This window comes from Enterococcus sp. AZ120, assembly GCF_050546165.1.
Lineage (GTDB): Bacteria > Bacillota > Bacilli > Lactobacillales > Enterococcaceae > Enterococcus > Enterococcus faecalis.
The window spans coordinates 1,178,527-1,236,197 of sequence record NZ_CP172950.1; the positions used below are offsets into that span (position 1 = coordinate 1,178,527).

Annotated in this window: 51 protein-coding genes, 1 pseudogene and 1 other annotated feature (1 of these 53 running past the window's edge); of the genes and pseudogenes, 43 read left to right on the forward strand and 9 right to left on the reverse strand. The window is 37.0% G+C overall.

The genetic code is table 11. The features are described from left to right. From IGJ46_RS05710 to IGJ46_RS05755, 10 genes are all read left to right on the forward strand, one after another. Positions 1-13: the 3' end of an ATP-binding cassette domain-containing protein gene (locus IGJ46_RS05710; RefSeq protein WP_010709397.1), read on the forward strand. It extends 992 nt beyond the left edge of the window; the window shows 13 of its 1,005 coding nt (coding positions 993-1,005); the start codon falls outside the window, past its left edge; it ends in the stop codon at positions 11-13. A 121-nt stretch (positions 14-134) separates the two neighbouring features. Next, positions 135-2,237: a heavy metal translocating P-type ATPase gene (locus IGJ46_RS05715; RefSeq protein WP_169063049.1), complete on the forward strand. Its 2,103-nt coding sequence runs from the start codon at positions 135-137 to the stop codon at positions 2,235-2,237. Positions 2,238-2,505: 268 nt separating this feature from the next. Continuing rightward, positions 2,506-2,949 (forward strand): cell division protein ZapA, encoded by a 444-nt coding sequence (zapA, locus tag IGJ46_RS05720; RefSeq protein WP_002357706.1) that lies wholly within the window; start codon positions 2,506-2,508, stop codon positions 2,947-2,949. Between the two features lie 19 nt (positions 2,950-2,968). After that, positions 2,969-3,517 carry a CvpA family protein gene (locus IGJ46_RS05725; RefSeq protein ID WP_002357705.1) on the forward strand — a complete coding sequence of 183 codons (549 nt, stop codon included), beginning with the start codon at positions 2,969-2,971 and terminating at the stop codon, positions 3,515-3,517. A 110-nt stretch (positions 3,518-3,627) separates the two neighbouring features. After that, on the forward strand, positions 3,628-5,994 hold the full coding sequence (locus tag IGJ46_RS05730) for an endonuclease MutS2 (protein ID WP_002366632.1): 2,367 nt from the start codon (positions 3,628-3,630) through the stop codon (positions 5,992-5,994). A 97-nt stretch (positions 5,995-6,091) separates the two neighbouring features. Next, entirely contained in the window at positions 6,092-6,406 is a 315-nt protein-coding gene (trxA, locus tag IGJ46_RS05735) for a thioredoxin (RefSeq protein WP_002357703.1), read from the forward strand. Between the two features lie 164 nt (positions 6,407-6,570). Continuing rightward, positions 6,571-8,367, forward strand: a complete 1,797-nt coding sequence (gene uvrC / locus IGJ46_RS05740; protein WP_002371199.1) for an excinuclease ABC subunit UvrC — start codon at positions 6,571-6,573, stop codon at positions 8,365-8,367. A 659-nt stretch (positions 8,368-9,026) separates the two neighbouring features. Then, entirely contained in the window at positions 9,027-9,284 is a 258-nt protein-coding gene (locus IGJ46_RS05745; protein WP_002379418.1) for a DUF3884 family protein, read from the forward strand. Between the two features lie 104 nt (positions 9,285-9,388). Continuing rightward, positions 9,389-10,288 (forward strand): ABC transporter ATP-binding protein, encoded by a 900-nt coding sequence (locus tag IGJ46_RS05750; RefSeq protein WP_002357699.1) that lies wholly within the window; start codon positions 9,389-9,391, stop codon positions 10,286-10,288. After that, entirely contained in the window at positions 10,281-11,543 is a 1,263-nt protein-coding gene (locus tag IGJ46_RS05755) for an ABC transporter permease (RefSeq protein ID WP_002357698.1), read from the forward strand. Before IGJ46_RS05750 ends, IGJ46_RS05755 begins: the two co-directional genes overlap by 8 nt. A 35-nt stretch (positions 11,544-11,578) precedes the next feature. On the opposite strand, the gene IGJ46_RS05760 is transcribed toward IGJ46_RS05755, so the two are convergent. After that, positions 11,579-12,577, reverse strand: coding sequence for a LacI family DNA-binding transcriptional regulator (locus IGJ46_RS05760; RefSeq protein WP_002360405.1), 999 nt, complete (start codon positions 12,575-12,577; stop codon positions 11,579-11,581). 141 nt (positions 12,578-12,718) lie between these two features. Between IGJ46_RS05760 and IGJ46_RS05765 the strand changes: the two genes are divergently transcribed. Further along, positions 12,719-14,113, forward strand: a complete 1,395-nt coding sequence (locus IGJ46_RS05765; protein ID WP_218391547.1) for a 6-phospho-beta-glucosidase — start codon at positions 12,719-12,721, stop codon at positions 14,111-14,113. 25 nt (positions 14,114-14,138) lie between these two features. Here the strand turns inward: IGJ46_RS05765 and IGJ46_RS05770 are convergent, their stop codons facing one another. Further along, entirely contained in the window at positions 14,139-14,645 is a 507-nt protein-coding gene (locus tag IGJ46_RS05770) for a hypothetical protein (protein WP_002357693.1), read from the reverse strand. 9 nt (positions 14,646-14,654) lie between these two features. On the opposite strand from IGJ46_RS05770, the pseudogene IGJ46_RS05775 reads away from it, so the two are divergent. Next, positions 14,655-15,323, forward strand: a pseudogene (locus IGJ46_RS05775) (ATP-binding cassette domain-containing protein); the annotation flags it as partial. Between the two features lie 40 nt (positions 15,324-15,363). Here the strand turns inward: IGJ46_RS05775 and IGJ46_RS05780 are convergent. Beyond that, positions 15,364-16,650: an NAD(P)/FAD-dependent oxidoreductase gene (locus IGJ46_RS05780; RefSeq protein ID WP_218391551.1), complete on the reverse strand. Its 1,287-nt coding sequence runs from the start codon at positions 16,648-16,650 to the stop codon at positions 15,364-15,366. Positions 16,651-16,787: 137 nt separating this feature from the next. Between IGJ46_RS05780 and gdhA the strand changes: the two genes are divergently transcribed. Together gdhA and IGJ46_RS05790 are read left to right on the forward strand one after the other, a co-directional pair. Beyond that, a complete protein-coding gene (gene gdhA / locus IGJ46_RS05785; RefSeq protein ID WP_002360402.1) occupies positions 16,788-18,134 on the forward strand; it encodes an NADP-specific glutamate dehydrogenase in 1,347 nt (448 codons plus the stop codon). A gap of 181 nt (positions 18,135-18,315) precedes the next feature. Next, on the forward strand, positions 18,316-19,665 hold the full coding sequence (locus IGJ46_RS05790; protein WP_002357685.1) for a glucose-6-phosphate isomerase: 1,350 nt from the start codon (positions 18,316-18,318) through the stop codon (positions 19,663-19,665). Between the two features lie 65 nt (positions 19,666-19,730). On the opposite strand, the gene IGJ46_RS05795 is transcribed toward IGJ46_RS05790, so the two are convergent. Beyond that, positions 19,731-19,910, reverse strand: a complete 180-nt coding sequence (locus IGJ46_RS05795) for a hypothetical protein (protein WP_002357684.1) — start codon at positions 19,908-19,910, stop codon at positions 19,731-19,733. Between the two features lie 58 nt (positions 19,911-19,968). Next, positions 19,969-20,412 (reverse strand): class Ib ribonucleoside-diphosphate reductase assembly flavoprotein NrdI, encoded by a 444-nt coding sequence (gene nrdI / locus IGJ46_RS05800; protein WP_002413821.1) that lies wholly within the window; start codon positions 20,410-20,412, stop codon positions 19,969-19,971. A 208-nt stretch (positions 20,413-20,620) separates the two neighbouring features. Next, positions 20,621-20,668, forward strand: a sequence feature (sodium ion sensor (DUF1646 type); this cis-regulatory element may regulate processes involved in with the transportation of sodium ions). A 116-nt stretch (positions 20,669-20,784) separates the two neighbouring features. Between nrdI and IGJ46_RS05805 the strand changes: the two genes are divergently transcribed. The 10 genes from IGJ46_RS05805 to IGJ46_RS05850 all read left to right on the forward strand — a co-directional run bounded on the left by IGJ46_RS05805 (position 20,785) and on the right by IGJ46_RS05850 (position 29,788). Next, complete coding sequence (locus IGJ46_RS05805; protein WP_002404376.1) at positions 20,785-21,108, forward strand: V-type ATPase subunit F; 324 nt, start codon at positions 20,785-20,787, stop codon at positions 21,106-21,108. Continuing rightward, positions 21,098-23,077: a V-type ATP synthase subunit I gene (locus IGJ46_RS05810; RefSeq protein ID WP_002394429.1), complete on the forward strand. Its 1,980-nt coding sequence runs from the start codon at positions 21,098-21,100 to the stop codon at positions 23,075-23,077. Before IGJ46_RS05805 ends, IGJ46_RS05810 begins: the two co-directional genes overlap by 11 nt. Before the next feature lie 27 nt (positions 23,078-23,104). Beyond that, on the forward strand, positions 23,105-23,578 hold the full coding sequence (locus tag IGJ46_RS05815) for a V-type ATP synthase subunit K (protein WP_002363905.1): 474 nt from the start codon (positions 23,105-23,107) through the stop codon (positions 23,576-23,578). 16 nt (positions 23,579-23,594) lie between these two features. Continuing rightward, complete coding sequence (locus IGJ46_RS05820; protein ID WP_002363907.1) at positions 23,595-24,176, forward strand: V-type ATP synthase subunit E; 582 nt, start codon at positions 23,595-23,597, stop codon at positions 24,174-24,176. Positions 24,177-24,192: 16 nt separating this feature from the next. Then, positions 24,193-25,194 carry a V-type ATPase subunit gene (locus IGJ46_RS05825; protein ID WP_002363908.1) on the forward strand — a complete coding sequence of 334 codons (1,002 nt, stop codon included), beginning with the start codon at positions 24,193-24,195 and terminating at the stop codon, positions 25,192-25,194. After that, positions 25,184-25,495, forward strand: a complete 312-nt coding sequence (locus IGJ46_RS05830; protein WP_002357676.1) for a V-type ATP synthase subunit F — start codon at positions 25,184-25,186, stop codon at positions 25,493-25,495. Before IGJ46_RS05825 ends, IGJ46_RS05830 begins: the two co-directional genes overlap by 11 nt. A 17-nt stretch (positions 25,496-25,512) precedes the next feature. Next, a complete protein-coding gene (locus IGJ46_RS05835) occupies positions 25,513-27,294 on the forward strand; it encodes a V-type ATP synthase subunit A (protein WP_002371187.1) in 1,782 nt (593 codons plus the stop codon). Next, positions 27,287-28,663, forward strand: a complete 1,377-nt coding sequence (locus tag IGJ46_RS05840) for a V-type ATP synthase subunit B (protein WP_002357674.1) — start codon at positions 27,287-27,289, stop codon at positions 28,661-28,663. Before IGJ46_RS05835 ends, IGJ46_RS05840 begins: the two co-directional genes overlap by 8 nt. Before the next feature lie 4 nt (positions 28,664-28,667). After that, on the forward strand, positions 28,668-29,303 hold the full coding sequence (locus tag IGJ46_RS05845) for a V-type ATP synthase subunit D (protein WP_002357673.1): 636 nt from the start codon (positions 28,668-28,670) through the stop codon (positions 29,301-29,303). Positions 29,304-29,377: 74 nt separating this feature from the next. Then, entirely contained in the window at positions 29,378-29,788 is a 411-nt protein-coding gene (locus IGJ46_RS05850) for a hypothetical protein (RefSeq protein WP_002388088.1), read from the forward strand. Positions 29,789-29,838: 50 nt separating this feature from the next. Here the strand turns inward: IGJ46_RS05850 and IGJ46_RS05855 are convergent, their stop codons facing one another. Both IGJ46_RS05855 and IGJ46_RS05860 read right to left on the reverse strand, forming a co-directional pair. Next, positions 29,839-30,726: a serine hydrolase gene (locus IGJ46_RS05855; RefSeq protein ID WP_002384556.1), complete on the reverse strand. Its 888-nt coding sequence runs from the start codon at positions 30,724-30,726 to the stop codon at positions 29,839-29,841. 154 nt (positions 30,727-30,880) lie between these two features. Then, positions 30,881-32,761 (reverse strand): fructose-1,6-bisphosphatase, encoded by a 1,881-nt coding sequence (locus IGJ46_RS05860; RefSeq protein ID WP_218391553.1) that lies wholly within the window; start codon positions 32,759-32,761, stop codon positions 30,881-30,883. A gap of 197 nt (positions 32,762-32,958) precedes the next feature. Between IGJ46_RS05860 and lysA the strand changes: the two genes are divergently transcribed. Together lysA and IGJ46_RS05870 are read left to right on the forward strand one after the other, a co-directional pair. After that, positions 32,959-34,269, forward strand: a complete 1,311-nt coding sequence (gene lysA / locus IGJ46_RS05865; RefSeq protein WP_002397274.1) for a diaminopimelate decarboxylase — start codon at positions 32,959-32,961, stop codon at positions 34,267-34,269. A gap of 145 nt (positions 34,270-34,414) precedes the next feature. Then, on the forward strand, positions 34,415-35,407 hold the full coding sequence (locus IGJ46_RS05870) for an alpha/beta hydrolase (protein ID WP_025187413.1): 993 nt from the start codon (positions 34,415-34,417) through the stop codon (positions 35,405-35,407). A gap of 15 nt (positions 35,408-35,422) precedes the next feature. Here the strand turns inward: IGJ46_RS05870 and IGJ46_RS05875 are convergent, their stop codons facing one another. Further along, positions 35,423-35,956, reverse strand: a complete 534-nt coding sequence (locus IGJ46_RS05875; protein ID WP_002365632.1) for a hypothetical protein — start codon at positions 35,954-35,956, stop codon at positions 35,423-35,425. Between the two features lie 285 nt (positions 35,957-36,241). Between IGJ46_RS05875 and IGJ46_RS05880 the strand changes: the two genes are divergently transcribed. Continuing rightward, positions 36,242-37,096 (forward strand): hypothetical protein, encoded by an 855-nt coding sequence (locus IGJ46_RS05880; protein WP_002403627.1) that lies wholly within the window; start codon positions 36,242-36,244, stop codon positions 37,094-37,096. Between the two features lie 212 nt (positions 37,097-37,308). Next, positions 37,309-37,848: a GNAT family N-acetyltransferase gene (locus tag IGJ46_RS05885; RefSeq protein ID WP_002371179.1), complete on the forward strand. Its 540-nt coding sequence runs from the start codon at positions 37,309-37,311 to the stop codon at positions 37,846-37,848. Positions 37,849-37,945: 97 nt separating this feature from the next. On the opposite strand, the gene IGJ46_RS05890 is transcribed toward IGJ46_RS05885, so the two are convergent. Beyond that, the gene (locus IGJ46_RS05890; protein WP_002357660.1) at positions 37,946-38,290 is read right to left on the reverse strand and encodes a metal-sulfur cluster assembly factor; all 345 of its coding nucleotides are present in this window, start codon (positions 38,288-38,290) and stop codon (positions 37,946-37,948) included. A 275-nt stretch (positions 38,291-38,565) separates the two neighbouring features. Between IGJ46_RS05890 and IGJ46_RS05895 the strand changes: the two genes are divergently transcribed. The 15 genes from IGJ46_RS05895 to rpoD all read left to right on the forward strand — a co-directional run bounded on the left by IGJ46_RS05895 (position 38,566) and on the right by rpoD (position 57,648). Further along, on the forward strand, positions 38,566-39,630 hold the full coding sequence (locus IGJ46_RS05895; protein ID WP_430613993.1) for a dipeptide epimerase: 1,065 nt from the start codon (positions 38,566-38,568) through the stop codon (positions 39,628-39,630). Between the two features lie 16 nt (positions 39,631-39,646). Then, the gene (locus IGJ46_RS05900; RefSeq protein WP_116593084.1) at positions 39,647-41,023 is read left to right on the forward strand and encodes a transglutaminase-like domain-containing protein; all 1,377 of its coding nucleotides are present in this window, start codon (positions 39,647-39,649) and stop codon (positions 41,021-41,023) included. Between the two features lie 17 nt (positions 41,024-41,040). Further along, positions 41,041-42,693, forward strand: a complete 1,653-nt coding sequence (locus tag IGJ46_RS05905; protein WP_218391554.1) for a peptide ABC transporter substrate-binding protein — start codon at positions 41,041-41,043, stop codon at positions 42,691-42,693. Between the two features lie 309 nt (positions 42,694-43,002). Further along, on the forward strand, positions 43,003-43,836 hold the full coding sequence (locus IGJ46_RS05910) for a PRD domain-containing protein (protein WP_002357655.1): 834 nt from the start codon (positions 43,003-43,005) through the stop codon (positions 43,834-43,836). Between the two features lie 36 nt (positions 43,837-43,872). Next, complete coding sequence (nagE, locus tag IGJ46_RS05915; RefSeq protein ID WP_218391555.1) at positions 43,873-45,870, forward strand: N-acetylglucosamine-specific PTS transporter subunit IIBC; 1,998 nt, start codon at positions 43,873-43,875, stop codon at positions 45,868-45,870. Between the two features lie 240 nt (positions 45,871-46,110). Next, a complete protein-coding gene (locus IGJ46_RS05920) occupies positions 46,111-47,592 on the forward strand; it encodes a BglG family transcription antiterminator (protein WP_218391557.1) in 1,482 nt (493 codons plus the stop codon). Next, positions 47,582-48,034 carry a PTS sugar transporter subunit IIA gene (locus tag IGJ46_RS05925; protein WP_002379432.1) on the forward strand — a complete coding sequence of 151 codons (453 nt, stop codon included), beginning with the start codon at positions 47,582-47,584 and terminating at the stop codon, positions 48,032-48,034. The genes IGJ46_RS05920 and IGJ46_RS05925 overlap by 11 nt, the downstream gene beginning before the upstream one ends. After that, a complete protein-coding gene (locus IGJ46_RS05930) occupies positions 48,034-48,351 on the forward strand; it encodes a PTS fructose transporter subunit IIB (RefSeq protein WP_002357651.1) in 318 nt (105 codons plus the stop codon). The genes IGJ46_RS05925 and IGJ46_RS05930 overlap by 1 nt, the downstream gene beginning before the upstream one ends. Before the next feature lie 19 nt (positions 48,352-48,370). Continuing rightward, complete coding sequence (locus tag IGJ46_RS05935) at positions 48,371-48,820, forward strand: PTS sugar transporter subunit IIA (RefSeq protein ID WP_218391558.1); 450 nt, start codon at positions 48,371-48,373, stop codon at positions 48,818-48,820. A gap of 109 nt (positions 48,821-48,929) precedes the next feature. Then, a complete protein-coding gene (locus IGJ46_RS05940) occupies positions 48,930-50,030 on the forward strand; it encodes a PTS fructose transporter subunit IIC (protein ID WP_142963603.1) in 1,101 nt (366 codons plus the stop codon). 137 nt (positions 50,031-50,167) lie between these two features. Then, positions 50,168-50,857, forward strand: a complete 690-nt coding sequence (gene alsE, locus IGJ46_RS05945; RefSeq protein ID WP_218391560.1) for a D-allulose 6-phosphate 3-epimerase — start codon at positions 50,168-50,170, stop codon at positions 50,855-50,857. Positions 50,858-51,147: 290 nt separating this feature from the next. Next, complete coding sequence (locus IGJ46_RS05950; RefSeq protein ID WP_002357646.1) at positions 51,148-51,765, forward strand: lysozyme family protein; 618 nt, start codon at positions 51,148-51,150, stop codon at positions 51,763-51,765. A 128-nt stretch (positions 51,766-51,893) separates the two neighbouring features. Then, entirely contained in the window at positions 51,894-54,230 is a 2,337-nt protein-coding gene (locus IGJ46_RS05955) for a cation-translocating P-type ATPase (protein WP_002365641.1), read from the forward strand. A gap of 316 nt (positions 54,231-54,546) precedes the next feature. After that, positions 54,547-56,433 (forward strand): DNA primase, encoded by a 1,887-nt coding sequence (gene dnaG / locus IGJ46_RS05960; protein ID WP_002361790.1) that lies wholly within the window; start codon positions 54,547-54,549, stop codon positions 56,431-56,433. A gap of 108 nt (positions 56,434-56,541) precedes the next feature. Next, positions 56,542-57,648 carry an RNA polymerase sigma factor RpoD gene (gene rpoD, locus IGJ46_RS05965; RefSeq protein WP_002360364.1) on the forward strand — a complete coding sequence of 369 codons (1,107 nt, stop codon included), beginning with the start codon at positions 56,542-56,544 and terminating at the stop codon, positions 57,646-57,648. The last annotated feature ends 23 nt before the right edge of the window (positions 57,649-57,671 follow it).

A 57,671-nucleotide genomic window follows, 5' to 3' on the forward strand; every position in this document is an offset into this window, starting at 1 on the left:
ATTATGTCTATAAAATAGAAAAAGATTACGTGAAGCGGTTGACATATGATTGCATCTTCATTTATAATAGATTCATGAAAGGTTGTTCATGTAAACGGAATAATCGCTATTATATAGGGAGTGAAGGTGTTTAAATGCAAAAGAGTTATAAACTAGAAGGACTTGATTGTGCAAGTTGTGCAGACAAAATTGAAAAATCTGTCCAAAAAATTCACGGAGTAGAAAAAGCGCGTGTGGACTTCATGGCTGAAAAGATGACACTGGAAGTTGAATCAGGACATGATTTAGAAGTCGAAAATGAAGCGCGTGCAGTGATTGGTAAGTTAGAACCAGATGTCAAAGTTATTTCTTTAAAAGATGTCAAAGAAGAAGAGGGACGTAATCCAAATAAGAATCGCTTAATTCGTATCATTATTGCATTTGTTTTATTTTTAGCACTTATTATCATTAAGCCAAGTAATAATTGGGTTGCTTTGGCGTCTTATTTAGTCGTTTATGTCTTAATTGGTGGCGACATTGTCAAACGAGCGGTAACGAATATTTTTCGTGGGGAAGTGTTTGATGAAAATTTCTTAATGTCTGTGGCAACGATCGGGGCATTCTTTATTGGGGAATATCCCGAAGCTGTGGCAGTAATGTTGTTCTACCAGGTCGGCGAATGGTTCCAAAGTGCTGCGGTTGATCAATCCAGAAAATCAATTGCCAAATTAATGGATATTCGTCCAGATTCAGCAAATCTTTTAGTAAATGGACAAATAAAAGCGGTCGCTCCAGATACAATTGAAATTGGACAACAAATATTAGTGAAACCAGGTGAAAAAGTTCCATTAGATGGTCAAATTATTGATGGATCAAGTATGGTAGATACCTCTGCGTTGACTGGTGAATCCGTTCCAAGAACGGTCAAAGTCGGCGATGAAATCTTAGGTGGTTTTATTAATAAAAATGGGGCCTTGACCATTAATGTTACGAAAAAATTTGGGGATTCAACAGTTAGCAAAATTTTAGATTTAGTTGAAAATGCTAGCAGTAAAAAAGCCCCTGCAGAAAACTTTATTTCTAAATTTGCTCGTTACTATACACCAGTTGTCGTTGTTTTAGCTATCCTATTGGCAGTGATTCCACCATTTATTTTCCCTGATACTTCTATTAATGAATGGGTTTATCGGGCATTAACGTTCTTGGTTATTTCTTGTCCATGTGCCTTAGTCATTTCTGTTCCTTTAAGTTTCTTCGGTGGAATTGGCGGAGCCAGCAAGCTAGGTGTTTTAATTAAAGGAAGTAACTATTTAGAAATTTTAGCGAATACGGAAACGATTGTTTTTGATAAAACTGGTACGCTAACAAAAGGAAATTTTGTGGTTCAAAACATAACTAGTGTTGTCTTACCCGAAGAAGAGTTGTTGCGTTTAACAGCAACAGCAGAACAATTATCCACTCATCCAATTGCTATTTCTATTAAAGAAAGCTATGGCAAAGAAACTGTTCCAGCAACAGCAATTGAAGAGGTTGCCGGACACGGTATCAAAGCCACAATTGAAGGCAAAACAGTTTTAGTCGGTAATGCGAAGTTAATGAGACAATTTGGTATCGAAGCACCAGAAGTGAAGGAAGCGGGAACTTTAATTTTTGTCGCTATTGATAATCAATTTGCGGGCTACTTAGTGATTGCGGATCAATTGAAACCAGACGCCATTTCAGCAATAAAAGAATTAAAAGCTGAAGGGGTCAAACAAACTGTTATGCTGACTGGAGACAATCAACAAGTTGCAGAAGCTATTGCAAAAGAAGTTGGTGTTGACAAAGTTTATGCAGAACTTTTACCAGATGGCAAAGTGGATCGTTTAGAAGAGTTGTTAAAAGCATCTTCACCTAAAAACAAAGTTGCCTTTGTTGGTGACGGCATGAATGATGCACCTGTTTTAGCCCGGGCTGATGTTGGGATTGCCATGGGTGGTTTAGGAAGTGACGCGGCAATTGAAGCTGCTGATGTGGTGATTATGAATGATGAACCAAGTCGTATCGCCTCTGCGATTAAATTATCAAGAAAAACATTGAGAATTGTTAAACAAAACATTATCTTTGCGATTGCTGTTAAAATCATTGTTTTGGTACTAGGTGCATTAGGCTTGGCTTCAATGCAAGCAGCAGTGTTTGCTGATGTTGGTGTAACTATTATCGCTGTTTTAAATGCTATGCGTTGTTTACGTGTAGAAAAGATGAAAGATAATAACTAAGCCTTAAAAAGTACAGCTGAAACAAACATTTTTAGCTGATTATCAGAGTTTGAGCGTGGGACAAAAATCATTTTGACTTTTTGTTCCACGCTTTTACTCCTACACAATTTCTATTCGTTCTTAAATTGCCAGAGTTCTTGTAAAGAAATCTTTAAATTTTTCGCTTTGTGGCATATAATAAGAAAGAATTTGTACGAAAATTGCGCTTCGCTTTTTTTTCATGGTACAATAAGCAAGAATGGATTGATTTACAGGAGGGAACCTCAACATGGCATCAAATGAAAAAACACGATATAAAGCAATCATTGCAGACCATACGTATACAATTATTGGCCAAGAGTCAAAACAACATATGGATTTAGTCACAAAAATTGTCAACGAACAACTGGCGGAAATTAAACATCTTTCTCCGCAAACTGATACGGAACAAGCTTCTGTTTTATTAGCAATTAATGCAATTTCAGATCAACTAAAAAAACAAGAATATGCTTTAAAATTGGAAAAACAAGTAGCAGATTTAAAACAGAAAACCATTCGTTTGGCTGAATTAGAGAATCGTGTGCGCCGAATGGAAATTATCGAAGAAGAAGCACGGGATGTTTTGAAAAAGAATGGACAAGAAGATGTAGAAATTCATAATCATGTGGAAGCCCAACAAATTTTGAATGAAAATCGAAAACAGCAGATTCAAAATAAAGGTGTTTCGGAGTAGTTCCTGAAAGGATGACAAGATGTTAACAATACTTATTTTATTACTTTTAGCCTTTGGATTTTATACAGGAGCTAAACGAGGCTTGATTTTACAAGTGCTCTATTCGGTAGGTTACTTAATTTCATATTTTGTTGCTCGAACTTATTACAAAGAGGTCGCCTCTCATTTAGAATTGTATATTCCATATCCATCGGTTACGCCAACGTCAAAGCTTGTCTTTTTTAATCAAGAGATTTCTTTAGACTTGGACAAAGCCTTTTATTCAGCGGTTGCGTTTTTATTATTGCTGTTTGCAGGCTGGTTGGTCGTTCGTTTTTTAGCGATCTTTTTACATGGATTAACATTTATTCCAGTTTTGAAACAGGTAAATGGACTATTAGGTGGCGTATTAAGTGTTCTTGTGTTATACGTGGGTCTTTTTCTAGTGTTAGCTACGGCGTCAATGATTCCGTCAGATATTGTCCAAAATCAGTTTCGATCAAGTGGCTTGGCACGAGGCATTGTAAAAAATACCCCAATTCTAACAAAACAAGCATATGAATTATGGGTTGAACCAATTACGAAATAAAGCTGAATGGGACTGAGATAGAGATAAGAAGTAAGTGAGCAAAGCGAAACTTCTTATGTTATGTCTCAGTCTTTTCAACAAATGAAAAAGTTAGAAAAGTAGGTGGAAAAATGAATCAGCGTATTCTATCAACATTAGGGTTTGATAAAGTAAAACAACAGTTGTTGCAATTTATTGTGACAGCTCAGGGGACAAACGAAGTTTCGGAATTATTACCGATTGCTGATGAAAATAAAATTCAAGCATGGCTAAATGAAACACAGGATGGTTTAAAAGTTCAACGATTACGTGGTGGAATCCCCATTCCTAAATTAGAAAATATCCAACCACACATGAAACGGATTGAAATTGGTGCGGATTTAAATGGCATAGAATTAGCACAAGTAGGCCGTGTCTTGTCGACTACTTCAGAACTGACTCGTTTTTTTGATGAGTTAAGTGAAAATGAAGTTGATTTTGAACGTTTATATATGTGGCGAGAGCAACTAGAAGTTTTGCCTGAATTAAATCGCCAACTCAAACAAGCCATTGATGATGATGGCTACGTCACAGATGAAGCTTCGCCAGCCTTAAAGGCAATTCGGCAAAATATTCGACGTAGTGAGCAGACCATTCGAGAAGAACTAGATAGTATTATTCGTGGGAAAAACGCACGTTACCTTAGTGATGCCCTTGTTACTATGCGAAATGAACGCTACGTGATTCCAGTCAAACAAGAATATAAAAATATTTTTGGTGGCGTGGTTCACGACCAAAGTGCTTCAGGACAAACCTTATTTATTGAACCTAAACAAATTTTAGAAATGAATAATCGCTTGCGACAACAACAAATTGCCGAAAGAAATGAGATTACTCGCATCTTGGCAGAACTGTCGGCCGAGTTGGTCCCTTATCGCCGTGAAATTACGCATAATGCCTATGTCATCGGTAAACTTGATTTTATTAATGCTAAGGCACGACTAGGAAAAGAACTAAAAGCAGTTGTTCCAGAAATTAGTCAAGCAAATCATGTAGTTTTTAAACAAGCCCGGCACCCGCTATTGGATCCAGAAAAAGCTGTAGCCAATGACATTGTGATTGGAGAAGAATATCAAGCAATTGTGATTACAGGGCCTAATACCGGCGGGAAAACCATTACTCTGAAAACGTTAGGTCTTTTACAATTAATGGGTCAAGCTGGATTACCTATTCCAGTTGAAGAAGAGAGTAAAATGGGGATTTTTACAGAAGTATTTGCGGATATCGGGGATGAACAATCGATTGAACAAAGTTTAAGTACTTTCTCTTCACATATGACGAATATCGTGTCTGTCTTAAAGAAAGTCGATCATCAAAGTTTAGTACTATTTGATGAATTAGGTGCTGGGACAGATCCGCAAGAAGGGGCCGCTTTAGCGATTGCCATTTTAGATTCATTGGGTGCTAAAGGAGCCTATGTGATGGCAACAACCCATTATCCTGAATTAAAAGTGTATGGCTATAATCGAGCTGGAACAATCAATGCCAGTATGGAATTTGATGTAGATACCTTGAGTCCAACCTATCGTTTATTAATTGGCGTGCCTGGCCGAAGTAATGCTTTTGAAATTTCGAAACGTCTTGGATTAGACAACAGTATTATTGAAGCTGCAAAACAAATAATGGACGGTGAAAGTCAAGATTTAAACGAAATGATTGAAGACCTGGAAAACCGTCGCAAAATGGCCGAAACTGAATATTTAGAAGCTCGCCACTATGTCGATGAATCGGCGGCTTTGCATAAAGAACTGAAAGAAGCCTATCAAGTGTTTTTTGAAGAACGAGAAAAAGAATTACAAAAAGCGCGGAAAGAAGCGAATAAAATTATTGCAGAAGCGGAAGAAAATGCGGAAACTATTATTTCTGATATTCGCAAAATGCAATTGGAAAGTGGCCAACAAGGTGGTGTCAAAGAACATCAGTTAATTGATGCGAAAACACAACTTTCTCAATTACACCACGAAGAAACCAAGCTTGCTAAAAACAAAGTGCTGAAGAAGGCGAAAGAACAGAAAAAATTAAAAGCTGGCGATGAAGTAATTGTCAATACTTACGGCCAACGAGGGACCTTATTAAAAGACAACGGCAAAGGACAATGGCAAGTCCAATTGGGCATTTTAAAAATGAACGTATCTGAAGAGGATATGACGCCTGTCGCTCCACAAAAAGAAGCAAAACCAAGAGTTACAACGGTTCGTTCTGCAGAAAGCAGTCATGTTGGCACACAACTAGACTTACGTGGCAAACGCTACGAAGAAGCATTGGCAGAAGTTGACCAATACATTGATGCTGCGATTCTAGCGGGCTATCCACAAGTAACCATTGTTCACGGCAAAGGAACAGGTGCATTAAGAACCGGAATAACGGAATTTTTAAAAAATCACCGCAGTGTGAAAAGCTATGAATTTGCGCCACAAAACCAAGGTGGTAATGGTGCGACTGTCGTAAAATTCCAATAAATAAGGACTTACAATAAGTAAGCAGAACACTCGCTATCTTAGAGATGACGTGTTATACTAAGCATGTAATAAGAGTAAAGAGTAGGAGGTTTGTGAAATGACACAAGCAATTACCGATAAAGATTTTGCAACAGAAACAGATGAAGGATTAGTCTTAATCGACTTTTGGGCAACTTGGTGTGGCCCTTGTCGTATGCAAGCACCCATCTTAGAACAATTATCTGAAGAATATGATGAAGACGAAGTGAAAATCGTCAAAATGGATGTGGATGAAAATCCTGCAACACCAGCAAGTTTTGGAATCATGAGCATCCCAACATTGCTATTGAAAAAAGATGGCGAAGTTGTTGAAAAAGCAGTCGGTGTTCATACAAAAGACCAATTGCAAGCAATGATTGCCAAACACTTATAAACGTTGATTAGTCATTACGAATAGTTTGATTCAGTCTGAAGAGAAATCATTAGCGATTGTCTTTTCAGGCTGTTTCTTTCGTACATAAAGTAGCGGCTTTTTTTGTTTAATTACAAAAAGAGGTGTATAATAGACGAAGCATTTTGTTAGAAAGGAAGTATCGTATGAACGAACGAATAAAAAATAAATTAGCACTGCTTCCTGATCAACCTGGTTGTTATTTAATGAAAGATAAAAACGGCACGATTATCTATGTTGGGAAAGCCAAAATTTTGAAAAACCGTGTCCGGTCTTATTTTCGTGGTAGCCATGATACTAAGACAGAACGATTAGTCAGTGAAATCGATGATTTTGAATATATTGTGACAGAATCGAATATTGAAGCACTTTTATTAGAAATTAATTTAATCCATAAAAATAATCCCAAATATAACATCATGTTAAAAGACGATAAAACCTATCCTTTTATCAAAATCACAAACGAAAAATATCCTCGTTTAATGATTACTCGAAAGGTTTTAAAAGACAAAGCGTTATATTTTGGCCCATATCCAGATGTAAATGCAGCGAATGAAACAAAGAAACTGTTAGATCGGCTTTTTCCTTTGCGAAAATGTAATCCATCGCAAAAAACACCTTGTTTGTATTATCATTTAGGACAATGTCTGTGTCCCTATGCTTTTGATGTGGATCCGCAAGTCTACAAAGATATGGTGGAAGAGATTAAAGGGTTTCTCTCTGGTGGACATACAGAAATTCAGGACCGCTTACAAGAAAAAATGGCTTATGCAGCTGCACATATGGAATTTGAAAAAGCTGCAGAATTTCGCGATCAAATTAAAGCGATTGAAACAGTTATGACCCGCCAAAAAATGACGAATGTGGATTTAATTGATCGTGATGTGTTTGGTTATGCTGTTGATAAAGGCTGGATGTGTGTCCAAGTATTCTTTGTCAGACAAGGAAAATTAATCGAACGTGATGTATCGATTTTTCCATTTTATGATGATGCCAGTGAAGCATTTTTAACTTTTATTGGACAATTTTATCAAGAGAATGAGCATTTTGTGCCAAAAGAAGTCTTGATTCCTGATGACATTGATAAAGAAAGCGTCGAAGCTTTATTAGCTACGAAAGTCTTGCAGCCGCAACGGGGAGAAAAGAAAAAACTGGTTAAATTAGCCAGTAAAAATGCTGCAGTTGCTTTAAATGAAAAATTCGATTTGATTGTACGGAAACAAGAACGAACAATTGGCGCAGTTGAAAAATTAGGCAATGCGATGAACATACCTGCGCCCATTCGAATTGAAGCATTTGATAATTCAAATATTATGGGAACCAACCCTGTTTCTGCGATGGTTGTGTTTATTGACGGACGACCAGCTAAAAATGAGTATCGAAAATATAAAATAAAAACCGTCCAAGGCCCTGATGATTACGCTTCTATGAGAGAAGTCATTTATCGCAGATATTCACGAGTTTTAAAAGAAGGTTTGCCTTTTCCTGATTTAATTTTAATCGATGGTGGTAAAGGCCAAGTCGATGTTGCTAAAGATGTGTTAGCCAATCAACTAGGAGTCGATATTCCTGTAGCTGGATTAGCCAAGAACGACAAGCACAAAACGAGTGAACTTTTATTTGGTCCAGACTTAGAAGTTGTACCATTGGAAAGAAACTCACAAGAATTTTTCTTGTTGCAACGAATCCAAGATGAAGTCCATCGTTTCGCCATCACATTCCATCGTCAATTACGTAGTAAAAATAGTTTTGCTTCCAAATTAGATAACATTGAAGGTTTGGGACCGAAACGCAAAAAAAATCTTTTAAAAGAATTTAAATCGCTTAAAAATATTACGGCAGCCAGTGTTGAAGAATTAAGAAAAGCTGGGTTACCTGAAACTGTCGCGAAGAATGTGTATCGTCATTTGCACCAAGAAACAACCTCTGAGATAGAAAAATAAATGAAAACAAGCCAGAGGTCGGGACAGAAACGTTTAGCTCCGAGAACCAAGTAGGTACTGTTCAACATCTATTTGCTTTGCAAATAGTGTTTCTCAGCAATAAGAAGGAATTTCCGAAAATTGTCATAAAACACAACGAGGAACGAGTTGATGTTGCATGATACACTACACTCCGTTTCGTTCGCATCAATTTCTAAGCATGGAACATGCTAGAATTGAAGGACCCGGTGCTCTTTAATTTTTGGAGACCAAGTAGGTATTGTTCATCATCGAATCACTACGTTCTTCGTGATTCTCAACAATTTCGGCTTATTTCCGAAGGACCTTCACCAAGTAGGTACGATGATTTCATCTGTTCATGCTTCACAGTGAAACATCGCAACTCTTAGAGCTGGAGCTCTTTTGAAGGCTGTACTGTGACGAGACGCATGTCGAGAAAACACCTTAGAAGTTGTTGAGATCGGAGCAACGCGTAGTGTTGGTTCTGTTCCCGCCGTTTGTAAGGTTTTAAGCCTGGGACAAAAATCCAAAGTGATTTTTGTCCCAGGCTCTGTTTTTTTTATTCAATTTTTTCATGAAAAGTTGAACTCTCAAGAAAATATGATAACGATTTCTTTCGTGATATACTAATACTAACTTAAAAGAGAGGACGTCTGATCATGAAAATACTAACACCCGTTTATCAAATAAAATTTAAAAAAGTACCAAATCAATTACTGATTGATGAGCGTTTAATGAATGAATTGGGTAGATGGCTGAATCGTACAGGTCGAATTTGGGCCTGTCAATCATCAAAATCGGCAAAGGAATTTAAAAATACATTTTATGAAAGTACAGGCTTGTCCGCAAATGAAGTGTATATTTCTGCCGAGACGGATGGCCTTTTTCGTTTAGCAGAAAATAAAGCGTCTGATTAAAGTGCAACATCTTTCCATAACAATTGTCATTGACAAGCCAACACAGGAAAGATACGATATGAGTAACTAAACAGCGGTTTAGAAAAAGTGAAGGGGGCGTTTATGTGTTAGAGGTAAAAGAGTTAGTCAAAACCTTTGGGGATTTTAAAGCAGTTGATCATGTATCCTTTACGATACCGGACGGGAAAATTTTAGGATTAATTGGCCAAAATGGTGCCGGGAAAACAACTACATTTCGCTTGATTTTAAATTTTTTAACACAAGATAGCGGGTCGGTTTTATGGAATGGTCAACCATTAAATGAAAAAGAGTACAATATTATTGGTTATTTACCAGAAGAACGGGGTTTATATCCTAAAATTACGATTGAAGACCAACTAATTTATTTCGCTTCGTTGCGGGGAAAAACTAAAAAAGAAATTGAACCTAAAATTGACTTTTGGATGGAAAAATTTCAAGTTAAAGGCAAAAAAACAGATAAAGTTAAATCTTTATCAAAAGGAAATCAACAAAAAGTTCAATTGATTGCGACACTTATTCATGAACCGAAGTTAATTATTTTAGACGAACCATTCAGTGGCTTGGATCCAGTTAATGCAGAATTATTAAAAGACGGCATTATTGAATTGAAAAATCAAGGTTCTTGTGTCATTTTTTCCAGTCATAATATGGACAATGTGGAGAAAATCTGTGACCATTTAGTCATGTTAAAAAATGGACGCATGGTTTTAGATGGTCAGGTTCATGAAATTCGACAACAATTTGGTCGAACAAAATTATTTTTAGAATCACCGTTATCTGTTGAGGAAGTTGCTGCTACAGCAGGTGTGAAAGAAGCACACTTGCGACAAGATGGCGTCTTAGAAGCGACATTAGAAAACGCTGAAGTGGGCAAAGTGTTGTTTGATAAAGCGACAGCCAACGGCTACATTCCAATGTTTAATCAACAACCACCAACATTGGAAGAAATTTTCAAAATGAAAGTAGGTGGGCAAGATGAGTAAATTTTGGATTATTGCGACTGATGTCTATAAGAAAAATGTGAAGTCGCTGTCTTTCTTAATCATGATTTTAGCGCCATTTCTTCTTGTAGGAATTGTTTACTTAGCGGGCTCTCTAGCTAGCGGTTTTTCAGGAGATACTACCATTGGTCTGGTTTCGGAAAATCAAGCGCTCGTTAAAGAGTTGACAAAGAATAAAACAGAGGACTTTTCTTTCAAAGCAGTTTCTTCTGAGAAAAAGGCCCAAGAACAATTAAAAGACGAGAAAATTGATGCTTATTTACTTTTGGACACTACAGATAATCAGATTTCTGGTCAGCTTTACTCTGAACGCTCTTTAGGAAATGCAACCGAGATGCTAATTCCTCAAATGTTAAACCAATTACAAACAATGGCGAATGCCAATCGTTTAAACCTAACAGCTGAGCAAGTTGCCATGTTGAATCAACAAGCAACATTTAAAAAAGCCAAAATTAGTTTTGATGAAAATGGCAAAATAAAAACAGGAGAAGATAACACAGGGATTCAAATGGCGTTAGCAATGGGGATAACAATTTTGTTATTTGTCTTCATCAGCAGTTATTCTTCAATTATTGCCCAAGAGATTGCTTCTGAAAAAGGCACTAGAATCATGGAAGTTATTCTCTCTAGTACAAAAGCGCAAACCCATTTTTATGGCAAATTAACTGGGGTTATTCTAGTAGCTTTAACACAAATTTTCATTTACGGAGTGGCGTTTGTTCTCGGCTATTCTCAATTGAAAAATCTTGATTTTATGAAAAGTCTATTAAGTGGTATTTCACCACAAAGTATTTTTTCATCAACCTTTATTTTTACATTAGGCTTTTTCATTATTGGTATTCTCGTTTTTGCTGTTTTGGCAGCACTTTGTGGTTCTCTTGTTTCCAAACCAGAGGATACAGCAAAAGCAGTTCAGCCCATCATGTATATTGGTTTAATCGGTTATATGATTGGCATTACGTTTGGGACGAATGATCCACAAAATATCGTGGTGAAAGTGACTTCCTTTATTCCGCTGATTTCGTCATACATTATGCCAGTACGCTTGGCGACCGAAACGGCATCAACAATGGAAGCAATTGTCTCATTAGTGATTTTGGCAGTTTTTGGAATTATTTTAACAATCTTCTCTGCTCGTTTATACAAATCAAACGTTCTTGTATACAGCGAAGGCGGCATGATTCAATCCTTAAAACAGTCAATTTCTATTTTAAAAAATGAACAAAAGCATAAATAATTTTTGTTTAACTCTAAAAGGACCCGGTAAATCAGTCAAAGTGACTGATCTGCCGGGTCTTTTTTAGGCACCGTTCGTCGTTCAACTAGACGAACGGTTAATTTTTTTTCAGGAATGTTCGTCTGATTTAATTGGTTGTATAGGTAAATAAATGAGTTTTCGGCTTGATACTGAATGGCATAATCAACAGTCGTAATATGCATCAATTCACTGACATAACTATTATCAAAGCCAATGACAGCGACATCGCGAGGAACGGCATAATTTAGATTTTCAAGTTCTGAAATAAACTCAGCTGCTACGTGATCATTATAAAAGGCCAAAGCTTCTGGCTTTTCGGTTAATTGTTGCCAGTAATGGGCAATTTTGCGACCAGAATGGTTAGTATACTGATCATTAATCAGCCACTCAGCTTGCCAAGGTGCCTGAGTGTTTTCATAAAAATCTTTCATTGCACGTTTTCGTGCGTGCGTGTTTAAATTTTCGGGATTACCGAGGACATGACCAATTTTTTGGTATCCTTGTTGTTGTAAATATTCTAAGGAACGATAATAACCAGAGTAATGATCAATGTAGGAAGAGTATATATTAGGTGAATCGATACGATGCCAGGTTGCTAAAGGGCCATACGCGCTGTATGGCTCAATCACCGACCATTCATTTGTTCGTGTCAATAAAAATAAGCCATCTAATTGTTTGTATTTTAATTGGTTCAAGGCATCAATTTCTTTCTGCTGATCGCCATCTGTAAAAAATAAGGTTACGGAATAATTGTATTTTTTGGCAATTGAAATAAAGCGATTCAAGAAAATACCTAAGGAACCTAAATAGCTAGGGGCTAAAAAGCCAATGGTTTTTGTGGCACCTGCTCGTAAATTCCGCGCCACATAATTCGGGGTATAATTTAATTCTTTCATTGCTTTGAGAATTTTTTCTTGACTATCGGCACTCACATATCCTTTTCCAGAAATTAAGCGAGAAACAGTCGATTTCGAGACACCGGCAACTTTTGCTACATCAATGATAGACGTCATTTTTTACCTCCAAAGTGGAATGTATTCTTATAAGAAGTATAGCATACATTTTTTTGAAAATAGTGCTTGACATGGGAACATTCCCATAATTTATCCTAAATATGTAAACGATAACAATTTAATCAAGGAGGAAGAAGACGGATGACAAGAGGAGCATTAAAAATTGCAACAATTGGTGGCGGTTCTAGTTATACACCTGAATTAATTGAAGGATACATTAAAAGAAAAGATGAACTGCCAATTAAGGAAATTTGGTTAGTCGATATTGAAGCTGGTAAAGAAAAATTGGAAATCGTTGGGGCAATGGCGAAGCGCATGATTAAAGCTGCTGGTTTAGATTGGGAAGTTCATTTAACCTTGGACCGTGAAGCAGCCTTAAAAGGGGCGGATTTTGTTTCAACACAGTTTCGTGTAGGATTATTAGATGCTCGCATTAAAGATGAACGGATTCCTTTGTCCCATGGAGTATTAGGCCAAGAAACAAATGGCGCGGGAGGAATGTTTAAAGCATTTCGAACAATTCCTGTCATTTTAGCTATTATTGACGATATGAAACGCCTTTGCCCAGATGCTTGGTTAGTGAATTTTACTAATCCAGCTGGAATGGTTACGGAAGCCGCAATTAAACATGGCGGTTGGAAAAAAACAGTTGGCTTATGTAATGTGCCGATTGGTCATAGAAAACAAGCGGCCGAAATGCTGGGATTTCCAGAAGAAGACTTATTCTTTAAATTTGCTGGAATTAATCATTTCCATTGGCACCGCGTTTGGGACAAAGAAGGACAAGAGCGAACACAAGAACTCATTGATTTAATTTACGGACCTAAGCAAGAGCAAGAAAGTCATTTGAAAAATATTTTTGATGCGCCGTTCCATTATGAACAGTTAAAAGATTTAGGAATGTTACCATGTGGTTATCATCGCTATTATTATATTGAAGATGAGATGTTGAAGCATTCCATCGAAGAGTATGAACGGGGCGAAACAAGAGCACAAGTGGTTAAAGAAACGGAAGGTCGTCTGTTTGAATTGTATAAAGATCCCAAACTAGATTACAAACCAAAAGAATTAGAAGAACGGGGCGGCACACACTATAGCGATGCAGCTTGTGAAATGATTGCATCAATTTATAATGATAAACGAACGGATATGGTTGTTTCTACTGAAAATAATGGGACAATTACTGATTTACCGTATGATTGTGTTGTAGAAGTATCTGGACCTGTGACAGCTCATGGCCATGAACCTTACAACTGGGGGGCCTTTCCGCCAGCAGCACGAGGAATTATTCAAAATATGAAAGCTATGGAAGAAACGGTTATTCGAGCAGCCATCAATGGTGATTACGGCGCAGCATTGCATGCTTTCACTATTAATCCATTAGTTCCTGGCGGCGTCATGGCGAAGACCTTGTTGGACGAATTATTAATTGCCCACAAAGCGCATTTACCGAATTTTGCAGATGCGATTAATAAAATTGAAGAAACACAACCAGAAACAGTCACATATGTGGCCGAATTAATGAAAAGTAATTAAAAAATATCGCACGCTAAAGATTCGTTTAGTGTGCGATACTTTTTTTAGAATAGGAAGCAAAGGATTCCGTTTTTTTCTTGACAGTAAAATGATAGGTTTGTTGCCGGAACAGCCACTGAATACCAGAGTAAATTAAAATTTCAGCAATAATAAACGTCGAAAGTTTCTGTGCGGAAAGGAATAATAGCGTTAAAATTAAAAATAAGACGACACAGGTATAAAAAACATGTTGCAATTTTTTAGAATTGATAATCGTGATTTCTTTGGTATCTTCAGTAACTTCAATGCGCCGATAAAATTGGAACCAGCCTTCATAGAACGTTAAAACATCTCCAGGATCAGCCTCAATTTCAATAGGTACATTAGTAAAAAGTTTCCCTTGATGCACACCATTTTTATAAAATGTAAAATAGCGTAACGCGCCCCAAGCTGATGTTTTTCGTGTCAATGTAATCTTCATGGTTTTCACCTCCGTCTTTATTTTGCCATAGTTTCGGTAAAATTGTATCCTACTAAAGTCCGATTCTCTCATTTTAGGGTCAGAATTGACAGATTACCCGATGTTGCGCAAGCAAAACAAGAGCGAAAAATTATTTTTCCTACTAATAATCAGTTCTCTTTATACAATCCATATCCAATTAGAATTGAAAATTTAACTTTCGCTTATGAGAATCGAACAATTCTTAACCAAGTGAACGTTCAAATTCCTTTAAACGAAAAAATAGCACTTTGTGGAAAAAATGGTGCTGGGAAGAGTACCTTCCTTCAACAAATTGAAGCTCGTCACCCGGCCATTTACTTTTCTCCCAAAGTCCGGTTAGGAACGTATCATCAATTAGATTATCGATTAAAAAATGATGAGCCACTGTTGACTTATTTATTGAAGCGGACAAATTATTCTGAAAAGGTTGTGCGTTCACTTTTATATCGGCTAGGTTTTCAACAAGAAAATTTACAGACAAAGATATCTTCTCTAAGTGGTGGCGAAGCCATAAAAATTACTTTGGCGCAACTGTTTATAGAACCAAATAATATTATCTTATTGGATGAACCCACCAATTTTCTTGATTTAGAGACAATCCAAGCACTTGAAGAATTTATAAGTGCCTATCAAGGAACAGTAATTTTCACTTCGCATGATGAAACGTTTGTGGAAAAAGTAGCCACCCGCACTATTTATTTAGAAAACGGGAAAATTATTGATAAATAAAAAAAGCAAACAAAAAGTCGCTAAAATAGCGACTTTTTGTTTAGACTTCTTCAATTGGTAAATAGGTGTATTCTGCAATTTCTGCGGCATGGGAGCCAGCAACATGTCCAGTGACAAATGCAGCTGTAACATTGTAGCCTCCAGTATAGCCATTAATATCTAAAAGTTCACCAGCAAAAAATAAACCATTGACTAATTTGCTCTCCATTGTTTTAGGGGTCACTTCTTTGAGGGAAATCCCACCGCCTGTGACAAAAGATTTTTCCAAAGGCAATGTTTTCGTAACAATGAACTGAAAGTCTTTCAGTAGTTCCACAAAGGAAAGACGTTGCTTTTCTGTTAGTTGTTTGGCAGGCACTTCTTCAATTGCTAGTTTCTCTAGATAAAAAGTGAGCAGACGTTCTGGTATTAAAGAATGGAAGGCATTTTTCGCCACTTTATTTGGCTGTTCCTCAATCATGTAATCAACATTTTTCAGCACTTCTTCAAAAGATTTTGTCGGAAACACATCCAAGGCTAGCGTGACAGGTTGATTGCCGTTGCGAGTTAATTCTTGGTTAATAAAACTAGAACAGCGGAGCGCGGCAGGTCCTGAAATGCCAAAATGTGTAAACAGCATATCCATTTGATGATTAACTAAAGGTTTTCCTTTTTGGTTCAAAACAGTTAAATTAACATCTTGTAAAGAGAGACCTTGCAACGTTTTATCAAGGATAAAAGGTTCTTCAGAAATAATAGGTGATTCGGTAGGGTAGAGTGGGCTGATGGTATGCCCCATTTTTTTGGCTAGTTTATAGCCATCACCAGTTGCTCCTGTGGAAGGATAAGTGCGGCCGCCAGTTGTTAATACAACACACGGCGCATAAATTTTTTCCAGTTCGGTTTCAACGCCAATTATTTGATCGTCTTTTCGTAGTAATTTTGTGACCTGTGTTTTTGTAAAAACAGTGACTCCTAATTCGTTAATGCGGTTAAATAGCGCATCAACAATTGACTTCGATTTATCTGTAACAGGGAACATGCGTCCGTGATCTTCTTCTTTTAAGTGAATACCATTGGATTCAAAAAAGTTCATGATATCATAGTTATCAAATTGTGAAAATGCGCTGTACAAAAATTTTCCATTCCCAGGAATAAATGAAATGATTTCTTCTGCGGGCCGATTATTGGTTACATTACAGCGACCGCCACCAGTCATTAATAATTTTTTCCCAACACGGCGATTTTTTTCAATCAATAATACTTGAGCACCAGCTTCTGCGGCCGCAATCGTGGCCATCATACCACTCGTCCCAGCACCGACAATAATTACATCAAATTTCTTCATAGTTCTCCTCCAATTCAATAGGTAGTGTACCATAATTACGGGATTTTTTCTGGATTTAAGGAAAAAATAAACGTTTGACTATGGTAATTTTTGAATTTTCAGTTAAAATAAACTTATAACAATGAGAGGATGATTAAATGGACGCAAAACAATATGTTAAAAATATTCAAGAAAAGATTCACCAATTAGACCAAGGTCAAACAGAATATTTACAAGCAGTCGATGAGTTTTTACCAACCGTAGAAGGTTTTTTAGAAAAAAATCCTCAATACATTGAAGCAAATGTTTTAGGTGTCTTGATTGAACCTGAACGTATTTTTCAATTTCGTGTGCCGTGGCAAGATGACCAGGGCAACTGGCATGTGAACAGAGGCTATCGTGTCCAATATAATTCAGCGATTGGACCATACAAAGGTGGTTTGCGGTTTCATCCAAGTGTGAATTTAAGTGTGATGAAGTTTTTGGCCTTTGAACAAATTTTTAAAAATAGTTTAACTGGTTTGCCAATCGGTGGCGGCAAAGGCGGTAGTGATTTTGATCCAAAAGGCAAGTCAGATGCTGAAGTGATGCGCTTTTGTCAAAGTTTCATGACTGAACTTCAAAAACATATTGGTCCAAGTACAGATGTTCCAGCAGGCGATATTGGCGTAGGCGCTCGTGAAATTGGTTATTTGTTTGGCATGTATAAACGCTTGCGCAACTATGATGCAGGAGTGTTGACTGGAAAACCTTTAGGATACTGGGGAAGCCAAGCAAGAACAGAAGCGACGGGTTATGGAACGGTTTATTTTGTTAAACATTTATTAGCAGATAAAAACGATACGTTTGAAGGCAAAAAAGTCGCTGTTTCTGGTAGCGGGAATGTCGCAATTTATGCCATGGAAAAAGCAACTGAGCTAGGCGCTACAGTAATCACATGTTCCGATTCGTCTGGTTTTGTTTATGATCCAGAAGGAATTGATGTGGCGTTAGTAAAAGAACTAAAAGAAAAAAATCGTGAACGCATTTCAAAATATGTTGAAACACGTAAAGGCGCAACTTATTATGACAAAGAATCTGTTTGGGATTTCGAAACAGCGTATGACATTGCGTTACCATGTGCAACACAAAATGAAATCAACGAAAAGCAAGCTGCTATTTTAGTGAAAAACGGAGTGAAAGTCGTGGCAGAAGGCGCAAATATGCCTTGTACACTAGAAGCAGTCGCCGTTTTTGCTAAATCAGCTGTAATTTATTGTCCAGGCAAAGCCGCTAATGCAGGTGGTGTTGCGGTTTCTGCATTAGAGATGAGCCAAAATGCTGAACGTTTAGCTTGGTCCTTTGAAAAAGTTGACGGTATGCTAGATCAAATTATGCAAAACATTTATGAGACTTGTCGTGATACAGCTAACGAATATCAGGCACGAGATAACTTTGTTTTAGGTGCGAATATTGCTGGCTTTGAAAAAGTAGCGGCAGCGATGCTAAGTCAAGGACTCGTTTAATAACAAAAAATGCTAGGATTTCCTAGCATTTTTTCTTGGTTTGTTTGATTAAGAGAATAAATATCTCTAATTAAATAGTTAAAATTAAACAATTGGTCTATCCAAAAGAATTTGCTTGAAAAAATGTCTAAAAACACGTAAAGTATACATGTAGTAAGTTTACTTTCGAGGAGGAAAAGGAATGTCACACATTCAATTAGATTATTCCAAATTAGCACCATTTGTTGCTGACCATGAATTGGAATACATGCAAACACAAGTCACTGCAGTGGACAAAGCATTACGTGAAGGTACAGGAGCTGGTAATGATTTTACTGGCTGGATTGATTTACCAGAAAACTATGACAAAGAAGAATTCGCGCGCATTAAAAAAGCAGCAGCAAAAATTCAATCTGACTCTGAGGTATTAGTAGTCATTGGTATCGGTGGTTCATATTTAGGTGCCCGTGCAGCAATTGAATTTTTGACACATTCATTTAATAATCTATTATCCAAAGAAGAACGGAAAGCGCCACAAATCTTCTTTGCTGGAAATAGCATCAGCTCAACTTATTTAGCTGATTTAATCAATGTGATTGGTGATCGTGATTTTTCTGTGAACGTTATTTCAAAATCTGGAACTACGACAGAACCAGCGATTGCTTTCCGCGTCTTTAAAGAGTTATTAATTAATAAATATGGCAAAGAAGAAGCCAATAAACGTATTTATGCGACAACTGACCGTGCTAAAGGAGCAGTAAAAGTTGAAGCTGATGCGGAAGGTTGGGAAACATTTGTGATTCCTGATGATGTGGGCGGCCGTTTCACTGTTTTAACGCCAGTAGGTCTTTTACCAATCGCTGTTAGCGGTGCGGATATTGATCGTTTAATGGAAGGTGCAAATGATGCACGTAAAGAATACGGCGCAACGAGCGACTTAAAAGAAAACCAAGCCTATCAATATGCTGCGTTACGTAACATTTTATATCGTAAAGGCAAAACAACTGAAATGTTAATTAACTATGAGCCTGGCATGCACTATTTCTCTGAATGGTGGAAACAATTATACGGTGAATCAGAAGGAAAAGATGGCAAAGGTATTTTCCCAGCAGCCGCAGACTTTTCAACTGACTTACATTCTATGGGTCAATATGTTCAAGAGGGTATGCGTAACTTATTTGAAACAGTGGTTAAAATTGAAAATCCACGCCATAGCATTTCAATTCCAGAACAAAATGAAGACTTAGATGGCCTAGGCTATTTACAAGGAAAAGAAATTGACTTCGTCAATACAAAAGCGTTCGAAGGTACGTTGCTTGCTCACACAGATGGTGGTGTGCCAAACATGATCGTTAAAGTGCCAACAATGGATGCTTATTCATTAGGTTATGTTATGTACTTCTTTGAAATTGCGGTGGGCATCTCAGGTTACTTAAATGGGGTTAATCCATTTGATCAACCAGGTGTTGAAGCATACAAACGCAACATGTTCGCTTTATTAGGTAAACCAGGTTTTGAAGAATTAGCAAAAGATTTAAATGCACGTCTATAATTTGTAAATAACAGAAGAAAAGAGCCAGAAACACTTACGTTTCTGGCTCTTTTCTTCTGTTTAAATTATTTTTCCAAAGGTTCGTTCCATTTTTTAGGACTCCAAATAGTTCCTTCCAATGCAACTTGAAGACTTTCATTATCATCTTCTAATTGTTCAATATATTTGATGGTTTCCTCGATAATAAAAGAATTGGGTTCTTCACTGATTGACTGAAGTTGTTCTGCTAACCATGTATTTCTCATTTTTCTTCACCTCAAAATGTAGTCTATCATAGGTGAGCTTTTTAGTAATGAAACTTGCTTATTGGTTTTCCTTTAAAATAGCATAAATTCGTTCAATATCCGCTTGGGTGCCTCTTAATTCATAGTCAGCTAAGAAGGGAAAGTTAAATTGTTCCGCATACTGTTTAGCTGTCAGGCAGTATTGGTGATTAAAGTTTTTATTGCCGCTGCCCACCACGCCAGAGCAATAACGATAATTATTTTCAAAAGCAAGATATTCTCGCATGACTTCTGTTAAAATTTCGGTATTGCCGTTGTTGATGCCATCGCCACCATCTAAATAGGTAGGCACAAAGGTAAAAAATGGTTCTGTTTCTACTTCTAACGGAGAATTTTCCGAAATTTCTTTGAAAGTAATCGTAGGATTTTTTTCGTTTTGCTGATGTTGCTCTTCAGCATAAGTTGTTAAATGTTGAACAAATGAGCGTGTATTACCAGAGATTGAAATATATCGTATATTCATCAGAGATCCCTCCAAATAAATTTAATTGTTTACGTAAGTATAGCACATCTATGTGAAAAAAATTCAAGATCAATAATTATAAAGCGAAAAAAATAATGCCTTTTTATTACCTATTATAAAAGTGAAAATTTGTTATTTTAATTCATTTGGGTAAGTATTGAATTTTGCGAAAAACTTTGCTAAGATGGTAGAGTATTGAATAAAGAATGGTTGGGCGAAAGCTTCAAGGATTCAGTTCTTCAAGGGGTGAGAAGAACAATTTTTGAGTTTGCGCCTTTTTGCATACCTAAAACAAAAGGGCTGAGCGTATCTCTATTTCGCTAGTCCTTTTTCTTATATGCTAAAGGTGTAAAAACTAAGGAGGTGGAGACAATGGTACAAGAAGTACTAGAGCAAATCAAGGCAGCGGAAGATGCGGTGGAAGAGCATCGGCAACAAGCTAAGATGAATTGTCGTTTATATGAAGAACAGAAGCAAGAACGTTTAGCTGAACTACGTCAAGAGAGTGAAGAAGCTGTTGAAAAAGTGCTGACGGATTCACTAGCAACGCAAGAAAAGATGTTACAACTTGAAAAAGAACAACTTTTAGATGAAACAAAGCGCACTGAACAAGCGCTTCACGAACGTTACGAAACGAACAAAGAACAAGTCATTGATTCAATTATTGAGAGGGTGAAAGACGTTTATGGCAGTTAGTAAAATGGAAAAAATGACAATAATTGCCGCTGCCGAAAAAGAAGCAGCAATTCTACAAGCCATTCAAGGCTTGCAAATTGTCGAAGTAAAACGGATTTTTCATTCGCCTGAAGAAGAACAAGCCTTAAAGAGTCAATATTCTTTTTTACAAGCAGAACAGTCAACTGAACAGCTACGTAAATATGAAACGATGCTACAACAATTGCAAGAGCTTCTTTTATTTTTGACACGCTCTTCAGGAAAAGGGTTAAAGATAAAAAGAAAAGTCTATACTTTGGAAGAGTTGGAACAAACCTTTGATGAAGAAACATTACAAAGCTATTTGACGGAATTAAAGAATATTCAAGAATCTTTGAAACAAATTCAAACGGATCGTCAAGGATTAGAAGCTGAAGAAGAATTATTAGGCCGCTGGCAATATCTGGATATTTTACCGCATAAACAGCAGTTAAAAAGTAGTTATGTCGTTCATGGTTCGATAAATCTAGCCAATAAAGCCAGTTTCTTGAGCGCTTTGTCTCAATGGCCAACGGTTTATTTTGAAGAAATTTATCAAAGTATGCATCATAGTTACTTTACACTCGTTTACCTGAAGGAACATCAGCAGAGTGTAACCGAGTTATTAAACCAATATAGCTTTGAACCACTCCAATACCGTTATGATGTTCCGCCTAAAGAGGCATATCAACAAGTCAAAGAACGATATGAAATTTTACAAAAAGAAGAAAAAGCCTTAAAGCAACAACTGGCTTCTTATCATGATTTTTATGAAACGTTTTGCTTGGCTGAAGAAGTCTTATTGGCGGTTATCCAAAGAGAACAAGCACGTCAACATTTGTTAAATGCTTCATCATTTTTCATCTTGCAAACGTGGATTCCAGTCGAAGAAAAAGCCGAGATTTTGACAGCGATTGAAGAAAAAGTTCCTAAGGACGAAATAGCTCTTACTTTTGAAAATCCTACGAAGGCGGAAATTGAGACGGATATACCAGTTAAACTAGCGAATAATAAATTGGTGCAGCCGTTTGAAATGTTAACAGAGATGTATAGCTTACCAAAATATGAAGAAGTTGATCCGACACCTGCGATGATGCCGTTTTATCTAGTCTTTTTTGGCATGATGGTAGCGGATATTGGCTATGGCTTACTGATGCTACTCTTGTCTATTATTGCGTTGAAAGCATTTGTTTTACCGAGAGGCATGAAACGTTTTGCCGACTTTTTCTTGATTTTATCATTTCCAACAATTATTTGGGGCTTCATTTACGGTTCGTTTTTCGGTGCAGCATTACCGCCAACAATGTTTGGAATCAAATCACCATTTCCGATTTTATCAACGACCGAAGATGTAAATACGATTCTTATTTTATCGGTTATTTTTGGGTTTATCCAATTGGTTGTCGGTTTAATGATTAATGGGATTCAGTTATCAAAACAAAAGCGCTATTTAGATAGTATCAACGAAAGTTACGCTTGGTTAGGGATTTTGTTTGGTTTAGCATTGTTAGTCGTTGGTAAATTAGTGGTTAAAAATGAAGGCTTATTTACAGCAGGTGCGATTTTAGCTAGCCTTTCTGCCATTGCAATTATTGTGATTCCAATGATTCAATCGAAGGCCAAATTAAAAGGTTTAGCCAAAGGACTGTATGGACTATACGGTGTGACAGGTTATGTCGGTGATTTAGTTAGTTATACACGTTTGATGGCGTTAGGAATTGCTGGGGGAAGTATTGCTTCAGCGTTTAATATGCTCGTAGAGTTCATGCCGCCAGTTGCCCGTTTTAGCGTGGGCATCTTGCTGTTAATTGTTTTACATGCGTTAAACATATTCTTATCGTTATTAGGTGCTTATGTTCATGGCGCACGTTTGCAATATGTTGAGTTCTTTGGAAAATTTTACACAGGCGGTGGCCGGGCGTTTAATCCGCTAAAAACAAAAGAAAAGTATGTCAATGTTGAGAAAAAATAGAAAATTATTTATTGGAGGAAAATAGAGATGATGGATTACTTAATTAATAATAATGGTGGAATTGTTTTTGCAGTATTAGGAATGGCAATGGCGACAATTTTTGCTGGGATTGGATCAGCCAAAGGGGTTGGCTTTACTGGGGAAGCAGCAGCAGCTTTAACGACGGAGCAGCCAGAAAAATTTGGTCAAGCGTTAATTTTACAGTTATTACCAGGTACACAAGGACTATACGGTTTCGTTATTGCTTTCTTAATTTATATTAACTTAGGAAACGATATGAGTATGGTTCAAGGATTGAACTATTTTGTAGCAGCTTTACCGATTGCCTTTGCTGGATTGTTCTCTGGGATTGCCCAAGGTCGTGTAGCCGCTGCGGGGATCCAAATTTTAGCGAAGAAACCAGAACATGCAACAAAAGGAATTATCTATGCTGCCATGGTTGAAACTTATGCCATCTTAGGGTTCGTAATTTCCTTCTTACTTGTATTGAACGTCAAATAATTGAGGAGGCAAATGGATGGATGCCATTGAAAAAATCATCAGTGAAATTAAGCAGCAAGGAAAGCAAGAAATCGAAGCCTATGTCACCAGTGAACAAACGCGCATCGATCAAGAATTCCAAGCAGCACAACAAGAAATTTTGCTGAAGCAAGAACATGAAATAGAAAAACGACAACAACAATTATTAAAAGAATTTAAACAACGCCAACAACGGCAAACACTAGAAATTCGTCAAGATGCATTAAATAAAAAACAAGCATATCTTAACCAATTATTTGACGAAGTGGTCTTAAAGATGAGTGAATGGTCAGCGGAAGAATTTCAAGAATTCATGAAAGCACAATTAGGTTCACTTGAATTAACAGGAAAAGCAACCATTCTTTTAGGCGAGTATTCTCAAACGAAAGTGACGCAAGAATGGCTGACCGCCCTTTCTGATGCTACTGTTCAATGGGAGCTTTCAGAGGAAGTTGTCCCAAAAGAAAGTGGCTTTATCGTTGCAAAAGACGGTTTGGATTATAATTTTCTCTTTTCAGCATTAGTTGAAGAGATTCAAAAAACAGAAGGCTTTAAAGTAGCAGAAAAACTTTTCAGTTAAGAAGGGAGGACGTAGCATGAGAAAACCAACGTATCATCAAATTAATCCGCTGATTCGTTTAAAAGAAACGGAGCTGCTTTCTGAGCAACAGTTTCAACAACTTTTAGAAGCGGAAACAGTTGAAGACGTTAAAAATATGTTAAAAAGTACGGTTTATCAACCTTATTTAACCGAAACTTTTGAAGAAAAATTTGACTACCATTCTTCTGAAGCGCTGGGAAGTCTTTATCGCTGGTTATATGAAATGGCTCCAGAACCAGCTGTAGTAACGTTGTATACGATGCGTTTTACCTTCCATAACTTGAAAATTTTGACAAAAGCTGAGCGAACAGGTAAAGATTTTGATTATCTTTATTTAGAAGATGGTCGTTATTCTCTAAACACAGTCAAAAGTGCCATTCATACAAAAAACTCTTCCGAACTTGAACCAGCATTATTAGAAGTGATCCGTGATGTTTTTGCCTATCTGGAAGAAGGCGGTTTGCCGCAAGCAATTGATATCCTTTATGATCGAGCATTTTTACAGCAACAGCGAAAATTAGCGGATGAATTGGGGTATGAAGAGTTAACGAAGGAAGTCATCGCTTTTATTGATTTAACTAATCTATCAACGATGGCTAGAGGGATTGTTCAACATCAAAACAGTAACTTTTTATCAACCGTGCTTTCTAGCGCTGGCAGTCTCTCAAAGAAAGAGCTGTTGACCTATGCGGAAAAGTCACTTGTAGAATTTACAGCATTTGTCAGAACAACGAATTACGGACAACTATTAGAAAAGATTATCAATAAAGAAACCAATGAATTAAATTTATTGGCTTTTGAAAAACTCAAAGATGATTACCTGACCTCAATGTATGAAAACGGTCGGACGGTTGCTTTTGGGCCGCTCCCATTACTAGCCTTTTTGAATGCGAAAGAGGTTGAATGGAAAAATCTACGTTTAATTTTGGTCGGAAAACATAGTGGGTTTTCAAATGAAAAAATTCGAGAAAGGATGCGAAAAGTCAATGGGGTATAAAATTGGTGTCATTGGAGACAAAAATTCAATCTTACCATTTAAACTGTTTGGCTTTGAGGTCCATCATGCCATTTCAGAAATGCAAGTTAGAGAAGCCATTGAAACTATGGCAAAAAATAAGTTTGGGGTCATTTTCATAACGGAAGAAGCCTCTACTTTAGCAGAAGAAACGATTGAACGATACAAAGAACAAGTGACACCAGCGATTATTTTAATCCCAAGTCATAATGGTACAATCGGAATCGGTTTAAGTGAGATTGAAAAAAATGTTGAAAAAGCAATTGGACAAAATATTTTATAATGCAAAGGAGAATGAGCGTGCAAATTGGAAAAATTGTCAAAGTTTCAGGTCCTTTGATTTTAGCTGAAAACATGTCAGATGCTAGTATCCAAGACATTTGTCATGTAGGAGATTTAGGCGTTATCGGAGAGATTATTGAAATGCGAGGCGACGTCGCTTCGATTCAAGTATATGAAGAAACAACAGGCATTGGACCAGGAGAACCAGTTATTTCAACAGGAGAACCATTATCTGTTGAATTAGCCCCAGGTTTAATTGCCGAAATGTTTGATGGTATTCAACGACCATTGGATACATTTCAAGAAGTAACCCACAGTAACTTTTTAGGCCGTGGCGTTAAAATTGATGCGTTAGATCGTGAGAAAAAATGGACGTTTGAACCAACTGTGGCAGTTGGTGAAGAAGTGTCGGCAGGTGACATCGTCGGTGTGGTTCAAGAAACACCGATTATTCAACATAAAATTATGGTGCCTTTCGGCGTTTCAGGAACGATTGCCGAAATTAAAGCAGGTGACTTTGCCATTGATGAAACAGTTTACTCAGTGGAAACGGCTAAAGGAACGGAAAGTTTTAGCATGATGCAAAAATGGCCCGTTCGGCGGGGACGTCCCATTTTAGAAAAACTAAGTCCCAAAGTACCGATGGTGACCGGACAACGCGTAATTGATACCTTTTTCCCAATTACGAAAGGCGGAGCGGCAGCAGTTCCAGGACCATTTGGCGCTGGAAAAACAGTCGTTCAGCACCAAATTGCTAAGTGGGCCGATGTCGACTTAGTCGTTTACGTTGGTTGTGGGGAACGCGGGAATGAAATGACAGATGTTTTAAATGAATTTCCAGAATTAATTGACCCAACAACTGGTGAGTCTTTGATGAATCGGACGATTTTAATTGCGAATACGTCAAATATGCCGGTAGCGGCACGGGAAGCCTCGATTTATACAGGGATTACCATTGCAGAATATTTCCGTGATATGGGTTACTCAGTCGCAATTATGGCGGATTCTACTTCTCGTTGGGCAGAAGCGTTACGAGAAATGAGTGGTCGGTTAGAAGAAATGCCTGGTGATGAAGGCTATCCAGCCTATTTAGGTAGTCGCTTAGCTGAATATTATGAACGAGCAGGACAAGTCATCGCGTTAGGAAAAGATCATCGTGAAGGAAGCATTACAGCGATTAGTGCGGTTTCGCCATCTGGTGGGGACATATCAGAACCTGTCACACAAAATACGTTACGCGTTGTTAAAGTATTCTGGGGCTTAGATTCTCAATTAGCACAAAAACGTCATTTTCCTTCTATTAACTGGTTGCAAAGTTATTCTCTTTACTCCACAGAAGTAGGGCAATATTTAGACTTGGAATTGCAAGGAAACTGGGCCGCTATGGTAGCTGAAGGGATGCGGATTTTACAAGAGGAATCTCAACTGGAAGAAATTGTTCGTTTGGTTGGGATTGATTCCTTGTCGGATAAAGACCGTTTAACGTTGGAAACAGCCAAATCATTACGGGAAGACTATTTGCAACAAAATGCTTTTGATGACGTGGATACGTTCACTTCTCGAACCAAACAAGCGAAAATGTTGCAATTGATTCTAACTTTTGGTGAAGAAGGTCAAAAAGCCTTAAGTTTAGGCACTTATTTCTCTGAGTTAATGGCGGGAACAGTTGAAATCCGTGATCGCATTGCTCGTAGCAAGTATTTACCAGAAGAAGAATTAGAAAAATTGGATCGTTTACAAGCAGAAATTAAAACAACGATAAAAGAAATCATTGCTGAAGGAGGAATGACGAATGATTAAAGAATATCGCACAATCAATGAAGTCGTTGGTCCTCTGATGATTGTTGAAAAAGTGGCAGGCGTAAAGTACGAAGAATTAATTGAAGTACGCATGCAAAATGGCGAAATTCGCCAAGGGCAAGTTTTAGAAATCAATGGAGATAAAGCGATGGTCCAAATTTTTGAAGGAACGAGTAACATCAATATTCGTGATTCAAAAGTTCGCTTTCTGGGACATCCTTTAGAATTAGGGGTTTCGCCAGATATGATGGGGCGCGTTTTTGACGGCTTAGGTCGCTTAAAAGATAATGGACCAGAATTATTACCTGAGAAAAAATTAGATATTAACGGCGAAGTTATCAATCCAGTTGCTCGTGATTATCCCGATGAGTTCATCCAAACAGGGATTTCAGCGATTGACCATTTAAATACCTTAGTTCGTGGTCAAAAATTACCTGTTTTTTCAGCATCTGGCTTACCTCATAAAGAATTAGCGGCACAAATTGCCAGACAAGCCAACGTGTTAAATAGTGAAGAAGAATTTGCCGTAGTTTTTGCGGCCATTGGGATTACCTTTGAAGAAGCGGAATATTTTATGGAAGATTTCCGTCAAACAGGCGCAATTGATCGTTCAGTCTTGTTTATGAACTTAGCGAATGATCCAGCCATTGAACGGATTGCAACACCTAGAATGGCTTTGACAGCCGCTGAATATTTAGCTTATGAAAAGGGCATGCATGTCTTAGTTATCATGACGGATATGACCAATTATTGCGAAGCGTTGCGAGAAATTTCAGCAGCACGCCGTGAAGTTCCAGGACGTCGTGGTTACCCAGGTTATCTTTACACGAACTTAGCAACGTTGTATGAACGGGCAGGACGAATTCGTGGCTCAAAAGGTTCCGTAACACAGATTCCTATTTTAACAATGCCAGAGGAGGATAAAACACATCCAATTCCCGATTTAACTGGCTATATTACAGAAGGGCAAATTATCTTGTCCCGGGAACTATATAAGAGTGGTATCCAACCACCAATTGATGTATTGCCATCACTTTCCCGTCTTAAAGACAAAGGAACTGGCGAAGGCAAAACGCGCGGGGATCACGCAGCGACGATGAATCAATTGTTCTCAGCCTATGCACAAGGGAAACAAGCCAAAGAATTAGCTGTCATTTTAGGAGAATCAGCTCTTTCTGATGTCGATAAAATTTACGCAGCTTTTGCCCAACGTTTTGAAGAAGAATATGTCAATCAAGGATTCGATACAAACCGTTCGATTGAAGAAACGTTAGATCTTGGGTGGGAACTATTAAGTATGCTACCGAGAACAGAACTAAAACGAATTAAAGAGGATATGCTCGATCAATATTTAACTGAAGGGAAGTAGAAAAATGGCTCGATTAAATGTTAATCCAACCCGTATGGAACTTTCCCGATTGAAAAAACAGTTAACTACGGCCACGAGAGGTCATAAGTTGCTGAAAGACAAACAAGATGAATTGATGCGACGGTTTATTGCGCTAGTCAAAGAAAACAATGAGTTACGTATTCAGGTTGAACAAGAAGTGACGGATGCGTTATCAAATTTTGTATTGGCAAACGCAACGTTGAACGAAGCCTTTATTGAAGAGTTAGTGGCAATTCCAGCCGAAAAAGTTGAATTAGAAATTATTGAACAGAACATCTTAAGTGTGCCAGTTCCTAAAATGATTTTTGATTACGATGAATCGGTTCAAGAAGCACCCTTAGATTATGGCTACGTGAATTCAAACAGCGAGCTTGATCAAGCTTTTGCTAAAATTTCAAGCATTTTACCGAAATTATTAGCACTTGCAAATGTTGAAAAGACGTGCCAATTATTATCAAAAGAAATTGAAAAAACGCGTCGTCGTGTCAACGCCTTAGAGTATATGACGATTCCGCAATTAGAAGAAACAATTTACTACATTCAAATGAAATTAGAAGAAAATGAACGTGGCGAAATTACACGTTTAATTAAAATTAAAAGCATGAACAAAGAAAATTAGTGGTTAGAAAGAACGAGTGCGAAGCCAGTTGGTAGCTTTCGTGCTCGTTTTTAATAAAAAAGGGAGTGGAAAAAATGAAAAATGAAGAACGCCGCAAAGCGATTGCACTGAATTGTCAAAAATACGAAAGTGACTATGCTCGCTTGGTGGAACCAATCAATGAGCTACTGTTAAACTTGGGAGCGGCTATTTCAGAAGAAGCCGCGAAGCAAATCATTCTGAATGTAAAACGATATCATCACGGCGTGAAATATCTTCCTGAGTGTCATTTAGATGAAAGTAACCAATTTATCGAAGATGGGCTTGAAGCTCTTAAAAAGGGAGATTTAGGCAACGGTGCGTTACAACTATTTGGGGCCGGCTTAAACTTTGCTAGTTTTGCAGCAAAAGCACAAGGAACCAAAAAAATTGATGCCCACCAAATGTTGGCAGAACGTTTTACGAAGTTGTTGTCTGTACAAATGGATAATGATAACAAACAATAAAAAAATACCCTTGGTTTATTAAGTCATCTTAATAAACCAAGGGTATTTTTTTAACTGTTATCATTAGGATATTCAGACACCTGTAATTGCCATAACTTATCTGTCACTGAAGCAATAAACGCAGCACTCTTAGCATTATCAGGTCCTTTAGTAAAAATTGCTAAAGCAAAGGGGTGAGGTGTTTCTAAAATCCCCATATCATGAATAAATTCATCATAGGAACCAATTTTATGAGCAACTTTTCCTTGAGTTGTGGGAGTTTCCATTCTTTCATGGAAAACACTTTGTTTCATAGAATCATAAATCGCTTGGTAATCTGGTTTTGTTGCTTTTTCAGTATATAATTTTTGTAGAATAACTAGCGCATCTTCCGAAGAAAATTGTGGTTCTTCAATCGAAGGTGACTTGTGCAAATAACGCTGATACATTTCTCGTTTTGCTTTTGCATCACCACCCAATGTATCATAGAGCATATTTTTAGCGATATTATCAGAATAGGTGATGGCATATTCTTGTAACGTTTTTAATGGATATTCTGGTTGGATATTATAGGCAATGATCCCAGTTCCTTCTTCATAATCTTCTTCGGCGTTATAGGGAATCAGGTCTGTCCATTTTTTTTGACCAGAAGCAACCGTGTCAGCGACTAACATCGTCAGTGGCACTTTAATAGTACTAGCTGTATAAAATTCATGTTGGCCATTCACGGAACGCTGTTCGCCAGTTTCTAAATCCAAATAACTAATCCCGACCGTTCCTTCAAATTCTTTGACAGAAGCGACGAGCAGGTCATTTATTTTATCAAAAAATACTGTATTTGCTGAATTATTTTCTTCCTTGTCTTTCGTATGCTTCTCATGTTTGGCGGAATCAATTGTAACTTTTTGTTCAGATTCTTTGGCATAATCTTCGCCACGACTTGAGAAGAAGAAGCCCACAATTAGGAAAAAGCAAAGAAAGAAAATGGTGCCGTATAGTGAGAGTTGCTGTTTCTTCAATGTAAAACCCTTTCCGTTTCTCTAATAGATATTTTTCTCAACTCCTCCATTTAATCATTTTTCGGATAAGAGCGCAAGCGTCTTTTTAACGGCACTACTGGTTTTGTTTCATTTGTTTTTGGAGTGCTTGCGATTGCTTTAATAGCTCTTTGCCGATAGTGGTATCTTTCACCAATAGCCGCTGTAAGGGGCGATCGATGACTTGTTTGATGGAATGAATGTCTTGATTATTTAAAATGGCTGTTTCTTTACTAGAAAAAGATTTATGCGCGGTCAGTTGTAAACCAAACGAGTTGTACAACAATGTATAACCAGCAATTCCAGTAATTGTCTGATAAGATTTTGAAAAGCCGCCGTCAATTACGAGAAGCGCGCCATTTGCTTTGATCGGCGATTCGCCTTTTGTTCGTTTAACTGGTGTATGGCCATTAATGATATGTCGATTTTCACCAGTCACTTCAAATTCATCTAGGATTCTTTCACAAACTTCAACCGTATCACGCAAAGAGTAATAAGGATTCTTTTCTTCGTAATGTGTTTCTTTTTCAGCGAGAAAATAACGCTCGAAGGTTTTCATAGCTCGTTTGCCAAATAATGAGGAACCTTCGCCACACCAAAGATACCATAAACAATCTGTTGCATAGTCATCTGTACTAGCAGGCTGAGCATAAGCTTCTTCTAACATTTCCTGAAAGAAGTCAACTAAAGCTTTTCCTGAATAGGAGTGGCCTTTAAATGTATAAGCTTGAAAAGTACCGTCCGCATTCAGAGGCAGACAGCCATGAATCAATAAATTTTGATTATACACAAGGTAAAGAGAAGCTTTTTCCATTAGAAAGCGCATGTGTTTTGTTAACCGCGGCGAAGACTGAAATTGCGTTAATAAATCATCAATTATCTGTTTTTCCTCACGTGTTAATTGGTAAGGCTGCTCTTCAGAAACGGTTTGGAAACAGCTGTTAATTAATGTATAACGACATTCGTCAAAAGTAATAGTTTCCCCTTGAATCTTATCTAAGCGTAGCCGATGTGCCAAGTTAAAATCAGGGCGTCGACCAATAATTTGCCCTTCTAGTTTTTCTTGAATAATGGCAATGGCTTGTTGCACACGCATCGCTACTTGTTTTTCATCTTCAGTTAACGCACGATAGGGATTTTTCTTGGGTGCAAAAGCAGGATTTTCTTTATACGTTTCTAAACTAAATTTTTTTAAGGCGGTTAAATCGATAGCATAACGTTCTTCTAACAAATCTAAATTTCCATAGCGAGCACAAATACGCACTACATTGGCTAAACAAGCCAGTGAACCACTATAAGCAGCCAGCCAAATCATATCATGATTGCCTAGTTGGATATCCAAGGAGTGATAGGACATTAATCGGTCCATAATTTTATCTGGTGCTGGCCCCCGGTCATAGATATCCCCAATAACATGTAGGTGATCGATAATCAGACGTTGGATTAGATAAGCTAATTCTGTCACGAAACGTTTGGCTTCACCTAGTAAAATAATTTTTTCAATAATTTGTTGATAGTAACCGTTTTTGGTTGTTGTTTCATCATATTGATAAATCAATTCTTCGAGAATATACCCATAGGTTTCAGGAAGGGCTTTGCGAACTTTAGAACGTGTGTACTTCATCGAAGAAGAACGGACGATTTCAACCAGACGGCGAATCGTTAATAGCCACCATTCATAAGAGAGGGCGCTTTCATTTTCTAAAAGTGTTAATTTTTCTTCTGGATAGTAGATAATAAAACAAAGCTCGTCCATCTGATGGGCATTTAATTCTTGTTTAAATAAAAATTGAACTTTTTCTCGGATTCGCCCAGAACCATTTCTTAAAATATGGTCAAAAGCTTCAAATTCACCATGTAAATCACTGACAAAATGTTCTGTTCCTTTCGGTAAATTCAAAATTGCTTCCAAATTAATAATTTCTTCAATTTGTTGATCGCGGTTCAGTGTAGCCAAGTCATCTGCCTTCTTTCTTTTTCGTATATACCAATTTTTATTTAAAAGATTAAAGTCTTGATAATAAAGGTTTTTTATTCGTATGCCAATTATTGTAGGCTATTTGGCGAAAAAAAGCAACAGGAGAAAGTCAGAGAAAAATGTGGAAAATTATAGGAAGCTACTGGGTTTTATGCTATGATTTTTAATAAAACAAAATGAAGGGGCGGGAAAACATGTTATTTGGTACAGCAAAAATGAATCGGGAAAATCATTTAGAAATCGGTGGTTGTGACACCGTAAAGTTGGCGCAAAAATTCGGGACGCCGTTATTTGTCTATGATGTCGCTCATATTCGCGCACAAGCACGTGGTTTTAAACAAACGTTAAATCAATTAGGTATCAAAAATAAAGTGGTTTATGCAAGTAAAGCATTTAGTTGTTTAGCTATTTATCAAGTGTTAAAGGAAGAAGATATTGCTTGCGATGTTGTCTCTGGTGGAGAACTATTCACAGCTTTAAAAGGGGGCATGGAGTCAGCGGAAATTGAATTCCATGGAAATAACAAAACCCCTGAAGAATTACGTTACGCCTTGGATAACAAAATAGGTACAATTGTCATTGATAATTTTTACGAAATTGACTTGTTGGAAGAATTATTAGCTACACGAAACCAAACACAAAAAGTTCTTTTTCGAGTGAGTCCTGGCGTGGATGCAGAAACACATGATTACATTTTGACAGGCCAAGAAGATTCAAAATTTGGTTTTGATGTTGCAAGTGGCCAGGCAACAGAAGCACTCGTTCGTCTTTTATCAAACCCCTCTTTTGATGTACAAGGGGTCCATTGCCATATTGGCTCGCAAATTTTTGCTGTGGAAGGCTTTTTAGCTGCTGTTGAAAAAATGTTCACTATTTTAGAAGACTGGCGGCAAGTCCATCAATTTACAGCACGTGTTTTAAATATGGGTGGTGGTTTTGGTGTGCAGTACACGCAGCAAGATGAGCCATTAGCACCAGCAACATTTGTTGAAAAAATTGTTTATTCCTTGAAAGGTCATTGTGAACAATTAGGGTATCCACTGCCTGAGCTTTGGATTGAACCAGGCCGCAGTTTAATTGCCGAAGCGGGCACAACGATATATACAGTTGGCGCGCAAAAAGAGGTTCCTGGTGTTCGTCATTTTGTTTCCGTAGATGGTGGCATGGGTGATAATATACGGCCTGCTTTGTATCAAGCAGTTTATGATGGTTTTCTAGCGAATCGTGATGGGCATGATTCAGTCAAGAAAGTCACAGTGGTTGGTAAATATTGCGAATCAGGCGATGTCTTACTTCGAGATATTTTATTGCCAGAAGTTAAAGCAGGGGATTTATTGGCCATTAGTAGTACGGGGGCTTACGGTTATTCAATGGCAAGTAATTACAACCGAAATCCTCGACCAGCGGTGGTTTTTGTCGAAGATGGACAAGCAAAATTAGTTGCTCGCCGTGAGACATATGAAGATATGACAACGTTGGATTGTTGATAGATTAAAAGTAGCCGCCTCTTTTTGAGACGGCTGCTTTTTTTCAAAAAATAACAAAATGTAAGGGTGATTTCTTTCAGAAATGAAAAATCCATAGTATATTAAATGAAGAAGGAAATACTTTAGAAGAGGGTGTGATTTGCAGATGAAATGGCTCCTCGGGTTACTGATCATTTTTGCAATAATTGGCGTTGTTTTTTCTTTTTACATTGCCAATTATTTTTTGAAAATTGCGTTGCTTAAAGACAACCCTTGGTATCATAAAAAAGGGCATCGGTTATTAAATCCTGATAATTTTCAAGAACGTGAAACAAGATATACAAAAATAGAAGAACAACAAAAACAAGAAGGCGAAGCTTTTTGGACAGAGTCTTTTGCTGAAGATCGTTGGTTGAAAATTAAAGATGAAACATTGTATGCACGGTGCTTTATTCCTTATCCAGATAACCATCGTTGGGCGATTTGTGTGCATGGTTATCGTTCAAACGGAAAACGCGATATGGCATATACTGCATTACGTTTTGCAGAAGAAGGCTACAATGTTTTAGTTCCCGATTTGCGTGCGCACGGGAAAAGTTCAGGGAATAAAATTGGGATGGGATGGCTGGATCGGTTAGATTTATTAAGTTGGCTTAGTGAAGTTCTTGCCATTGATATGGAAGCAGAAATTATTTTAGTGGGCGGTTCCATGGGAGCGGCTACTGTCATGATGGCAAGTGGTGAAAAGTTACCAACGAATGTCCGCGGACTAATAGTGGATTGTGGCTACACTTCTGTCTATGATGAATTTAAATACGTCCTACATGAATCTTTTCATTTACCCGCTTTTCCTATTTTAACAATTGCTAATCAATTAGCATTAAATAACTATGGCTTTCAATTGAAAACCGCTTCTTCCGTGAGACAATTACACAAAAATACGTTGCCGACATTTTTTATTCACGGTACAGGTGATCGCTTTGTTCCAATGACAATGTTTGAAGAAAATTTAGCGGCAACTCAGGGGATAAAAAAAGGTCTCATTGTTGCTAAAGCACCACATTTATCTTCAAGTGTCTACGAACCTGAAAATTATTACAGTAGTATTTTTGAATTTTTGGAAGAAAACTGTCCTGCAGTAAAAACAACATCCGACTAAAAAAGACATGGATTTTCATGATTCCATGTCTTTTTTTTGTCTGACTCGTTTAGCTAAATTTAAAGTGCTTAAAAAGAAAAATAACGGCGCCAAACTACCAAGGCAAAGGAACCATTTCATTGAATAAGTTAACTCTTGCTGTAAAAGAGATTCTCGTATATAGCTGAAACCTTCGCCATGGACCCGCAAATAAATATAAATGTAAGCAAAAAGAATCACTAAAGGCAAAATACAGACTTCTAATATTTCCAAAAGATAAGGAAAGGTTTTATTTAATAATTTGAGGCGTGTCTTATTCAATAGATAAGCAAAAATGAAAATTGACCATAAAAAACCAAAAAAACTAATCAAATAAAAAATCAGATTCGCACTTCCTGCATTCATAAAAGCTTTCGGGAAAAGTAGTCTGCCGATGAATGTATTTTTAATTGTAAAAGGCACATCAAAAATGGAAATATAAAGACAAAAAAGTACTAATGTTAACAAGGCATGCCAAATCTTTTTCTCCATTTCATTTAAAAAATATCTAATTACTTGGTACATTTCCATAAACTGTCGCTCCGTGTTTGAAATAATCGTAGTTTTGACTATACCATAGCTGTTCTCAATTTTCTTGAAAAAAATACACGCAACCAGCCTCGACTATACGAAACACACAGAGTGTCTAAAAAATAAGTTGCGATCGCATTTTTTCGCATGCTAGTGTTGCACTTCTGTTTCGCTGGTGTTTTCTAATTGCTGATTTGTTGATTAAAAAAGGGCAGGAGGGAGCGTTTTTCTAGTATAATAATATAAAAGAATATAGAAAAAATCGTAGGATGGGAGTTATTCAAAGTGGCGGAGATTACAGTTAAGACAATTTCAGAGAAAGATGATTTAAAGAAGTTGCTTTTGGGTCAAGAGTATGACCACCAGCAGCCGGTTAAAAATATTTTAAAAGCTAGAACATCGAATGTCCATATTGAAAAGTACGAGGTTGTGGAGGATGTTTTTTTAAAGTTAACTGGGAAGGCGACCATGCACAAAGATATTATGAACTCATTTTGGACAACGTATAAAATTATGTTACAACTTGTTTATCCCGATTTCTTTAGACCAGCGGAAGTAATTGGGGAAAATCAAGAAAGCTATTTAGAAAAATCTTCTGAACAGAATTTGCTTGCAGTAAATAGCAAGTATCCGCCTCATGATTCCGGGACATCGGCTGTGATTTCGGACCGATATTTAACTTATTTTGACCAAGTTTTTCCTGACTATTTACCAAATCCTGTACCAAAAAAATATACATGGAATGAATTTCTTCTCGACAATTTTACTAAATTTGAGCGAGTCCATCAGGACCCACAATTAAAGCGTTTTGCCGAACTTACCCATTCAATTGGAAACATTACAGTAGTTCCACTAGGATTTAACAGCGGAAGAAGCTTATCGTTTAAAGATTATTGGGATTATTCTTTAGAACAACTTTCGATATTTTTAGCTTCGTTTCATTCATGGGAAAGCTACGTTCATACGTATGAGATGCAACCATTTTTAAATGAACAGTATCAACCAGTAGCGCTATGGAAAAATCATTTGAAAAAAGACTCGTTTATCTTACCTCAGAATATAGAGGAGATAAATGAATATTTAGTTCAAGTAAATCAACGAATAGAAAAAAGAGGGCAGCGAATAGTGAATCGGTTGTAATGAAATAAGAATCGACTTTTCACTAAACGTTGAAAGTCTCGAATCTTGTGCTCTTTTATTGACTCAGAAACAGAGAACAATTAAACTACTAGATTAGTATCAAAAAATAATTGCGTATAGGGATAACCAGTCGCATGTTTAAATAACTTTTAGGTCTTATGTAAGTAACAAAAGTTATTAGTACGAAGCAATCATTTTAGAAAGGAGCTTTTATGCAATTCACATTATTAAATCAAGAAAATCAAGCCTATTGGGAAGCAACCTACATAGAAGCTTTTCCAGAAGAAGAGAGACTGCCGTTTGATCAATTATTGACGTCTTCTCAAGCAGGAAAATTTCATTTGTTTGTTATTCAAGAGGCGGATGAGAACGTGGGGATTTTGTTAAATAGTCAAATTGCACTTGAAGCAACCTATGTCTTTTTCTTTGCAATTGATCAGCACCACCGAAACAAACGATTAGGCTCAACCGTGTTAGCGTTATTGAAGACACGTTATCCTAAGGGGGTTCTTTTAGAGAGTGAAGAAATTGGCAAAAATGCAGCGAATGAAGCCCAAAGAGAAAAACGTTATCAGTTTTATGAAAGAAATGGCGTGCAGGATACGGGGTATCTGATTATGGATAGAGGGCTCACTTTTCATATCATGTTTGCTGGAGCGTCAGGCTTCGGTGGAACGCAGCTACAGTTTTTATTAGACTTCCATCCAGTAGCAAAAATTTGGAAAAAGCCAAGTATTGATGGCATCAGGTAGTTTTTTTCAAATAAGTAAATTAAACAAACAAAAAAACATATGAAAGAACGGACCAATCGGTTCTTTCATATGTTTTTTATCATTAGCCTCGAAATAACTAGCGAATACCCAAAGCAATTCGTGCGTAACGGCTCATTTTATCCGTTGTCCAAGCAGGGTACCAGACTAATTTTACTTCGATATTATTCACTTCAGGAATATCTTTTAAAACACCATGGATTTGTTCTGTTAAAACATCTGCTAACGGACAACCCATTGTGGTTAAGGTCATTTTGATGACAGTATCACCAGTTTCTTCTGCAAATTCAACTTCATAAATTAGTCCTAAATTAACAATATCGATGCCTAATTCAGGGTCAATCACTGTTTCTAATGCAGTTAAAATATCTTCTTTAATTGCTTCAACTTCTTCGGTTGAACGTTGTTGAGGTTGTTCACTCATTCGTCTTCTACTCCTTTGCAAGTTGCCTCTTTACTATCATACCTTTTTTAAGAATGTTTGTAAATGAGAAGTATCTCACATGTCATGGAATTTACTGATTTATTAAAAAAGCTCATAAAAATCTAAATTCATTTTATTTTAATCAAAATCTCATTATTTTGTTGACATTAGAAAACAATGAGTTTAGAATGATCGATAACAATCTAAATTTAATTTTTGGATATTTTTAAAAAACTGAATTTTCAGTCAATTGGAAATATCAAAGGGAGGATTTTATGAAAATTAAGCAGGTACATGTTAGGGCATCGAAAATTAAACTGAAAGAAACATTTACGATCGCTTTGGGGACGATAGAATCAGCGGATAGTGCAATTGTGGAAATTGAAACAGAAGAGGGATTAGTTGGATATGGAGAAGGAGGGCCAGGCATTTTTATTACCGGTGAAACGTTGGCTGGCACGATTGAAACGATCGAATTATTTGGCCAAGCAATCATTGGCTTAAACCCCTTTAATATTGAGAAAATTCATGAAGTGATGGATAAAATATCTGCTTTCGCTCCAGCGGCAAAAGCAGCAATCGATATTGCTTGTTATGATTTGATGGGTCAGAAAGCTCAACTGCCTCTTTATCAATTGTTAGGCGGCTATGATAACCAAGTAATAACGGATATTACACTAGGTATTGATGAACCAAATGTGATGGCACAAAAAGCCGTCGAAAAAGTCAAACTAGGTTTTGATACATTAAAAATTAAAGTCAGAACAGGAATTGAAGCTGATATCGCAAGAGTAAAAGCGATTCGTGAAGCAGTTGGCTTTGATATCAAGCTCCGCTTAGATGCGAATCAGGCTTGGACGCCCAAAGATGCAGTTAAAGCGATTCAAGAATTAGCAGATTATCAAATTGAATTAGTGGAACAGCCAGTTAAAAGACGCGATTTAGAAGGTCTAAAATACGTTACTTCACAAGTTAATACGACAATTATGGCTGATGAAAGCTGTTTTGATGCTCAAGATGCGTTGGAATTAGTTAAAAAAGGCACAGTCGATGTTATCAATATAAAATTAATGAAGTGTGGCGGCATTCATGAAGCGCTGAAAATTAATCAGATTTGTGAAACAGCAGGCATCGAATGCATGATTGGTTGCATGGCGGAAGAAACAACCATTGGCATCACGGCTGCTGCCCATTTAGCTGCTGCTCAAAAGAATATCACACGAGCAGATTTAGATGCGACATTCGGTTTAGAAACTGCGCCCGTAACTGGGGGCGTATCCTTAGAAGCAAAACCATTATTGGAATTAGGAGAAGCAGCTGGATTAGGCATTTCTCATTAAAAAAGGAGTAAAGCAAATGAAGTATGATTTAAAGTATCTTAGTGTTCCTTTGCCTGAGGAAATTCAAAGGGTGAAAGAATTTGGCGATTTTGCAAGTGCGGATATTGCCATTGATTTTTGGTTGACAAAAGAACTTCCGCAGGCATTAAAAGAACGTTTGATAATTGAAAAAGATGTCATTAAAATGATGCGTATGAATGAGTATCCTCATAGCTTTGCAAAAGCTGATCAAATGATGAGAGACACTTTTCAGGATTATCAAACAGAGGAATTAATTCGTTTAAAAGAAACGGGATTAGTGGACTGGGTTTATATTGACGGTGAACCGTATTTCCAACTTCGATTTTTGGCCAATTTAATTAAAACAAATGCGGCATATGTTGCACGTTTGCGGGAAGCAGAAAGCAATCAATTAGAAATTCTCCGCAAAAAAGAACTAAAAGAGAACATCGAACAAATGCAAAAAAACGGTGGTAGAAAAGTGAGAACAACAATTAAAGCCACCATTCAGGTGAAAAAAGAATTTGAGCGTCCAGGTGAGCGTGTTCGTGTCCATTTGCCGCTGCCCAAAGCGTGTCAACAACAATCAGAAATTGAAATCCTAGCTACGTCACCTGAAGCAACCTATATTGCGGCAGAAGATGCGCCTCAACGAACACTGTGTTTTGAAACAATCTTAAAAGAAAATCAAACGTTTACAGTTGAATATTGTTATGTTAATCGGATGGTTTACCAACAGTTAGAAGAAAATAACGTAGACAAAATGCAACCAAGCTTTGATTTAGAGGAACAGTTACCGCATATTCGATTCACGCCTTATTTAAGAAATTTAGCAGATGAGATTGTGGGCGATGAAAGTAATCCCTTAAAAAAGGCACGCTTGATTTATGACTTTGTGACGACAAAGATTCATTATTCTTTCATGCGTGAATATTTTACAATTTCCAATATTTCAGAGTATGCTGCAACTAATTTAAAAGGAGACTGCGGCGTGCAAGCGGTTTTGTTTATCACGCTTTGTCGGATTGCAGGGATACCAGCCAAATGGCAATCGGGATTATATGTTTCTACACATTATACAGGCTGTCATGATTGGGCACAATTTTATATAGAACCGTACGGCTGGCTCTTTGCGGATTTATCTTTTGGCGGAGGTGCTTACCGAGACGGGGATAGACAGCGGTGGAATCATTATTTCGGCAATTTAGATGTTTTTAGAATGGTCGCAAATAGTGAGATCCAGGCAGACTTTCAGCCGGCGAAAATGCAATTGCGTGCAGACCCAATTGACAACCAGCGGGGAGAATTTGAGTACGAAAATGAGGGCTTGCCCTACGCATGCTTGATAGTTTCGCAAGAACGGCTTTCCATGGAAGAATTGCCGCTTGATTGACACATAGGGGGAATAGTATGAAAAAGTTAAAAATGATGGGGATTATGTTATTTGTTAGTACGGTCTTGGTAGGTTGTGGCACAACAGCAGAAACAAAAATAGACGAGAAAGCAACTGAGAAAACCAGTGTCTCGAAAAAAGTTTTAAATTTAATGGAGAACTCGGAAATCGGTTCAATGGATTCTATTTTTACACAAGATGAAGCCAGTATTAACGCACAGTCCAATGTCTTTGAAGGGTTATATCAATTGGATGAAAAAGATCAACTAATACCTGCTGCTGCTAAAGAGATGCCAGAAATTTCTGAGGATGGCAAACGATATACCATTAAACTAAGAGAAGATGGCAAGTGGTCCAATGGTGATGCTGTAACAGCCAATGATTTCGTTTTTGCTTGGCGTAAATTAGCGAATCCCAAAAACCAAGCCAATTACTTTTTCTTGTTAGAAGGAACGATTCTGAACGGAACAGCTATTACAAAAGAGGAAAAAGCACCAGAGGAATTGGGTGTCAAAGCGCTTGATGATTATACTTTGGAGGTTACTTTGGAAAAGCCTGTACCGTATTTTACGTCGTTATTGGCATTTTCTCCATTTTTCCCACAAAACGAAGCATTCGTGAAAGAAAAAGGACAAGCCTATGGCACTTCTAGTGAAATGATTGTATCTAATGGTCCATTTTTAATGAAAAATTGGGATCAGTCAGCGATGTCGTGGGATTTTGTGCGTAATCCCGACTATTACGATAAAGAAAAAGTAAAATCAGAAACGATTCATTTTGAAGTTCTTAAAGAAACCAATACCGTTTATAATTTGTACGAATCAGGTGAATTAGATGTGGCTGTCTTAACAGGAGATTTTGCTAAACAAAATCGAGACAACCCAGACTATGAAGCAATCGAACGGTCAAAAGTCTATTCCTTACGTTTAAACCAAAAAAGAAACGAAAAACCATCCATTTTTGCAAATGAGAATGTCCGCAAAGCTTTAGCTTATGCTTTGGATAAAAAAAGTTTAGTCGACAATATTTTAGCAGATGGTTCAAAAGAAATTTATGGGTACATTCCAGAAAAATTTGTATATAACCCAGAAACGAATGAAGATTTTCGTCAAGAAGCAGGCGCCCTTGTCAAAACAGACGCCAAAAAAGCCAAAGAGTATTTAGACAAAGCAAAAGCAGAGCTAAACGGAGATGTAGCCATTGAACTTCTTTCAAGAGATGGTGATAGTGACCGAAAAGTTGCTGAATTTATCCAAGGCCAGTTACAAGAAACGTTGCCAGGTCTCACTATTAATGTCAAAACAGTTCCTTTAAATAATGCGATTGAATTAATGAGAAAAGGGGATTATGAATTGTCTGTTGGCATGTGGGGACCCGATTATCAGGATCCAATGACTTTCTTAGAAAGCTCAGTTAGTGGTAACCGTATGAACTATTCTAGCCCAACGTTTGATCAACTAATTGAAGAGTCAACAACTAAATACGCAAATGATCCTGAAACTCGTTGGCAAACATTAATTAAAGCTGAAAAAGTATTGGTGGAAGAAGATGCCGCTTTAATTCCTTTATACCAAGAGGCCCGTAGTCAGCTTGTACGACCAGGTGTCAAAGGTATTCAGTATCATAACTTCGGTGCAACGAGCACATATAAGTATGCCTATAAAGAATAAATTAGTGAACAAAAGTACCTTTAGCTGAAGGTACTTTTTTTCCGATAAGAGCTTCTTTTTTGTTAATAGTCAACAATTAATAAAAAAATAATTGAAAAAGGTTGACAAAAATAATGATACTCGTTAGAATAAGCACTGTTAACAAATGAATAGCGTTTTCATGTGACTAGATAATACTAGGCATGGAAGAATTTCGTAATACAATGTGGTGTACAATGGTTACGCAACATGTTTAACGGGATTGTTCTATGCTTTTTTTGTTGTTTTCACTGAAAATGTTAGAATTACTTCTGCAGAAGAGGGTCATTTATGAAAATTAAAAAGGTGCTAAATCAAAATGCTGTACTTGTTCTTGACGAAGGACAGGAGAAAGTAGCTGTCGGTAAAGGCGTCGGGTTTAATAAGACTAAAAATGATGTCTTATCTCGACAATTGGTGGAGCGGATGTTTGTGATGGAGCCAGAAGGACTGAAAAAACTTCAAGTACTGCTATCACAAATTGAAGACAAATACTTTTTAGCGAGTGAAGAAATTATCCAACATGCTGAAACGGTATTGGGTGAAAAGTTGAATGAACATATTAATATTGGGTTGAGTGATCACATTGCTTTTGCAGCTGAAAATATTCAAAATAATATTATTGTTCGGAACAAGCTTTTAAGTGAAATTGAGATTTTATATAGTGAAGAATTTGCTATTGCTCAATGGGCTGTAGAATATTTAACACAAACCTTAGAGATTCCATTTAGTTATGATGAAGCGGGATATATTGCAATTCATATCCATAGTGCTCGCAGCGGGCGTACTGATAATAGTAAAAGTATCCGTGAAGTTACAATCGTTTCTGAAATTATTCATTTAATCGAGCAGGAATTGGCTATTGATATTCATGATGATAAAAATAGTCTCAGTTATTCACGTTTGGTGAATCATTTACGTTTGTTTATTCATCGCTTCCAACAAAATCAATATGCTGTTTTAGATGAAGAAATTTTGGAAGTCGTAAAGAAAAAGTATGCTGAAAGCTATGAAATCTCAAAAAAAGTACAAGTTTTATTAATGAGAAATTTTCATTATCAAGTACCAAATGAAGAACTTGGTTATTTATCGATTCACATTGAACGATTAAGAATGACCAAATAATAAAAATTAAATAGTTTATGTGAGGAGTTACGTATAATGAAAGCGTATATGCAAAGAATGGGACGTTCGTTAATGTTACCAGTTGCTGTATTACCGGCGGCTTCTTTATTAGTTGGTATTGCCAACTGGATCGTGGGAACAATCGGCGCTAGTCCAGCCACAACTTTTCTAATGAATGGTGGTTTGGCTATCTTAAACAACTTAGCATTATTATTTGCGGTTGGTTTAGCGTTAGGAATGTCAAAAGATAAAGATGGATCGGCAGCATTAGCTGGTTTAGTCGCTTATTTAGTGCCAAAAACTGTTTTAGCGCCTGCTTCTATCCAAGCCATTAAAGGCTTCAAGGATATTGCTGAAGTAAACCCAGCCTTCAACAGCATGGACAACAATGTCTTTGTCGGGATTGTCGCTGGTTTAGTTGCTGCGGCAATGTATAATCGTTTCTCTGGTGTGAAATTGCCAATGGCTTTATCATTCTTTAGTGGAAAACGTTTAGTTCCTATTATGTCAGCTATTTCGATGTTAGCAATCTCAGCTGTCTTATTCTTCTTCTGGCCAGTTGTTTATAACGGATTAGTTGCTTTTGGTAAAGGAATATCTAGCTTAGGTTTCGTAGGAGCTGGCTTGTATGGTTTCTTTAACCGACTATTAATTCCAACAGGCTTACACCATGCCTTGAATTCTGTTTTCTGGTTTGATGTTGCTGGTATCAATGATATTGGGAACTTTTTAGCTGGTCAACAAGCGTTAGATACTGGTAAAGCAATTGTAGGACAAACAGGGATGTATCAAGCTGGTTTCTTCCCAGTAATGATGTTTGGTTTACCAGCAGGCGCGTTTGCTATTTATCAATGTGCGCGTCCTGAGAAGAAAAAAGTTACAGCTTCATTAATGTTAGCTGCTGGTTTTGCGGCTTTCTTTACAGGCGTTACTGAACCTTTAGAATTCTCATTTATGTTCGTTGCTTGGCCTTTATATGTTTTACATGCAGTCTTTACAGGTATTTCTTTAGCATTCGCTGCGTTTATGCATTGGACAGCTGGCTTTGCCTTTAGTGCAGGTTTTGTAGACTTCTTCTTAAGTTTGAAAAACCCAGTCGCGAATCATCCAATGATGTTGGTGGTTCAAGGACTTGTCTTTGCAGCAATTTACTACTTCGGTTTCCGTTTTGCAATCACTAAGTTTAACTTAATGACACCAGGACGCGAAGAAGGCGATGGCGAAGAAACACCAGATGTTGCAGACGGCGACAACAAATTTGCTTCTCTAGCTCGTCGTATTTATGATGGTTTAGGCGCTGATGCTAATGTAACTTCTATTGATAACTGTACAACTCGTTTACGCTTAACAGTGAAAGATACAGGCAAAGTGGATCAAGCAAAAATTAAAGCAACTGGGGTTCCAGGTGTGAAAGTCATTGATGACACCAATATCCAAGTGATCGTTGGTACGGAAGTACAATTTGTTGCTGACGAAATGCAACGATTATATAACCACCAAGCGCCAGCAACACCAGCCAAAGAAACACCTGTTTCTAAACCAGTTGTTGAAGAAAAAGCACCAGTTTCAACAAAAGAAACTGAATTATATTCTGTAGCGAATGGGAAAGTTATTCCTATTTCTGAAGTACCAGATGATGTTTTCTCAGCAAAAATGATGGGTGACGGTTTTGCTGTCGTACCAACAGACGGCGAAGTTTCAACACCCGTTGCTGGTAAAATTACTAGCATTTTCCCAACAAAACATGCGTTAGGTATCCAAACAGATTCAGGCATTGAAGTATTATTACACATGGGTCTAGATACTGTTGAGTTACAAGGTGGACCATTTACATTACATGTTGAAGAAGGCCAAGTTGTAAAACAAGGCGATAAAATTGCAACCATTGATTTAGCGGCATTAGAACAAGCTGGCAAAAAATCAGATTTAATTGTTGTTTTCACAAATCAAGATATTGTTGCTAAATACGATTTACAAAAAGCAGGTCAAACGACTTCAATGAATGATGTAATCGGAAATGTTACCGTAAAATAAAAGTAAAAAAGGGCTAGCCGCAAGGCAGCCCTTTTTTTGTATTCTTTGAAAGTATTAGTGTCTGTAGAACCAGTAATAAAAATCGCTTGCTCTACAGGTTTTTATTTATAAATAGCCTTAGAAAGTTTCGCATAATTGAACACTTTAACCACTCACAAAAATGGCCAATGTAACGGACAGAAAACAAGGAAGCGTTTTCTTTTATATGGATTATAATAAATATATCAAGGAGGGGTTGCTATGAGTTCGAAAAAAGAACGTGGACAAAAATTGTTGTTACTTCTCTCAAAAAAACAAGATTATATGACTGCAGAAGAATTGGCAAACTGCCTAAGTACTTCTCCTAAGACAGTTTATCGTTTGATAAAAAAAATTAACGATGAATTTTCAGAAGGTTCACTCATATTATCTGAGAAAGGACGAGGATACAAGCTAGACTATGAACGATTTATGGAACAGAATCGACATTTAGTCAAAAAAGAAAGTGATTTTTCGCCAAGGGAAAGACGCAATCGAATTCTGGAGGAATTGTTGTTAGCTTCTCCACAAGCTAAAAATGTTTATGAATTATTTGCAAGATATTATGTTGGCGATTCTGTGATATTTAGCGATGAACAACAATTATCCGAAGATTTAAAGAAATATGATTTAACACTCAAACGGAAAAATCGAACGTTGGCAATTATCGGTGAGGAAAGAGCTATCAGGAAAGCCATTTCCGATAGAATACAACTGTTGAACATTATCGATATTGAGGATCTTCGAAACAACAAAGCATTAAATTTTAATAATTATGATGTCCTTTTTACGTTAGATCAAGTCAGGAACATTGAAAAAAAACTGGATATTACTATTCCACATCCATATAACGTAAACATCTTTTCGCATCTTTATATCTTAATTAGTCGTTCACGAAAAGTAGCTATTTCTGAAAAATACCAATTATCTAACGAAGAAGAACAAGAATTAACAAAGGACTTAGTACTCAAAAAGGTCGCGCAAACAACGATTCAACAGATTGAAACTTATTTAAATAAGAGACTGCCTAACGTTGAAATTTATTACTTATATCAATATTTGGTTTCTTCTAGGATGCAAGGTTCGTTTAGTAAAGTAACTAATTTTTCTTTCAAAGTAATGCAAATTACTCAATTTTATTTAGAGGAAATGAGTGCACAACTAAAAATTTTAACTGATAATGATCAGCTACTTCTTGAATTGGCTAGTCATATAAAACCAATGATAAATCGTCTTGAAAACGGCATACATGTTAAGAATAGTTTATTGGATCAAATAAAAATGACGTATGAAACAATTTTCAGAAAAATTGTGCAAGTTTCTAAGCAAGTAAGTAAAAACTATCAACTGCCGGCTATAAACGAAGATGAGAATGGGTTTATTACATTGTATTTTGCGCGAATGATTGAAACCAATCAGTTACCTATTCGTACTTTGATTATGTGTACCACTGGAATTGGAACTTCAGAACTATTGAGAGTAAAAGTTGAAAAGAAATTCCCTGAATTACAAATTGTTGAAATTATTGCCACACGAAATATAAAGAAATCATTAAAAGATTATTCTGATATTGAATTGATTTTGACAACGATTCATTTACAGGAAAAGGTCCCCATTAAATCATTGTTGGTAAGTGCCATGTTTACAATGGATGATCAGTATCGATTACAAAGAAAAGTTGAGGAAATCTATCATGAACGTTAATCCTTTATACCAAGTTTTCCTAAACCAAGAACTTCTTTCAAAACAGCAAGTATATCAATTCATTGCAGAAACAGCAGCACCTTTGTTAACGCTCGAAGAAAAAAAGCAGATTGAGGAATCTTTGGTAAATCGTGAGAAGATGGGAAGTAATCAGATTGCAGAGCAAATTGTCTTGCCACATTTAGAGAATGCACTCTTGAAAAAAAGTGAAATATATCTGATTGGCTTAAAAACAGAAATCCAAGAATGGACGGCAGACATTAAGCAAGTGAAATTAATTATTGTCATTTTACTAAAAGAAAATGAACAGTTAAAAGTAAAAAAAGAAATCAGTCGATTTACTAGAAAATTAGCAAATGAAGACTTCTTAGAAAAGTTGTTGCGTTTAAAAACAGAAACAGATTTTTATAAAATTATAGAAAAATTTGAGGAGGAAAAATAATGAAGATAGTCGGCGTAGCAGCCTGCACAGTAGGAATTGCTCACACATATATCGCACAAGAAAAATTGGAGAACGCTGCAAAAAAAGCAGGAGTTGAGATCCATGTAGAAACACAAGGGACCATTGGGATTGAAAACAAACTAACGGATGAACAAATTAAGGAAGCGGACATTGTTATATTAGCCATTGATGTAAAAATTTCTGGAAGAGAGCGTTTTGATGGGAAACGAATCATTCAAGTACCTACAGAAGTTGCTGTAAAATCACCCACTAAACTAATTGAAAAAGCAGAAGAAGTTATGACACAAGAAAAGTAATCTTCTAGGAGGAATTGTAATGGAAGTAAAGGATATCATTGACTTAAAAACCGTTAAAACGAATATGAATGTAAATACAAAAGAGGAAGCGTTAAAAGAATTAGCCAATCTTTTGCTTGAAAATGGCAATATTTCAGATGAAAAAGGCTTTATAAAAGATATCTATGTTAGAGAGGCGGAAGGCCAAACAGGCATCGGAAACTATCTAGCCATTCCACATGGCAAAAGTGCGTATGTAAAAAAAATAGGCGTGGCCATTGGTATTAATGGTACAGAAATTCCTTGGGAATCTTTAGATGATAATGGCGTAAAAGGAATCATTCTTTTTGCTGTGGGTAATGATCATAAAGAAATAACTAGCCATCTTAAACTATTATCATTGTTTGCCAGAAAACTCGGAAATGATGAAGTAGTGAGAGAATTCCTTCAATCAAAATCGCCAGAGGATGTAGTAAAGGCATTCTCTTAATGAAATTACTAAGACAGCATATTGTGGATATTTTCTACAGAAGAATCCACAACAGTAATTTTTTTAAATAGAAAATAAAATGAAAAGAACAATGTTTAGGAGGATAAAAATGAAAAAACTAAAAGAATTAAATCTTAAAGGTCATTTATTAACAGCAATCTCATATTTAATTCCAATTGTCTGTGGCGCTGGCTTTTTAATTGCAATTGGTATGGGGTTTGGTGGCTCAAGTCAAGGAATCTTGGTGCCAGGTGAATTTTCGCTTTGGGATGCTTTAGCTACTATGGGTGGCGCTGGCTTAGGCTTACTTCCGGTTGTTATATCTACTGGCATTTCTTTTTCAATCGCCGGTAAACCTGGAATTGCTCCAGGCTTTATTATTGGTTTAACTGCGAATGCAGTTGGTGCCGGCTTTATTGGTGGTATCTTAGGTGGTTACTTGGCAGGATATCTTGTATTAGCTATTTTGAAATATGTGAAATTACCCAATTGGGCGAAAGGGTTAATGCCAACATTAATTATTCCATTTTTAACCTCAATTACTGGTGGATTAATCATGGTATATATTATCGGGACCCCAATAACGGCATTTACTTCATTATTAACGAACTTTTTAGATAGCTTAGGTAACTCGTCATTATTAATTTTTGGTGGTGTAATTGGTTTATTAAGTGGTATAGACTATGGCGGACCCATTAACAAAACTGTTTTTGCCTTTGTTTTGACAATGCAAGCGGAAGGACTTAATGGACCAATTACAGCATTGCAATTAGTAAATACAGCAACGCCAATAGGCTTTGGATTAGCTTTCTTCTTTGCTAAATTATTTAGAAAAAATATTTATACAAAACTAGAAGTTGAAACGTTAAAGTCTGCCGTACCAATGGGCGTGATTAACATTGTTGAAGGTGTTATTCCTTTAGTTATGAATGATATTGTCCGAGGAGTCATTGCTACAGCGATTGGTGGCTTCGTGGGTGGCGCAACAACAATGATCTTAGGGGCAGATGCGACAGTTCCATTTGGCGGTGTTTTAATGATTCCAACAATGAGTAAACCGCTGGCTGGCATTATTGCAATTGTTGTAAACGCTGTGGTTACCGGTTTAGTTTTAGCTATTATTAAGAAAGATGTAACTGAGAAAGATATGGAAGCTTTAGTAGAAAAAGAAGAAGAGGAGATAAACTTGGAAGATATTCAGATTTTCTAAACAAAATGAAAAAGCGTAACAAAATTAATGCAATTTATATTGCCTGTCAGAGATGTGTCAACGTCTGAATATAACGAGTTAGAAAAATTTTCAAAAACATCAACCAAATAATCAGATAGAAAGAGTTGAAAATTAGAATGAACAAAGTTGAATTTTCTCCGTCACTAATGACGATGGATTTGGACAAGTTTAAACAACAAATCACCTTTTTGAATGGTCATGTTGCTTCGTATCACATAGACATTATGGATGGTCACTATGTGCCAAATATCACGCTATCTCCGTGGTTTATTGAGGAGTTAAGAAAAATTTCGAAGCTCCCAGTATCTGCTCATCTAATGGTTACGAATCCAAGCTTTTGGGTACAACAACTAGTAGATATCAAATGTGAATGGATTTGTATGCATGCAGAGGTTTTAGATGGTCTAGCATTTCGCCTAATTGACCAAATTCACAATGCTAATCTTAAAACAGGGATCGTCCTTAATCCCGAAACGCCTATTGAATCAATCTTTCCATATATTGAATTGTTGGATAAAATCACAATCATGACCGTTGATCCAGGCTTTGCTGGCCAGCGATTTATTGAAGGAACACTTGATAAAATTGTTGCTCTTCGTAATTTACGTGAAGAAAAAGGGTATCGTTATGTAATTGAAATGGACGGCTCATCGAATAGAAATTCATTTAAGCGAATTGATGCTGCAGGACCTGATATTTATATTGTTGGTAGAAGCGGATTGTTTGGATTGAATGAAGATATTGAAAAAGCTTGGAGAATGATGAGTAGAGACTATGAAGAAATGACTGGGAAAAAAATTCCATAAAACATTTGACTGTTTGTTAAAAGAATAGATAAGTTGTATAAAGTCAAGCCTAGAAAAGAATTTTGTTCATTCTTATCTGGGCTTTTTTGATGCAATAAATAAGCGTCAATAGAAGAAAATTACTTGTTATTCTATTCTAGGTGAAAACGTTCAATCTTGCGAAGTTACGGTTTGTTCACAAAAAAGTTACTTTTATTAAATAAAACTAAAGAAGTAACAAAAACTTCGCTTTTTTCAGTTATTTCAAGTAACATAGAACGTATCTTAAAAGAAAAAGTTTGGATGATTCGATGCGTAGAGTAAGAAAAATAATTTATAAAATCATGCTACTTTTGTTTGTTGGTTTAGTTGCTGGTCTTGGCTATCTTGGCTATAAAATACATCAAAATGTTGAAACGGTAATGACCTTTGAAAAACAAGTAGAAGCAGAAGTCAAAAAAAATAAAATACCTGAATACAAAACATTAGCTTTAGCGATTATCTATACAGAATCTAAAGGGAAATCTGGCGATATTATGCAGAGCAGTGAAAGTGTTTATGGACAACAAGAAGTGATTGAAACACCAGAGGAAAGTATCGCACATGGCGTCAAATTTCTCGCGGAAGCGTTAGCGAAAGCAAAAGAAGCTGGCTGTGATGAGTGGACAGGCGTACAAGCATATAATTATGGACTGGATTATATTCAGTTTGTTAAAGAACGCGGCGGGAAACACACGACAGAGTTAGCAGAAGAATATTCAAGAGAAGTCCTTTCACCGTTGCTAGGAAATGACCAAAATACGAAATATCGTTATTATCGTTGGCAAGCGTTAGTTTACAATGGTGGTTACCTTTATCAAAATGGTGGCAATATGTTCTATGCGGAAATTGTCAAAATGAATCGTTGGTTTATTGAAAAGTTAAATTAAAACGAGAAAAGTCTAAAGAATTCTTTCAACTTACAGGAATTTTTTAGGCTTTTCTTGCAGTTTCATGAAAATGCAAGTAAACTAGAAGGGATGTAACTGATTAATTGAAAAGGTAGGGAAAGAGCTGGATGTTGAATAAAGTCGACCTGAAAAAAGGGTTAAGTACAGAAGAAGTTGCCAAGCAGAAAGAGTTAGGCCTTCAAAATAATTATGAGGAAAATGTAGCAAAATCTACAAAAGATATTATTTTTGATAACGTCATGACGTTATTCAACTTTTTAAACTTTGCAATCGCTGTTTGTTTACTATTTGTCGGAGCGTATTCCAATCTGGCTTTCTTAGCGATTATTATTGTGAACATGTCAATCGGAATTTTCCAAGAAATTCATGCCCGTAATTTAGTTCAAAAATTATCTATTGTGGCAAAAGAAAATGTTCATGTTGTTCGAAATGGCGTACAACAAGAAATTGATACAAAAGAACTAGTTATGGAAGATATTGTTATTATCTCTGCAGGGGAACAAGTTCCTTCTGATATGGAAGTTATCGACGGTAAAGTCGAAGCGAATGAAGCGTTGTTAACAGGCGAATCAGATTTAATTGAAAAGGAAATCGGCGATACCTTGCTTTCTGGAAGTTTCATTGTTAGCGGACAAGCCTATGCCCGTGTTATCCACGTTGGTGCCGAAAACTATGCTGTGAAAATCACCCAAGAAGCCAAAGTGCATAAACCAATTCAATCAGAGTTAGTCAATTCGATTCGTAAAGTCTCTAAATTTACAAGTTGGGTGATTATTCCTCTAGGGATTATTTTATTTGTTGAAGCTTTTTGGCTAAGAGATGCTGGCATTAAAACATCTGTTGTTGCTTCTGCAGCTGCTTTGTTAGGGATGTTACCAAAAGGATTAGTACTATTAATTAGTATTGCGCTGACAACAGGTGTCATTAAGTTAGCCAAAAAACGTATTCTAGTACAAGATATGTACTCAATTGAAACATTGGCCCATGTGGACACTTTGTGTTTAGATAAAACTGGAACGATTACAGAAGGTAAAATGAAAGTGCAAAAGGCGATTATCTTGCATGACAAATATCAAGAACTCTTCCCGCAGATTATCGGAAGCTACCTATCTGAAAGTACGGATAATAATATTACAATGCAAGCAATTCGTGATCATTATGAAGTATCCAATCGATTTGGCGCAAAAGAAGTCTTGGCTTTTTCTTCTGAACGAAAATGGGGGGCTATTGAATTTCCAGAAATTGGGACAGTTTATTTAGGGGCTCCTGAGCGTTTGGTAGACGATAGTCGGTTGCCAGAAGCTGTTTTTACAGCACAAGAGAATGGTTATCGCGTCTTGATGTTAGCCATTGCGGAACAACAACCGTTAAACGAAACCAAAATGCCTTATTTAGAGCCATTAGCGATTCTAGAAATTGATGATCCAATTCGCCAAAATGCCAAAGAAACACTGGCTTATCTAAAAGAAGAAGGAATCGACTTAAAAGTAATTTCTGGTGATAATCCGGTAACTGTTTCAAATATTGCTCGTCGTGCTGGGCTACCCGGTTATGAGTCTTATATTGATTTGTCGACCAAAACGACAGAAGCAGAAGTGCGAGAAGCGGTTCAGCAATACACAGTGTTCGGACGTGTATCGCCTCAGCAAAAACGAACCATTGTGCGTGAGTTGAAAGACACAGAGCATGTGGTGGCGATGACCGGCGATGGCGTCAACGATGTTTTAGCGTTACGAGAAGCGGATTGTAGTATCGCCATGGCAGAGGGAGATGGCGCTACTCGGCAAATTTCTAATCTAGTTTTGCTAGATTCTGATTTTACAACGTTACCAGATGTCTTGTTTGAAGGACGACGTGTGGTAAATAATGTAACCCGAGTTTCCAGCGTTTTCTTCATTAAAACAATTTATTCGTTTATTCTCTCAATCATTTGTGCCTTAACGGCCATTGCGTTCCCGTTCATTCCGATTCAAGTGACCTTGATTGATTTAGCAATTGAAGGGTATCCAGCCTTCTTCTTATCTTTCGAAGGGGACAAACGAAAAGTTGTCGGGAAGTTTTTACCAACGGCTTTGAAAAATGCGTCTGTTAATGCGCTTTTAGTTGTAGTGAATATCATTGCTGTTTATCTGATTGGACAAAATCAAGGATTTTCTTCTTTAGACACCACGACGTTAATGTATTATTTATTAGTTGGAATTAGCTGTATGGCTGTTGTTCGAGCATGTCTGCCTTTAAATCCATTACGCATTTTCTTGGTTTTCAGTACCATTATTGGTATTTATGTAGCAGCTATGTTATTCCACAACATTTTAGAAATTGGTTTCTTAACTTCGCAAACAATGGGTCTCTTCTTTATTATGATGGCCATTAATATTGTGGTGCGTGTAGCAATTGGTTTCGTACAAATGAAACGTGCTGGAAAAACAATTAAAGATTTATAAAAAACAGAGGTTGAGTTAAAAGCATTCGTCTCCAGAAATGCAGTTCTTCTTTAAATCTTGAATGAAGTCGGAGCAAGCTTGATGTTTAACTGATTATTTTAAGAGTTAGTGTCTGGGGCAGGAGTCAGGATGACTTTTGTCCTAGATACTTTCTTTTTTTGTTGAGTTGAAACAAGATACTTGAAAAACAGCGATTATGTGATACAATAAATCATGTGTAAATGTGTCCATTGGAATTCGCACTGAAATGACAGTGCGTTTTTTAAACGGTCAATCACATGAGTTAGCACAATGCTATTCTTAGGAGGTGAGGACAATGGCACAACGCATTCCTCAGGAAGTCATTGAGGAAGTTCGTCACCGAACGAATATAGTAGATATTATTGGGCAGTATGTCCAGTTAAAAAAATCCGGTAAAAATTATATGGGTTTATGTCCGTTTCACGAAGAACGTTCCCCTTCATTTTCAGTAGCAGAAGACAAACAAATTTTTCACTGTTTTGGCTGCGGGAAAGGTGGAACTGTTTTTAATTTCTTGCAAGAAATTGAAGGCATTAGTTTTCCAGAATCCGTGAAACGTGTTGCAGATTTGGAACATTTATCTGTGGACTTTGATTGGTCAGAGCCGCGTGAAGTAGCGGATACCCCAGAAAACCAACAAAGACGGAGTTTGTTACAACTGCATAGTAAAGCCGCAGAACTTTACCATCATATTTTAGTGAATACTAAAATTGGCGAACCCGCATTAAACTATTTATTAGAGCGGGGGTTAACACAAGAACTAATTGAGACCTTTCAAATTGGATTTGCGCCGCAAAAACGTGATTTCTTAAGTCAAGTTTTTAAAAACGAACAACTGGATGAAACGCTTTTTGAGCCTTCTGGGCTGTTTGTCCAAAGAGATAACGGTACGTTTTTGGATCGTTTCTATCAACGAATCATGTTTCCAATTAATGATCCCCAAGGCAATGTCATCGCCTTTTCTGGTCGCTTGTTAAAAACAGCTGATTTTCCAGGGGATGAGATGCCTAAATACTTGAATAGTCCTGAAACAACACTTTTTAATAAGCGAGAAACGCTGTTTAACTTTGATAGAGCCAGAAAAGAAATTCGTAAAGAAAATACGGTCTTGCTTTTTGAAGGATTCATGGATGTTATCGCTGCTTGGCAATCAGGCGTAAAAAGTGGGGTGGCTTCAATGGGGACTAGCTTGACCAATGAACAAATTCGGCGTTTGGAACGGGTCGCTAAGGAAGTAGTTATTTGTTACGATGGCGATAATGCCGGTGTTCAAGCCACAAACCGTGCGATTCAATTATTGCAAGAAAACAGTCATTTTGACTTGAGTATTGTCAGCATCCCTGAAAAGCTGGATCCTGATGAATATGTGCGGAAATATGGCGCAGAAGCTTTTCAAAATTTAGCCAATCATGGCCGAGAAACAGTTTTTAGTTTTAAAATGAACTATCATCGGTTAACTAGAAACATGAATAACGAAAAAGAACAATTGGATTATGTGAACGAATTGTTACGGGAGTTAACCAATGTTCAATCTCCCTTGGAACGTGATCGTTATTTAAACCAAATTGCTCAGGAATTTCAACTTTCTGTTCATAGTTTGGAAGAGCAATTCAATCAATTGAAGCAAGAGCAACGTTCAGTCCAACGACAAGAAAGGCAACAATTTTATCAAGATGAAATGATGCCACCACCAATGGAAGAACCTGTTTTTGAAGAGAATCACGTCCAGAACAAGTTACCGTTAACCCAAGTTCAAAAAGCAGAACGTTCTTTATTATTTCGTTTAATGAATGAACAAGGAGTACGGCAAACCATTCAACAATTGCCAGATTTTTCATTCGCTCATGATGAATACCAAGAATTATATTTCTTGCTAGAAAGTTATGCGACACTGCATCAAAGTTTCGACATTGCCGATTTTATTAATTTCTTGCAAGATAATCAAACCAAACAATTAGCAATTGAAATTGCGTATCAGAATTTATCAGAAGAAAGCTCTGAGCGAGAAGTTGCCGATTTATTACATGTAATTGCCTTATCAAGTATTGCAGAGGCAATTGAGCAGAAAAAGATTCAACAGCAAGAAGCAAAACGAGTGGGCAACCAACAGCTTGAAGCCGAATTAACAATGGAGATTATCCAATTGGCTCGACAGCTTAAAGCTCAACGAACATTTACTTAAGCAATATAATGAATAGAACTAAGCGTTTTGTTCATTTTATTTTGATAAGTCCCAGTGATTTATCAGTTATTTCAAGCGTGAACCGAAAAATGAAGGGGGCCTTCTTTCATGGAAAAAGAAACAAGTAAAAAATATGAAGCTGCAGTGGCAGCATTTATCAAAGAAAACAAGCCTAAAGGAACAGTGGTTTATGATGATTTAGCGAATCAATTAGCCACACCGTATACTTTGGATGCAGAAGCTATGGAAAAATTGATCCAAAAAGTTGAAGATGCTGGTATCAGCGTGGTCGATGAAAATGGAGACCCAAGTGAACATAGCTTGAAAAAAGATGAAAAAGAAGCGGAAAAGGCCCAAGCAGAAGACTTATCTGCGCCAACAGGTGTTAAAATTAATGATCCCGTGCGTATGTACCTAAAAGAAATTGGGCGCGTTCAATTATTAACTGCCGCAGAAGAAGTTGAATTGGCACTTAAAATTGAAGAAGGCGATCAAGAAGCAAAACAACGTTTAGCAGAAGCTAACTTACGTTTGGTTGTTTCAATTGCCAAACGATATGTAGGTCGTGGTATGCAATTCTTGGATTTAATTCAAGAAGGTAATATGGGCTTAATGAAAGCTGTTGAAAAATTTGATTACCGTAAAGGATTCAAATTCTCTACGTATGCTACTTGGTGGATTCGTCAAGCGATTACGCGGGCAATTGCGGACCAAGCTAGAACGATTCGAATTCCTGTTCACATGGTTGAAACAATCAATAAATTGATTCGGATTCAACGCCAACTATTGCAAGATTTAGGTAGAGAACCAACGCCAGAAGAAATTGGTGCGGAAATGGATTTACCAACAGAAAAAGTTCGTGAAATCCTAAAAATCGCACAAGAGCCAGTCTCTTTAGAAACACCAATTGGTGAAGAAGATGATTCACATTTAGGTGATTTCATTGAAGACCAAGATGCTACCAGTCCTGCTGAACATGCAGCTTACGAATTGTTAAAAGAACAACTAGAAGATGTTCTGGATACTTTAACAGACCGTGAAGAAAATGTTTTACGTTTACGTTTTGGTTTAGATGATGGTCGGACACGTACGCTAGAAGAAGTCGGAAAAGTTTTCGGTGTCACTCGCGAACGTATTCGTCAAATTGAAGCAAAAGCGTTAAGAAAACTAAGACATCCTTCTCGTTCAAAACAATTAAAAGACTTTTTAGAATAAACATACCGTTTAGCGGCTCTTTT

Coding starts and splice junctions, on each gene's coding strand:
- uvrC (WP_002371199.1), top strand. CDS start 6,571: ATGAACGAACGAATAAAAAATAAATTAGCACTGCTTCCTGATCAACCT.
- IGJ46_RS05795 (WP_002357684.1), bottom strand. CDS start 19,910: ATGAGAAATACATGGTTAGCAGAACAACTTCAGTCAATCAGTGAAGAA.
- IGJ46_RS05925 (WP_002379432.1), top strand. CDS start 47,582: ATGAACGTTAATCCTTTATACCAAGTTTTCCTAAACCAAGAACTTCTT.
- nagE (WP_218391555.1), top strand. CDS start 43,873: ATGAAAGCGTATATGCAAAGAATGGGACGTTCGTTAATGTTACCAGTT.
- IGJ46_RS05840 (WP_002357674.1), top strand. CDS start 27,287: ATGATTAAAGAATATCGCACAATCAATGAAGTCGTTGGTCCTCTGATG.
- IGJ46_RS05820 (WP_002363907.1), top strand. CDS start 23,595: ATGGATGCCATTGAAAAAATCATCAGTGAAATTAAGCAGCAAGGAAAG.
- IGJ46_RS05760 (WP_002360405.1), bottom strand. CDS start 12,577: ATGACGTCTATCATTGATGTAGCAAAAGTTGCCGGTGTCTCGAAATCG.
- gdhA (WP_002360402.1), top strand. CDS start 16,788: ATGGACGCAAAACAATATGTTAAAAATATTCAAGAAAAGATTCACCAA.
- IGJ46_RS05930 (WP_002357651.1), top strand. CDS start 48,034: ATGAAGATAGTCGGCGTAGCAGCCTGCACAGTAGGAATTGCTCACACA.
- IGJ46_RS05900 (WP_116593084.1), top strand. CDS start 39,647: ATGAAGTATGATTTAAAGTATCTTAGTGTTCCTTTGCCTGAGGAAATT.
- IGJ46_RS05825 (WP_002363908.1), top strand. CDS start 24,193: ATGAGAAAACCAACGTATCATCAAATTAATCCGCTGATTCGTTTAAAA.
- nrdI (WP_002413821.1), bottom strand. CDS start 20,412: ATGAATATACGATATATTTCAATCTCTGGTAATACACGCTCATTTGTT.
- IGJ46_RS05805 (WP_002404376.1), top strand. CDS start 20,785: ATGGTACAAGAAGTACTAGAGCAAATCAAGGCAGCGGAAGATGCGGTG.
- IGJ46_RS05875 (WP_002365632.1), bottom strand. CDS start 35,956: ATGGAAATGTACCAAGTAATTAGATATTTTTTAAATGAAATGGAGAAA.
- IGJ46_RS05910 (WP_002357655.1), top strand. CDS start 43,003: ATGAAAATTAAAAAGGTGCTAAATCAAAATGCTGTACTTGTTCTTGAC.
- IGJ46_RS05730 (WP_002366632.1), top strand. CDS start 3,628: ATGAATCAGCGTATTCTATCAACATTAGGGTTTGATAAAGTAAAACAA.
- IGJ46_RS05790 (WP_002357685.1), top strand. CDS start 18,316: ATGTCACACATTCAATTAGATTATTCCAAATTAGCACCATTTGTTGCT.
- IGJ46_RS05870 (WP_025187413.1), top strand. CDS start 34,415: ATGAAATGGCTCCTCGGGTTACTGATCATTTTTGCAATAATTGGCGTT.
- IGJ46_RS05765 (WP_218391547.1), top strand. CDS start 12,719: ATGACAAGAGGAGCATTAAAAATTGCAACAATTGGTGGCGGTTCTAGT.
- IGJ46_RS05935 (WP_218391558.1), top strand. CDS start 48,371: ATGGAAGTAAAGGATATCATTGACTTAAAAACCGTTAAAACGAATATG.
- trxA (WP_002357703.1), top strand. CDS start 6,092: ATGACACAAGCAATTACCGATAAAGATTTTGCAACAGAAACAGATGAA.
- IGJ46_RS05755 (WP_002357698.1), top strand. CDS start 10,281: ATGAGTAAATTTTGGATTATTGCGACTGATGTCTATAAGAAAAATGTG.
- lysA (WP_002397274.1), top strand. CDS start 32,959: ATGAAGGGGCGGGAAAACATGTTATTTGGTACAGCAAAAATGAATCGG.
- IGJ46_RS05955 (WP_002365641.1), top strand. CDS start 51,894: ATGTTGAATAAAGTCGACCTGAAAAAAGGGTTAAGTACAGAAGAAGTT.
- alsE (WP_218391560.1), top strand. CDS start 50,168: ATGAACAAAGTTGAATTTTCTCCGTCACTAATGACGATGGATTTGGAC.
- IGJ46_RS05815 (WP_002363905.1), top strand. CDS start 23,105: ATGATGGATTACTTAATTAATAATAATGGTGGAATTGTTTTTGCAGTA.
- IGJ46_RS05920 (WP_218391557.1), top strand. CDS start 46,111: ATGAGTTCGAAAAAAGAACGTGGACAAAAATTGTTGTTACTTCTCTCA.
- IGJ46_RS05905 (WP_218391554.1), top strand. CDS start 41,041: ATGAAAAAGTTAAAAATGATGGGGATTATGTTATTTGTTAGTACGGTC.
- IGJ46_RS05810 (WP_002394429.1), top strand. CDS start 21,098: ATGGCAGTTAGTAAAATGGAAAAAATGACAATAATTGCCGCTGCCGAA.
- IGJ46_RS05950 (WP_002357646.1), top strand. CDS start 51,148: ATGCGTAGAGTAAGAAAAATAATTTATAAAATCATGCTACTTTTGTTT.
- IGJ46_RS05845 (WP_002357673.1), top strand. CDS start 28,668: ATGGCTCGATTAAATGTTAATCCAACCCGTATGGAACTTTCCCGATTG.
- IGJ46_RS05770 (WP_002357693.1), bottom strand. CDS start 14,645: ATGAGAGAATCGGACTTTAGTAGGATACAATTTTACCGAAACTATGGC.
- IGJ46_RS05745 (WP_002379418.1), top strand. CDS start 9,027: ATGAAAATACTAACACCCGTTTATCAAATAAAATTTAAAAAAGTACCA.
- IGJ46_RS05890 (WP_002357660.1), bottom strand. CDS start 38,290: ATGAGTGAACAACCTCAACAACGTTCAACCGAAGAAGTTGAAGCAATT.
- IGJ46_RS05940 (WP_142963603.1), top strand. CDS start 48,930: ATGAAAAAACTAAAAGAATTAAATCTTAAAGGTCATTTATTAACAGCA.
- IGJ46_RS05725 (WP_002357705.1), top strand. CDS start 2,969: ATGTTAACAATACTTATTTTATTACTTTTAGCCTTTGGATTTTATACA.
- IGJ46_RS05885 (WP_002371179.1), top strand. CDS start 37,309: ATGCAATTCACATTATTAAATCAAGAAAATCAAGCCTATTGGGAAGCA.
- rpoD (WP_002360364.1), top strand. CDS start 56,542: ATGGAAAAAGAAACAAGTAAAAAATATGAAGCTGCAGTGGCAGCATTT.
- IGJ46_RS05780 (WP_218391551.1), bottom strand. CDS start 16,650: ATGAAGAAATTTGATGTAATTATTGTCGGTGCTGGGACGAGTGGTATG.
- IGJ46_RS05895 (WP_430613993.1), top strand. CDS start 38,566: ATGAAAATTAAGCAGGTACATGTTAGGGCATCGAAAATTAAACTGAAA.
- IGJ46_RS05830 (WP_002357676.1), top strand. CDS start 25,184: ATGGGGTATAAAATTGGTGTCATTGGAGACAAAAATTCAATCTTACCA.
- dnaG (WP_002361790.1), top strand. CDS start 54,547: ATGGCACAACGCATTCCTCAGGAAGTCATTGAGGAAGTTCGTCACCGA.
- IGJ46_RS05715 (WP_169063049.1), top strand. CDS start 135: ATGCAAAAGAGTTATAAACTAGAAGGACTTGATTGTGCAAGTTGTGCA.
- zapA (WP_002357706.1), top strand. CDS start 2,506: ATGGCATCAAATGAAAAAACACGATATAAAGCAATCATTGCAGACCAT.
- IGJ46_RS05850 (WP_002388088.1), top strand. CDS start 29,378: ATGAAAAATGAAGAACGCCGCAAAGCGATTGCACTGAATTGTCAAAAA.